The following is a 55,397-nucleotide window of genomic DNA, read 5'->3' on the forward strand; positions in this document are numbered from 1 at the left end:
CGCTCCGGCCCGATGGCGGAGTGGTTACGCAGAGGACTGCAAATCCTTGCACGCCGGTTCGATTCCGGCTCGGGCCTCCACTTCCTTTACGACGATGCGCCACGAGTCGGCGGGCCGTGATAGGCCGCGACCTGCGCAGCGCGACGCTCACCGCCGGTGCGCGACCGCTTCTGCGGTGTTGCCCGGCCCGTGCGGGACATCCCCAGCATCGAAGCCCAAAAAGAAACCCCGTCGGCAAGCCGACGGGGCCAAGTTCGGGGAGGATAGCCGAGCGAGGGGGCGCCCGGGTCCTGACTGCTCAATGCCTCGCCTCTGTGAAGGTTGCATGACGCTACCGAATAATCTTTGTGGAAGACGGGCGTGGTGCGGCGCCGGCGCATCTTTCGTCAGGCTTCGGCGTTCCTCGTGCAGACCGGAAGATGCGACCCGGCGCTACGGTGTCGGTATCGCGCGTTCCTAGTCTCGACTGCTACGGGAGATGAGAGATGAAGCTGCTTTTGATCGGCGTTGCCGCCCTGACGATGGGCACCGCCGCCGTTGCCGACACGCCCAAGCCCGCCGAATTCGTCGAGAAGGCCGGCGCTTCGGACACGTTCGAGATCGATTCCGCGCGACTGATGGTGACTTCCAAGAATCCGTCGATCAAGGCGTTCGCGGTGCAGATGATCACCGATCACAGCAAGAGCACCAAAATGGTGACCGCGGCGGCCAAGGGCGACGGCGTCCATGTCGGCAAACCCTCGCTGACGATCGGCCAGCGCACCGACTTGACCGCGTTGAAGGCGGTGCCGGCCGGCAAGACCAAGGACGACCTTTACGTCAAGCAGCAGAAGGCGGCGCATGCCGACGCGCTGGCGCTGATGCAGGACTATTCGGCGAACGGCTCGGCGCGCCACCTCAAGATGACGGCGGGTAAGATCGCGCCGGTCGTCGAAAAGCATGAGGCGATGCTCGCCAATCTCTGATCGCACGCCACGCCGCTACGGTCGGGTCACCTTCGGTGGCCCGACATGGTGCCGGCCGCGATCGGGCGGCGCTCAGCCTCCGGTCGGGCCGAACGACAACTCGCCGGGGCCGCCGCGGCCGCTCACCGCCAATATCTTGCGTGGGCCGCACCATAGCTCGATGCGTCGACTCCCCGCCTGCGGGAGCGCGGTGGCGATCGCCTCGTCATCGGACCAGGCGGCGAAATCCTCGAAGTCGACGATCGCGCCGGTCAAAGCGTTCATGCGATAGAGTCGGTAGCTGTCAGCGGAATGGGTCACGACGGATAAGCTCGGTCAACGGGATGTCAGCACGCCCTAGACCGATCGTCGATCCGCGCCAATCTCATCGTCTCGATCTGGACGCAAAACGCGGTCCCGTTGTCGCATCGGAATATGGAGGGATTATATGCGCGTAGGATTTGTCGGGCTTGGTGCGATGGGCACCGCGATGGCACGCAACCTGGTCGATGCGGGCCATGAGGTGGTGGCCTGGAATCGCTCCGGCATCGCTGTCGAAGGTGTCACCGCGGTCGCAGATCCGGGAATGGCGTTCGACGCCGAAGCGGTGTTTACCATGCTCTCCGACGACGCCGCGATCCAGGATGTGATCGTCGCGCCCGGACTGCTCGACAAAGCGGCACATGGCGTCGTCCATATCGTCTCCTCGACGATCTCGGTCGCCTTTTCGCACGAATTGGTCGCAGCCCACGCCGCGGCCGGTGTGACCTATGTCGCGGCGCCCGTGCTCGGCCGGCCCGATGTCGCCGCCAAGGGCGAGCTCCACATCCTGGCGGGCGGCCCCGCAGAGGCGATCGACCGGGTCCGGCCGCTGCTTGAGGTTGTCGGTCTCAAGGTGTGGGCGATGGGCGCCGAGCCGCCGCGCGCCAACGCCGCCAAGGTCGCCTGCAACATGATGATCACGATGGCGATCGAGGCGATGGCCGAGGCGGTGGTGCTGACCGAGGCCAATGGCCTTCCGCGCGGCGATTTCTTCGAACTCATCCTCGGCACGCTGTTCGGCAGCCGCGCCTATCAGGTCTATTCCGCCAATATCGCCGGGCAGCAATATGAGCCGGGCTTCAGGGCGACGCTGGGCCTCAAGGATTTGCGGCTCGCGCGGGAAGCCGCATCGGCCGCGGGCGCAGCGCTGCCGATGCTCGATGCGGTCCACTCCCGGATGCGCGAAACCGTCGACGCCGGCCATGGCGACCGCGACTGGTCGGCGATGGCCGGCCTCACGATCGGGGATCTCTAAGCGGCGTCGGTCAGGTCTGCGCGACCGGGCGGCTGCCCACGGCGGGCGCGACCGGTTGTTCGGCATAATGCCGTGCGATCAGCGCGCAGGCGAACAATTGCAGCTGATGGAAAATCATCAGCGGCAGGATGACCATCCCCGCCTGCGCCGGCGCGAACAGGATCCCCGCCATCGGCACGCCCGAGGCGAGACTCTTCTTGGACCCGCAGAACAGCAGTACGATCGCGTCCGCGCGATCGAAGCGCAACAGGCGGCCGGCGATCCAGGTGACGACGAGGATAGCCGCCAGGATCGCGGCGCAAGCCGCGACCACCAGCGCCAGCGATGCCGGCGACAGCCGGTGCCACAGGCCCTGCACCACGGCCTCGCCGAATGCGGAATAGACGACGAGCAGGATCGAGCCGCGGTCGACGATCGTCGTCAGCGGCTTATGCCGCGCGACGACCCCGCCGATCACCGGGCGCAGGAAATGACCGAGCGCGAAGGGCAGTAGCAACTGGAGCGCGATCGATTCGACGCTGTGCCAGGACAGAGCGGCGCTGCCGCTGATCCGCATCGTCAGCGCGACCAGCATCGGCGTCACGACGATCCCGACAAGATTGGAAAAGGACGCGCTGCACACCGCGGCGGCGACATTGCCCCGCGCGATCGCGGTGAAAGCGATCGAGGATTGGACGGTCGAGGGTAGCAGGGTGAGGAACAGCATCCCCATCGCCAGCGCCGGCGTGAGAAAGGGAAGATGCGACACGCCATAGCCGAGCAGCGGGAACAGCAGGAAGGTCGCCGCGAACACCGCCGCGTGCAACCGCAAGTTGCTCGCGCCGGCGACGATCGCCTCGCGCGACAGCTTGGCGCCGTGCAGGAAGAACAGCAGCACGATCGCCGCATTGGCCAGACCCGAGAAAAAGCCGGCAAACGCGCCGCGCGGCGGCACGATCGAGGCGACGGCGACCGTCGTCAGCAGCATGACGACGAACGGATCGAACAGCGTACGCAAGCGACTCATCACGATATCCTGTAGCTTTAGGCCGAGCGGTTCACCCGACGCGAAACGCCGAGATGTCCGCCATCATCACGGTGTCGGTGAATGGCCGCGCGCCGGTCGCGTCATAGCCGGCTCCCGCGGCGACCATCAACGGCAGCAGATGCTCTTCGCGGGGGTGCGCGGCGCGGGCGGCGGGGGCTTCGGCCCAGTGGATCAGTGCCTCGGCGCGGACATCGGGATCGGACTCGACCGCCTGTGTCAGCCAGGCATCGAACGTCGCCGAGGCGGCGACCGCCGCGGGGGTCCGATAGCCGCGCATATTGTGATAGCTCATGCCCGAACCGACGATCAGGATGCCCTCGTCGCGCAACGGCGCGAGCGCCCGTCCGGCGGCGAGGTGCTGCGCAGGATCGAGGTCGGCTTGGAGCGACAGCGGCACGACCGGGATCGTCGCCGCGGGATCGAGCAGCAGGAACGGCACGAACACGCCGTGATCGAAGCCGCGGGCGGGATCGAGCGCCGCGGGCAGCCCCGCATCGCGAAGCAGCGAGACAACGCGCGCCGCCAACGTCGGATCACCCGGAGCCGGGTAGCTGAGCTCGTAGGTGTGCGGCGGGAAGCCCGAATAGTCGAAGATCATGCCAGGCCGTTCGGCGGTCGCGGCGGTGAACGCGCGCGCCTCCCAATGGCCCGAAATCACGACGATCCCCTTGGGGCGTTCGGGCAGGGTCGCGACCATCCCGCGCAGCCACGCTTCGGTCTTGTCCCAGGCGTCGGCCGGTCCGCCCATCAGCGTCCAGTCCATGAAGAAGCAGGGGCCGCCGCCATGTGGAATGAAGACAGTCGGCATTGTCGGCGCGGCGGCGGGCGTGGTCATGCTGCGGTATGTCTCCGATCGTCCCAGGGCCGCTCCATAGGCGCGGGGCTGCTGTTTGTCTCGCGCGGGCGAGTTGCGAACTTCGCCGCTCTGGTTTCGAAAATGCGACGGCAGTCCGACGCTAGCGCGCCCCGTGCGCCAGCACGCCGGACAGGCAGAAATCCCAGATGTCGGTTGCCAGGCGTTCGCGGTGGCCCCGGTCCGCGCGTTCGGCACTATGCGACAGGAAATCGGTGTGCATCGTGGTGGCGACGAGGTTGTAGATCAAGGGCGCCAGACGCTGTGGTACGCAGGGGCGGATCATGCCCGCGGCCATGCCTTCCGCCAGCAGCCGTGCGATGACGGCGAGCAGGGGCGCCAATGCTGCCTGCAACGCGTCGGGACGGGTGTCCGCGAGGCGAAGATGCTCGCGGCTGAGCGCTGCACCCCGACGAATGGGCAGGTTCGACGGGCCATCGGCCTGGCCGCCGTTGCCGAGCGCGATCGACTCGACGACGAGCTTCAACCGCTCGAGCGGGCTGTCGATCTGTTGCACGGCGCGGTCATAATGATCGGCCGCCGCGCGGATCGTGTGTTCGAACACGGCGAGCAGCAGATCATCCTTACCCGTGAACCGCTCGTAAAAGGCGCGGCGGGCGAGCCCGGTCCGCATCAGCACCGCGCGGATCGTCAGTCCTTCGAGCCCGGACTGGCCGAGCAGCGCATAGCCGGCGTCGATGATCTGAAGCGTCCGTTCGTCCAGTGGTGACGCCGGCGCGGTGCTGGACTCCGCCGAGACTGTCGCTTCGATCAACGCACCCATCCGCTCCCCCTTCGAGAACAATGTTCTTCCACCATAGCGGCGGCGATGCTATGTGCCCATCCGGGAACGCAGTTCTCCAACGATATGAGGATGCGCTATGGCAAGGGTCACCTATGTCGAATTCGGCGTTGCGCGGCACGACGTCGTCGTGCCCGAAGGCGACAGCGTCATGCTGGGCGCGGTGACCAACATGGTCGACGGCATTGCGGCGGAATGCGGCGGCGGGCTCGCCTGCGCGACCTGCCATTGCTATGTCGACGAAGCCTGGATCGCCCGTGTCGCCCCGCCGTCGCAGACCGAGCTTGAGATGCTCGACGCGGTCGTCGCCGAACGCAAAGCCGGAAGCCGGCTCAGCTGTCAGATTGTCGTCGACGCCGCGCTCGACGGCCTCGTCGTGCATCTGCCCGGCGCGCAATATTGATCGCATGATCGTCGGACCGGGAGAGAAGACCATGGCCACCACAGCCGCGACCGTCCCGCCGGGGCGGCAGATTCCGTCGCACGTCCCGCCCGAACTGGTCTATTATGCGGGCATCACCGAGAGCGCCGAGTTCCTCGCCGCCCCGCACAAATTCATGGCCGAACTGCACGGCAAGGCGCCGCCCGTCTTCTTCAGCCCGAGCGAGCATAGCCATGCGTCGTGGCAGCTGCTCAAATATGACGACGCCTTCTTCATGCTGCGCCATCCGGAATATTTCACGACCTTCGGTGCCGGCCCGTTCCCCCGCGATCCCGACGATTATTGGCGCATCATCCCGCTCGAGATCGAGCCGCCCGAGCATCGCAAATATCGCGCGATCGTCGATCCGCTGGTGTCGCCCAAGACGATCGGCACGCTCGAAGTCTCGATCCGCCGGCTCGCCAACGAGCTGATCGACCGCTTCGTCGACACCGGCAAATGCGAATTCGCCAAGGATTTCGGGCGTCCGTTGCCGGTCGGCGTGTTCCTCGACATCATGGGTCTGCCGCGCAGCATGATGGACGAATTCGTGCGGTGGGCGATGGGGTTGCTCCACGCGCAGGACCGCGATCTCGCGGTCCGCACGATGGCGGAGGTGACCGCCTATCTCGAGACGGTGATCCAGGAGAAGCGCGCCAATCCCGATGGCGGCGCGGTCAGCGCGATCGTCCACGGCCGGCCCGGGGGCGAGGAGATGTCGGCCAAGGAGGTCTTCGGCTTCGTCTTCTTCCTCTTCATTGCCGGGCTCGACACGGTGTTCGCGACGCTCAACAACATCTTCGTCTGGCTCGCCGAAAACCCCGATCGCCGCCGTGAGATCGCCGCGGAGCCCGACAATATCGGCAATGTCGTCGAGGAATTGCTCCGCGTCTTCACGGTTACCTTCTCGGGCCGCACGCTGATCCAGGATGTCGAATTGCGCGGCGTCCAGATGAAGAAGGGCGACCGGGTCACCGCGGTGCTGCCGTCCGCCAATTACGATCCGGATGTGTTTCCCAACCCGCAAGAGGTCGACTTCCACCGGCCCCGCAAGCCGACGCTCGCCTTTGCCGGCGGCGTACACAGCTGCATGGGCGCCCATCTCGCACGGCTCGAGATCAAGGTCTGCATCGAGCAGTTCCTGCGCCGCATCCCGGACTTCACCCTCGGTCGGGAGGCACCGATCAGCTATTGGCCGGGCGGGGTGGTCGGACCCAAGGCCGTGCCGCTGACCTGGACATGACCGCGGTGACGCCGGGGCGGGACGCGCTCGCGGTCTCGTCCCGCCCCGGCTGATCAGCTCATAGGCGTCGCAATACGCGGATCACGACGATCACGATCACCGCGCCGACCACCGATGCCAGGATCGATCCGATCAGCCCGCCGCCGATCGAGATGCCGAGATGCGGGAACAGCCAGCCCGCGACGACCGAACCGAGGATGCCGATCAGCGCGTCGAGCACGAAGCCGAAGCCGCCGCCCGCGACGAGCAGCCCCGCAAGCCAGCCGATGATCGCACCGACGACGATCCAAATGAGAAAGGCGATCAACAGGTTGTCGCTGCCGAGGGTCGTGTGCATGGCGCTCTCCACAGGGGGTCTGCGGCATCAAGCCTCGAGGCGGCAGGACGTTCCGCCTCCGTCATCTATCTGAGTTCGGCTTGCGCGGGGTAAAGCAAAACTCCCGTGCATTCCCGCGCGCGGGACGGGAGTGTCGAGGCGAACGGCAAGTCGGGCGGCCATCGGAATTGCCGTATAAATCTGCCCATGAACGCGAACCCGCATCGGAGGCGCAATGATCGAGGATGACGACATCCCGCTGGTCGACGGCCAATATTGGGATATCGACCAACTGGCTCAGGAGCTTCGATACGCGCGTGACGATTGGCGCGCCGCGCATCGCAGCCACAGCGAACATGGCGATGTTGGCTTCCCGTCGCGGCTGCGGCTCGAGAAGATCATCGCCGCGCTATGCGGCGCGCTCTTCCCGCTGCGGCTGGGCCCGAGCTTCGTGCGCGCGCATAATGAGGAGGCGTTCGTCGCCGAGGCGCTGCAGACCGCATTGAGCCGTCTCTATGGCCAAATCCGGTTGGAACTCGGCTATTCGCGGCCGGACGAGGGATCGGACGCGCTCGAACGCCATGCCGCCCGGATCATCGGCGGCTTTGCCCGCGCGCTTCCGGGGTTGCGCCGGCTGCTCGATCGCGACGTCGAGGCCGCCTATGCGGGCGACCCCGCGGCGCGCAGCGTCGACGAGGTGCTGCTCTGCTATCCGGGTGTGCTCGCGATCATCCATCATCGGCTCGCGCACCAGCTCTATGCGTTGGGCGCGCCGCTGGTCGCGCGGATCATCGCCGAGATCGCGCATGGCGAAACCGGGATCGACATCCATCCCGGTGCCACGATCGGCGGCAGTTTCTTCATCGATCATGGCAGCGGCGTGGTGATCGGCGAGACCGCGATCATCGGCGATCGCGTCCGGCTGTATCAGGCGGTGACGCTCGGCGCGCGCAGCTTCCCGTCGGACGATAGCGGTGCGCTCACCAAGGGGCTCGCGCGGCATCCGATCATCGAGGACGATGTCGTCATCTATTCGGGCGCCACCGTCCTCGGCCGCGTGACGATCGGTCAGGGGGCGATCATCGGCGGCAATGTCTGGCTGACCGAAAGCGTGCCAGCGGGCAGCGTGATCCACCAAGCCTATGCCGAACGCGAGGTCGCGGGCACCGCGCGACTGCCGAGCGGTCACGTCAATCCCGAGGCGGCGGTGATCTGAGGCGTGTCTATGGCGACAAGCCGGCCGGTCAGCCCGCGGCGTTCCACCCCAGCCCGAGCGCCTTTTGGATCGCGACGAAATCACCTGTCAGCCCGGCCTCGGCGACCGACAGATCCTGCTCGGCGTTGATCTGTCGGCGTTCGGTGTCGAGCAGGTCGATCAGCGTCGTGGTGCCCGCCGCATAGCGTTGCCGCGACAGCGTCGCCGCCTCGTCGGCAGCGGCCTTGCCGCGCGCCAGGGCCGCGACGGTGATGCGGCGATAGCGGAAGCGCGACAGCGAATCCTCCGCGTCGCGCAAGGCGGCGAGTACCGCCGAGCGATATTTGGCCTGGGCTTCGTCACGCACCGCCTCGGCCTGGTGAACCTTGGCGGCGTTTCGGCCGAAATCGAGGAAATTCCAGGACAATTGTGGGGCGATCAGCGCGGTGAAGTCGTCGAGCTTGGTCAGATCGGACGCGCCCGTGCCGCCGATGCCGACGATCCCCATGAACGACAGCTTGGGGAAGCGCGCCGCCTGCGCCTGGCCGATCCTGGCGGTGTCGGCGGCGAGCGTGCGTTCGGCGGCGCGGATGTCGGGGCGGCGTTGCAGCAGCGCGGCCGGATCGCCGATCGCGACCCGCGCCGGCGGCAGCGGCAGCGCATGCGCGCCCGCCAGCGTCGTATCGAGCGCGCCGGGTTCGTCGCCGGTCAGCGTCGCGAGCTCGTCGAGATAGGCTTCGAGTTCGGCGCTGAGCGGGGTCACATCGGCATGCGTGCTCTCGAGCTGGTTGCGGAGCCGCTCGACGTCGAGCCGCGAGGCGGTACCGCGCTGATAGCGTTGCTCGGTGAGCGTCAGCATCTGCGCCTGCATCGCGATCGAGCGCTGGTTGAGTGCGATCCGGGTCTGGCGGTCGCGGACGTTGACATAGGCCTGCGCGACCTCGGCGGTGAGACTGACCTGCGCGTCGGCGAGATCGGCCTCGGCCTTCTGCGCGGTGGCGCGCGCGGCCTCGACCGCGCGGTGCTGGCCGCCGAACAGGTCGACCTCCCAGGTCGCATCGAAGCCGACATTGTAGAGATCGATGTTCGACGCGCCGTTGCCGCCCTGGCCGTTGTCGCCCGACTGTTCGAGATTGAGCCCCGGGAAGCGCGCATGCGCGTAGAGCGCGGTGGCACTGCCGTTGGGCAGCAGGTTCGCCTTCTGCTGGCGCAGGTCGGCGCGGGCCTGGCGGATGCGCGCCTGCGCCGCCGCCAGATCGGGGTTCGCGGCCAGCGCCCGCGCTTCGATCGCGGACAGCGTGGGATCGCCGAGCGCCTCCCACCAGCGCGCGACCGGGGGCTGGTCGAGGACCGGCGCGTCGCTGGCGCGGACGAACGTCGGCGATGCGGCCGCGCGAGGGGCGGCGACCGGGGGCCCCGAATAGTTCGGGCCGACGGTGCAGCCGGCGAGCAGCCCGGCGAGCGAAAGGGCGATAGGGAGGCGGTTCATCATATCAATGGGCCATCACGGGCTTGGCGTTTTTGGGGATCGGTCGCAGCAGCAGCGCCAGCGGCGTCACGCAGACGATGCCGACCGACAGGATGAAGAACAGGTCGGCATAGGTCATCGTCAGCGCCTGCGCCTGGATTGCGGCGCCAAGCGACTGGTAGGCCGTGTCCATGCCGCCAAGCGCGTGCGCCTGTCCCGCCATATAGCTCTGCACGTCGACCGAATTGGCGGACAGCGTCTCCTCGATCCGGCGGCTGTGCAGCCAGACGCGCTGGTCCTGGATCACCGCGACGCCGGCGAGCGCGAGGCTGCCGCCGAGGTTGCGCGCGGTGTTGTAGAGGCCCGAGGCGTCGCTCGCCTGGTCGGGCCGTACCGAGCGGATCGACGCCTGGTTCATGAACATCGCCGAGAATACCGTGCCGAAGCCGCGCATGATCTGCGACCCTGCAAAGGCGCTGCCGGTCGAGAGGATGGTGAGGTCGGTCTCGAGATAGGCGCTGATCGCCAGCAGGACCATGCCGAAGATCACCGCGGCGCGGAGATCGATCAGCCGCATCAGCCGCGGCAGGAACGGCACCATCGCCATCATCGGCAGGCCCGAGAGCAGCACGATCTGCCCCGATTGCAGCGAATTATAGTCGGCGATCTGCGACAGGAATTGGGGGATGACGTAGGAGGTGCCGTAGATCACCATGCCGATCACCGTCGTCATCGCCACCACCGCGCCGAAATGCCGGTCGCGGAGCAGGCTGAGCCGGATCACCGGGCGCTCGGCGGTGGCCTGGCCGATGGCCAGCAGGATGAAGCCGACCAGCGAGACGATCGCCATGATGCGGATGTCCGACGAGGCGAACCATTGCTCGCGCTCCCCCTCCTCAAGCACGACGGTGAGCCCGCCGAGCCCCATGATCAGGCCGAGGATGCCGAGCCAGTCCGCCTGGCGGATGACGTCGAAATCCGGACGCTTGTGCGGCATCGCGACCGCGAGCAGCGTGATCAGCGTGATGCCGACCGGCAGGTTGATGAAGAAGGCATAGTGCCAGCTGACATTCTCGGTCAGCCAGCCGCCCAGCACCGGTCCGAAGATCGGGCCCAGGATCGCGGTCGCGCCGAACATGACGCTGCCGATCGGCTGCTGGTGGCGGGGAAGGCGGGTGGCGATGATCGTCATCGCGGTCGGGATCAGCGCGCCGCCGGTGAAGCCCTGGCCGACGCGGCCGATGATCATCATCGGCAACGTCTCGGAGAAGCCGCACAGCATCGAGAAGCCGACGAAGCAGGTCGCCGCGATCAGCAGCAGCGTGCGCAAGCCGAGCAATCGCTCAAGCCAGCCCGAGAGCGGGATGATGATGATCTCGGCGACCAGATAGGCGGTCGAGATCCAGGTGCCCTCGGTGCCGCTGGCGCCGATCTCGCCCTGGATGTTGGGCAGCGACGAATTGACGATCGAGACGTCGAGCATCGCCATCAGCGCGCCGAGCGTCCCCGCCGCCACCGCCAGCCACGCCGCGGCGTCGGCATTCTCGGGTGGTGGCTCGGGCGCCGTCACCTCGGGATGCTCGCTGCTCACTGCGCGTTCCGGTCGCGCGCCTGTTCCTGGTCGCGGATGCGCTGGAGGTCACCCTTGGCGGCGAAGGTGTCGACGGTGACGTTGACCGACAGGCCGGGCACCAGCACGCGGCGCGCATCGGGGCCGGCGTCGATCGCGATCCGCACCGGCACGCGCTGGACGATCTTGGTGAAATTGCCCGTCGCATTCTGCGGCGGCAGCAGCGAGAATTGCGCGCCCGTGCCCGGCGAGACGCTCTCGACATGGCCGTGCAGCGCGATCCCCGGCAGTGCATCGACCTTGATCGAGGCGGGCTGTCCGGCGCGCATCAGCCCGAGCTGCGTCTCCTTGAAGTTCGCCGTGATGTAGAGCGCGCTGATCGGCACCACCGACATCAGCCGCGTGCCCTGCGCGACGAACTGGCCGATGCGCACGCTCTTGTCGCCGATCCGGCCGTCGACCGACGCCTTGATCGTCGTCGAGCCAAGATTGACGTCGGCGGCGGACAGCTGCGCACGCGCAGCCTCGCCTTGGGCCTGCGCCTGGCGGACCTGTGCTTGCAGCGAACCGACCCGGCGCTCGGCCTCGGCGAGCGCGGCGGTCTGCGTGGCGACGGTGCCGGCGGCCTGCGTCGCCTGGTTGCGCAGCGTCACCAGCTTCTCGTGCGTCTCGGCACCGCTTTCGGCGAGCGGCGCGTAGCGCGCGACCTCGCCGGCGGCGAACTGCGCGTCGGCGCGGTTGGCGGCCAACTGCGCGCGCGCCTGCTGGATCGCCGCCTCCTGCTCGCGCAAGCCGGCGCGGACATTGTCGGCATTGGCCTCGGCGACATCGATCTGCGCCTGATACTGCGCGGTCTGCGCCTTGTAGTCGCGGGCATCGATGCGGATCAGCGGCTGGCCGGCCTTCACATCCTGGTTGTCGGCGACGAACACCTGCTCGACATAGCCCGAAACCTTGGGGCTGACCGTCACCGCATCCGCCTTGATGTAGGCGTCGTTGGTACCCTCATAATATTTGCCGCGCGTCTGATAATGGATGAACCAGATCGCGAGCGCGACGACGATCACGACCAGCGCGACCAGCAGTCCGGTCTTCACGCGCGGGGACAGCCCCTTTTTCTTGGGGGCCGCGTCAATCTGCGGCTGCGAATCTACGTCGTCCATCGGTACCATCCCACGCGCCGCTGCCGGCTTCCCCTTCGCAGTTGCACACTAAACCGGATTATGGCAATGCCCCTTATTATGGTCCCTCAAGATATCGATGCGAAGCTATCCGCGCGGGTTGATCACGCGGCAGAAGCGCTGCGCGATTTTTATCTCCGCTCGCATCGACTGATGGACCGGATCATGACCGCGAAGGGCGCGTCCTTCGCGCGGTCGCGGCTGCTGATGCACATCGCGCGCACGACGATGACGCGCTCGATCGATATCGCGTCGAGCTTCGGCTATGCGCCGCGCACCGTCACCGAGGCGATCGACGGGCTTGAGCGCGACGGCCTGGTCTGTCGCCACCCCGATCCCGACGATCGCCGCGCCAAGCGCATTGCGCTGACCCCGGCTGGCGCTGCGGCGGCCGAAGCGGCCGAAGGCTCGAAGCGGGAATATCTCGAGAAGGTGTTCTCGGTGCTCGACGATGAGGAGCGCGGCGAGATCGTGCGACTGATCGGCAAGCTCAACGCGCGACTTGCCGAACTGGAGCGCTGACGCTGGCTAACTCGGGCCGGTAGGCGCCGACGGAGAGGGGCCGTCGCTACATGCACCGCGCCGGCGATACGGCACGCCTCGGCTTGACGGCGTCGGTGGTCGAGCGCGACAGTCGGCACGGTGACAGGCCGATGCAAGGGTCGCGACCGACGAGAGGATCAGCGCATGACGACGTCCGACAGCGATGGCGACACCGCCGCCTTCACGATCTTCCGCATGAAGGACGCGCGCCCCGAAGTGGGCATTCCGATCATGCGCTACGAGCCGCCGACGCCCACGATGATCGCAGGCGGCGAGCGGCTGCGCGCGGCCGGCGTCGGCGCGGGATCGGAGAACCGGCTGCTGTTTTCGGGCGGCGGCTACAGCCTGTCCTATGTCTGGTTCAAAAGCGGTTTTCCGCTGCCGCGCCACTCGCACGACACCGACTGCCTCTATTACATCATCGCCGGGTCGTTGCGGCTGGGACGCGAGGCGCTTGCCGCCGGCGACGGCTTCCTGCTGCCTGGCGGGACGCCCTATACCTATACACCGGGGCCGGACGGCGTCGAAGTGCTCGAATTTCGCAGCGGCGGCCCGTTCAACATCAAGCTGCTCGCCAATAATCCGGCGTTTTGGGACAAGGCGCTCGCGACCGTCGAGGATCAGCGCGGCGCCTGGCAGGATCAGCCACGGCCATCGTCGCTGCCGGTCGAGTGAAGGGCGCGTCCAGCCGGTGACGCGACGGTGCCAAGTCGTGCGAACACCAAGCATAGGTAGGCGCATGATCGCAACATCGCACCCGCGATTCTCGGCGCGGTGAGATGAAGTCATCCTCGATCTAATGCATAGAAATGCTGGCTCTATCCGGAAGACCGGAGGGGATGAAGGCAACAGGGGAGGGTTCGACGATGGCTATCGCTCGATTGGATCGGCGCGCGCTGGCGTGTGGGGTCGCGACATTGGCAATTCTGCTTCCGTCGGCGGTCGTCGCGCAAACCATACCGCCGGGCACGACGCCCGATGCGACCGCCGCGCGCGCCGTCCCCGCGATGGCGCCGATCGCGACCGAAGCGGGCAATGGCGAGATCGTCGTGACCGCACAGCGACGCTCGGAACGTCAGGTCGACGTGCCGATCTCGATCACCGCGATTGGTCCGCAGCAGCTCACCACCGCGAACGTTCAGAATCTCGCCGACATCGGCAAGGTTGCGACCGCGGTGCGCTTCGACAGCCAGGCGGCGTTCGTCCAGCCCTCGATCCGTGGCATCGGCACGGGCATCACCACCTCGGGCGGCGGCGCCAATGTCGGCATCTATGTCGACGGCTTCTATTCGCCCAATCCGCTCGCCGCCGACTTTCAGCTGCTCAACGTCTCGAGCATCCAGGTGCTGAAAGGTCCGCAGGGCACGCTGTTCGGCCGCAACACCACCGGCGGCGCGATCCTCATCTCGAGCGCCGACCCCAGCGAGAAGGCCGCTTTCGATGCCAAGGCGAGCTACGCCAGCTTCGGTGCGCAACGCTATCAGGGCTATGGCACCTTCGGGATCGCCAACGGCGTCGCGATGGACGTCGAGGGGATCTATGCCAAGGGCGACGGCTTCCAGACCAACATTCTCGACAATGATCATCATGTCGGCGCCTATGAGAATTGGACGGTCCGCACCGGGCTGAAGATTCAGGTCTCGCCCGACGTCTCGATCCTTGCGCGCTACATCCATTCGCGGATGGACGATCCGTCGAGCCAGCTGACCAATTCGAACACCGATACGACGATCGATCCGACGACCGGGCGGCCATGGGGCATCCAGACGCAGACGGTGCCGGGCCTATACACCACCGATAAGGACCAGGTTGCCGCCAACCTGCCGCGCTACACCCGGGTCACCAGCAATGCCGGACAGCTGACCATCCGCGCCGATCTCGGCTTCGCCAACCTGACCTCCTACAGCCAGTATAAGCACGAAAATTCGGATCAGTCGGAGGATCTTGACCAGACCGGCCTGCCGATCTTCCAGCTCGGCCTGCCGGTGATCGACACCACCGTCACGCAGGAATTGCTGCTGACCTCCAAGCCCGGCACCCGCCTGCAGTGGACCGCCGGCGCCTTTTATTACAACAACAAGGACAAGTGGATCACCTTCATCGACAATAATGTCGATACGATCGGGCGAATCCGGCTCGGCGGCTCGGGGACGACGACGGAAAGCATCGCGGGCTTCGTCGATGCGACCTATCAGCTGACCGACAAGCTCTTTCTGACCGGCGGCGTCCGCTACTCGCACGACATCGTCAAGGACGCCTATTACAACGCCCAGTTCGTCGCCGCCAAGACCTTCGTGCCCGGCATCCGCAGTAACAAGGCGACGCCGCGCGCCGTGATCCGCTTCAAGCCCGACGAGCATAGCAGCGTCTACGCCTCCTACACCAAGGGCTATAAGGCGGCGATCGTCGACGTTGGCGGCTCCTGCCAGGATCCGCCCGCCTTCGTCTGCAATCCGATCAAGCCCGAGAGCGTCGATGCGTTCGAGGTCGGCTATAAATATGCCGGCCACGGCTTCTCGTTCGAGACGGCCGCCTATTATTACAACTACAAGAACCTGCAGGTCTCGGAATATCTCGGGCAGGCGCTGGCCTACATCACCAACGCCGCCAAGTCACAGATCTACGGGCTGGAAGCCTCCGCGCATTACGACCTTACCCACCATATTTCGGTCGACGTCGGCGGATCGTGGAACCACGCGCGCTACAAGACTTTCGGTACGACCGCGCCCGACGGCACCGTCACCGGCGCGCCGATCTATGCGAGCTGCCCGACAAACGGCGCGACGCTGTCCGCCAAATATGCCGGCTCGTGCAGCCCCGGCAGCTTCGACTATGTCAACACCGATACGATCCTGCACGACACGCACATGCAGCATACGCCCGATTTCACCGCCAACGCCGACGCGCGCTACACGACGGGTATGACGCGGTCGGGCGAATATTCGCTGTCGGGCAATCTCTATTATACCTCGGCGATCTATTTCAGTCCGTCGGGCACCCAGTTCCGCCAGCCGGGCTACGTGACTCTCGCCCTGCGCGCGCAGTGGGAGGACGTGTCGCGACGGTTCACGCTCGCCGTGTTCGGCGACAATGTCACGGACACGCGCTACCGGACCCAGGTGCAGTTCAACGCCTTCGGCATCGGCGCGCAGTGGAACCAGCCGGCCACCGTCGGCGTCGAGGGCGGGGTGAAGTTCTGAGCCGGGCTGGTCAGCTCCGCCAGGCCGCGACCAAGGCGTCGGCGCGCTGGCGCACCGTCGCGGCGTCGTCGCCGGCTTTGTAGAGGCCGCCGCCGACGCCGATGCCCTCGGCGCCGGCTGCCAGCCATTCGCCGATATTGTGGGCACCGGTGCCACCGACCGCCCAGGTCCGCGTCCCCGTCGGCAGCACTTCGCGGATCGCCTTGAGATAGCTGGTCCCGAAGCCGGCCGCCGGGAACAGCTTGAGCCGCCGTGCGCCGGCCGCGACCGCAGCGAAGGCCTCGGTCGGGGTCGCGAAGCCGGGCATCGGCTCCATGCCGCGCGCGACGCCATGCGCGATCACCGCCGGGTCGACATTGGGGGTGACGAGCAGCTTGCCGCCGACCTCGGCGACGGCGTCGACCCCGGATGGTGCGAGCACCGTGCCGGCGCCGCACAGCGCGCGCGGCCCCATCGCCGCGACCAGCCGGCGGATGCTCTCGATCGGGTCGGGCGAGTTGAGCGGCACCTCGATCAGGCGGATCCCCGCCGCGACAAGCGCCTCACCGATGCCGACAACGGCGTCCGGCGTCACGCCGCGGAGGATCGCCACGACCGGCGGTGCGCCGTCGGCCAGGATGTCGTCGATCGTCATACTATCTCCCGTGATGCGAGCAGGCCGAGCCCGGCGATCGCGCAGGCGTCGCCATCGAGATGCGAGATGGCGAGGTCCTGCCGCGCGGCGGCCTGCGAATAGAGCGCGGCAAGACCCGGGTCGCCGATCAGCGCGATCCGCGCGGGCCTTTCGCCGACGAGCGCCAGCGCCTCGGCGAATTCACCCCCGATCAGCAGTCCGGACAGCAGGCCGAGAGCCCAGCCGAGACTGCGGCCTTCGAGCAGCTGCGCGGCGCGCGCCTCGAACAGCCCCGCCAGAAGGCCGGTGCCGGCGCGTGCCAGGCCGATCGCGAAGCCCTCCTCGCGGCCGGTCGCATCGGTCCCGGCGCGGGTCAGCGTCGAATGATCGCGCAGCAACGCGAACATCTCGCCGGTTGGGAATGTGTGGAAGCGCGTGACGCGGCCGTCGATGAGTTCGGCCCATTTGCTGTGGGTGCCCGGCAGCACCAGCAGCGCGCGCCCTTCGGCCAGCGTCGGATCCAACGCAGTGGCGCCGAAGATCTGCGTCTCCTCGCCGCGCATCACGTCGGCATGGCCGGCGAAATTGGCGCTGCACAGACCGGGCGCGACCGAAACCGCGATGCCGTCGACATCGGTCGTCGCGATCTGTGCGCGCCAGCCGACGACGTCGGCAGGGCAGGGCGCATAGGGCACTTCGATCAGCCCGTTGCGAGATCCCGCCATCCCGCACAGCAGGACACCCGCGAGCGCCGCGTCGCGCCACGGCGTCAGCGTCGCGGCGAGCGTCTCGGCGGGTGAGGCGGCAAGCTGGCCGATGCCGGGCCCGTCGAGCCGGTCGACGATCGCCCCGTCCTCCAGGCGGAACAGGCGCAGCCGGGTCGTTCCCCAGTCGCCGAGGATCGTCATGCGTCGAGCATCGCAGGGGTGACGGCCTGGCCGGCCACCTCGACCGGGAAGGCGAAGAGACCGCCAGCCAGCGGTTGCTCGGCCAATGCCGCTTCATCCATGTCGCCGCGCGCGGTGGTCGCGAACGCGGTCTTGCGGTCCGGTCCGCCGAAGGCGAGCTTGGTGATGTTGGCGCAGGGGAAGCGCACCTCCTGCACGAGCCGGCCGTCGGGCGCATAGCGCCGCGCCGCCCAGCCGCCCCACAACCCGACCCAGACATGATCTTCGCTGTCGATCGTGACGCCATCGGGATTGCCGGCCGCCGCCTCGATGCGGACGAACACCTCGCCCTGGTCGAGCCGGTTGCTGTCGCCGACGTCGAATCGCCAGATCGTCCGCTCGGGCGTGTCGACATGATAGAGCCATCGCCCGTCGCCGCTCACCGCCGGGCCGTTGGTGATCATGCTCTCACCACCGGCGACGTGGATCGCGCCGTCGGCATGGACGTGGACCGCGCCGGTGACATGCTCCTCGCCATTGTCCATCGATCCGAACCAGAGCCGGCCATGGATGTCGGTGGTGGCATCGTTGAAGCGGTTGCCGGCGCGCATCGCGACGCGGTCGATCTCGCCGGTGATGCGCTCGCCGTCGAAATGCTGGAGCGCGCCGACATTGCCGACGACGAAACCGCCGCCGACGCGCGGCAGAATGAAACTCGGCATTCCGCCGACCGCGATGCTGCGCCGATCGCTGCCGTCCGCCGCGCAGCGATGGATGCGGCCCTGCTTGATGTCGACGAACCACAGCGCCTGCGCGATCGGATCCCACAGCGGCCCTTCGCCCAGCGTCGCGCCCAGCGGCCAGATACACTCCATCACATTCTCCGACTGCTTGGCGGGACGACGTCGATCCGCGTCGGCCCATACCGAGTTGAGGGCGGCCCGCAAGAGCGGCAGAGTCGCGGCGATGGACCGACGTCTCGTCTGCCGGCTTTGGATCGCGACAGGCTAGCCGGGCAAGACAAAGCGATCGCCGGGCGCGGCCGCGATGAAGCGGGCGGCGTCGATGCCGCGCTCGGCAAGGCACAGGCGTAGGCGGTCCGCAGGCTCGTCGCGCGCTTCGTCGGTCAGCTGCAGGCTGCCCCAATGGATCCCGATCGCGTGGCGCGCGTCGAGGTCGAGCATGATCCGCACCGCCTCCTCGGGATCGGTGTGCTGCGCGGCCATGAACCAGCGCGGGGCATAGGCACCGATCGGGATCAGCGCGATGTCGGGCGCGCCATGGCGGTCGCGCATCGCGCGGAAGATCGCGCCGTCGCCATAGCCGGTGTCGCCCGCGAAATAGACCGAGCCCGCCGGGGTCTGCAGCATGAAGCCGCCCCACAGCGCCATGCGGCGATCGCCCGGGCCGCGCGCTGACCAATGGTGTGCCGGGACGATAGCGACCTGCGCATGGCCCGCCAGCGCGACCGTGTCGCCCCAGTCGCCGACGGCGATCCGCGCATCCGCGATATGGCGGCGTATGATGGCGTCGTTGCCGAGCGGCGTGACGATCAGCGGCCGGTGGCGATCGTGGAGCCGCCTGAGCGTCGCGACGTCGAGATGATCATAATGGTTGTGCGACAGCAGCACCGCATCGATCCGCGGCAGATCCTCGAACGCGATGCCGGGGGCGGTGACGCGCCTCGGCCCCGCGAAGCGCACCGGGCTCGCCCGGTCGGACCATAGCGGGTCGGTCAGGATGTTGAGGCCGGGCGCCTGGACCAGCGCGGTCGCGTGGCCGACCATCGTGACGCAGAGCCCCGCGACATCGGCATCGGGCACGGCCGGGACGATCGGGATATGCGCCGGCCATTTCGCGGTGGTCTCGCCGAACTTCCAGCGCAGCATCTCGCGCAGGCTGCGATCTGTCGGGGGATGGCCTGGATTGTGGAAGCGGAGGCCATCGAAATGGTCGCTGATTGGGCCGTGGTAATAGCGGTTGCGCGGCATCTGAGGTCCCGGTGGCTGCCGCGACCAGATGGGGATGGGCAGGCGACAAAGATAGGCGCGAACTCGGACGGCGCTGATTGCGCTCTAGGATCGCGCCGTCCCCGCGCAGCGATGTCAGCGTCTTCACCGGCGGGCCGCGAAGAAAGGCGGTCGGCCCGCATGCTTTGGGACGAGCCAAGACGCCGGGTGCATCATCCTGGTCGCACATCGGTTTTCGAGCGATCTGCCATTATGTCGCGGTGGCGGATTATGTAGAGGGAGGCCGACAGGGCGCGCGTGCCGCGGGCGGGAAGGGTGACAGAATGAGCATCGCATTGGACAGCGCGGCGTTTCGCAGGATTCTGGGACATTATCCGACCGGCGTCTGCGCGGTCACGGCGATGGTCGACGGCGCCCCGATGGGCATGGTCGTCGGCTCGTTCACCTCGGTGTCGCTCGATCCGCCGCTGGTCGCCTTCCTGCCCGATCGCAAGTCGTCGACCTGGCCCAAGATCCAGGCGGCCGGCCGCTTCTGCGTCAACGTGCTCGCCGAGCACCAGCAGGACGTCTGCCGCGCGCTGTCGTCGAAGGTCGAGAATAAGTTCGAGGCGGTGCCGTATCGGCTGTCGGACGCGGGCCTCCCGATTCTGGCCGGCGTCGTCGCATGGATCGACTGCGACCTCTATGCCGTGCACGAAGCCGGCGATCATTTCATCGCGATCGGGCAGGTGCACGCGCTCGACGTCGAGCATCCGCATCGCCCCCTGCTGTTCTTCCAGGGCGGCTACGGGCAATTTTCGCCATTCGCGAGCGCGGGATAATCAGTTCGACGAGCGCTTGGCGTAGCTGCGGAACGGCCAGAGGGTCACTTCGCCCGCAAACAGCGCCCACCAGACCAGCACAGGCTGCAAGGCCAGCCGGGGACCGTGATAGCCCCAGCCGAGCCGCTGGCCGCCGATGCTGATCCCTTCGAGCGCGTGTCGGATGTTGGCGGGATAGACGCACACCGCATAGGCGGCGAGCATGCTCCCGGCCAGGCGACGCAGCCGCTGCGTCATCAGCGCGGCGGCACCGGCGATCTCGCAGAGCCCGGTGACGAAGATCGTCTGGTGCGGGAACGGCACCCAACCGGGGATGATCGCAAGGAAGCTGCCCGGCGAGCGGATGTGCGCGACGCCGACAAAGGCATAGACGATCGCAAGCACGCAGCGGGACGCCGTCCGCGACCGAAGAAAACCACGGCCGTACCCCTTCCGGCTGGCCTCTGCGGCGTCGGGGGTCGTCGTCATCTCGTCACCTTTCCCGATGCGGTTGCGCACCGCCGTCTCGGATCGTTGCGCGGGCCCGTGACAGGCTCGCGGCGTCTCGTCAGTCGAACGGCCGACGCGTCGCAAAGACGCATGGCGGTGGCGCCGAAGAGATTTGCGGGCCGATCGCGCCGGGCATGCCGTAGCGCCGCTCTTGCGCACTTTGTTCTAGACCATGGTCTCAGCTATGAGGGCCGCACCCCCCCAGTTATCGGCTGTTAACGCTTGCCCGGCTTCCTATCCCGGAGGCGAATGGGAAGCTTGTCATGGGTCATCTGACTGCCGCACGAGGCGCGTTCGGTCGCGCAACAGCGCTCCAGGCGGGATCGCGACCGCCAGAGGACAGGAACGGGGTCTATACCGTCGCCCCCGTCGCCGCAGCGCTTATCCGCTGCGGCATTGCGGGGTTCTGGACCATGCCAGTTCTCGCGGGTTTCATCCGTGATGCCGAAGCTGCGGTCCGGGCGCTGGACTGTCCGCCGGGCGAGCATATGGTGCTCTGCGACGTCACGCACGCCGCAATCCAGTCGCAGCCGGTGTTCGCGGCCTTCGTCGCGATGCTGGTCGCCGCGAAGGATCGCCCACGTCGCGTCGCGCTGGTCTCGAACAGCGCGCTGTCGCGGATGCAGGCGCGCCGGCTGATCGCCGCGCGCCCCGACATTGCCCTGTTCGACGACGAACACGAAGCGTTCCGCTGGCTCACGACGGCCGCATGACCGGCCTGACCGCCTCCGCCCTGCGCGTGCAGCAGCCCCCGGTCGGTGTCGCACCCGACTGCGAATTCACGATCAGCGTCGATCATCCGCACCGGCTGGTGCGCGCGACGCTCATCGGCTTCTTCACCCCGGCCGAGGTCGAGCGCTTCGCCCGGGAGGAACAAGCGGCCGTCGAGACGCTCGATTGTCCGAAAGGTGAGCACCGCGTACTGATCGACGCCTCGCAATGCCAGGTCCACACGCGGGAGGTCGCGGAAGCCTTTGCGCGGCTGGCGAGCGATCCGCCGATCAAGGCGCGTCGCATCGCGGTCGTCGCCAACGGCACGCTGCATCGGATCCAGACGCGCCGCATATTGGACGCGGATCGCAGCGCGATGTTCGACACGCTTGCCGACGCCGAACGATGGATCCTGGCGGATGCGGGGTAGCGATAGCTAGGGCGCGACGCCGAGCGTCTTTGCCCGATCGGGCAGCGTGGGATTGATCGTCGTCGCGGCGGCGACGTCGGCGTCGCCCTGCGGGACGAGCCCCTTGCGCCTTTCCGCGAGGCCGCGGCCGTAGAGCGACCACGCCAGGCGCGGCGTCAGCGCGAGCGCGGCATCATAGTCGGCGATCGCCTTGTCGAACGCGCCCATCCGCAGATAGACGAGCCCGCGGCTGTCGAGGATCATCGCGGTGTGCGGGCGCAGATGCAGCGCGCCGTTGCAATCGGACAGCGCCTTGTCGAGATCGCGTCCCGCCTGCGCGCGCGCCCAGCAGCGTTGGTTGAGCGCCTCGCCGCGGCGACTGTCGTCGGGATGCGCCTGGATCCACAGATCATATTGCGCGACCGCCGCGTCGAACGCATCGACACGATCGTAGAGAGAGCCGATCTCGAGCCGCCTGTCGGACGGCTTCGCGACGAGCTTCTCGGCGGCGTCGATGTCGTCGCGCGCCTCGGCCTTGTCGGGCACCGCGATCCGCAGCGCCGCGCGGGTGAGATGGGCGTCGACGTTTCCGGGGTCGAGCGCGATGGTCCGATCGAGATCGGCGAGCGCCAGAAAGGTCTGGCCCGCGGCGAACCGCGCCATCGCCCGCTGATAGACATAGCGGCCGTCGGTCGGCGCAAGGTCACAGGCGCGCGAAAAATCGGCGATCGCCTGGTCATATTGCTTGCGCGATGCGAAGGCGGCGCCGCGGCGGCTGAAGCTCTCGGCGTCGGTGGGCGCTGCCGTCGCATCGGCCGGCACTGTCTCTTCGGTACCGTCGGACGACACGACACGCTGCGGCGTGATGTTGAAAACGGGGCCGCCGTCATAGGTGAAGAACAGCTTGCGCAGGCCGTTTGCGACATAGACGCGGTGCGACAGGAAGAAGTCCGCGCCGATCAGCATGTCGCCGTCGTCGAGCCCGATGTCTCCGATGCGGATGTGGATATTCCTGATCTCCTCATCGCCGATCTTGAGGCTGGCGATCGGCGCGATCCAGGTCTGGACGATGTGACGACCGAGCCCGCGCGAAAAGCCGGCGGGCTTCACCCCCGGGCTGCTCGGCGTGATGCCCGCACGGGCGGCAGCGCTGAGCGACAGGATCGAGGTGCCCGCGCCGGTGTCGAAGATCGCCCGGGTGCTGATGCCATTGACCTGAACAGGCCCGATGGTGTGCGGGTTGCCGGGGTTGCGCGGCGCGACCGTGACGATCGACACCGGTCTGCCGCCCGACCAGTAGGCGAGATTATGGCCGGCGCAATCCTTTGCCCTCATCAGCCGGATCATGCCGTGCTCGAGATCATATTCGACATCGGCGATGCCCAGCACATTCTGCCCGAGCAGACCGACGCCGCCGACCTCGCTGCCGCCGACCAGAAACTGGACGTGCGGGATGGTCACGCCCGCGAGCACGAGCGATTTGACTGTCGTCAGCGACGGGATGGTCTCGCCGCCGATGCCGCGGGTGCGGAAGGACGGTGACATCGCCTCCAGACCGAGACCCAGTTCGGCGGCGCTGCCCGGCGAGATCGAGCTATAGAAGGCGCCGCTGTCGGCGACGAACTGGACCTCGTGGCCGTTGATCGTGGCGGAAACCAGCGGCTGCATCCCAGCCATGGTGACCCTGAGTTCGAGCATCTGCCCGATCTGGCAGGCGGCCAGCAGCGGGGCGGGGCAGAGAAGCGCGATCGCACAGGCCAGCCCTGAAAGCAGTGTCTTCATGGCAAATGTCCCCCCTCGCGCCGCCCCCGGCTTATCGCCCTACGCTAGAGCGGACGGCGGCGGCGGCGCCACGTTTTTCGATTCTGAAACAGATGAAGGGCGCGATCAAAACTGCCCGTGCAGCCGCACCGCGAACACGTTGGCCGGACCGCGGTCCCGGTTGTAGCCGGGGTTGGCGACGAGCTGATAGTCGAGGCTGATCTCGACGCCCTTGACCGCCTTCCAATCATAATAGGCCTCGCCGATCGCCTCGGCGCCGGGATGCGGCAGCCGGCCGTCGCCGACCAGCACGCCGAGCCCGCCCGCATCGAGATAACGCTCATGGTCCTTTGAAATGCCGTTGACGACCGCGGCGATCCCGACCGTGTCTCCGGCGCGGCCCCAACCCTTGCCGTCGATCGCGACGCCGAGCTGCGCGGTGCGATCGATGTCGGTGAAGTCATAGGGCTCGATCTGGCCGTTCGCGACGCCGGCGCGCGCGAAGAGTCCGACGCTGTCGGACACCGCCTGCTCGATATTGACGCTGGCGCCGACCCGGGTGCGTCGTTCGCGGACGAGCGCGGTATCGGGCGTCGCACCGGTCGCCGCCGCAAGCGCCAGCGCATCGTCGAAGCGACCGAACTGACCGCGGTTGCGGAACAGCGTGACCCGCACCGCGCCGTCGCGGCCGGCAATCTGGTGGCGATGCTCGATCTCGCCGTCGAGCTGATACTGGCCGAAGCCCTTCTCGAGCGTTTCGCCATTGGGCACGGTCGAAAGGTTGAACGCGCCGACGCGAAGCGTCCACGGCCCCTGATACCATTCGGCGGCAACCCCGGTCGAATAGCCCCAGGCGTCGGCGGCATAGTCGAAGCTGCCGGCGTCGACGAGCGACCAGTTCAGGAAGTCGCCGCGCGGATCGTGCGCATATTTATTGGTGTCGAACACATCGCCGACGCCGAATTTGCCGATCGTCAGCACGAGGCGGTCCGCGCTGCGCGTGCCGCCGAGCTGGTTGGCGGCGGCCTCGACCGTCTCGCTGCCGCCGCCGAGATCGACAGTCTGCCGGAAGAAGGCACGCTGGAGCCGGAAATAAGGGTGCTTCTTGCCGACCTTATAGGCTTCCGCGCTGGGGAATCCCGCGACGCCCAGCGTGTTGGACAACCCGAACCCCTGGTCGATCTCGGGGTCGGCCCAGATCTCGGCACCGGCCCAGGGCCGCACACCGACATACAGCGTCGCGTCGATCGTCTCCTTGCGCTGGTCGGGCGTCAGGCTGTTGGCGCCGCTATAGGGCGAAGCGAAGCCCGGTGTTCCCTGCAGCACGAAGGTCGCCTGACCGTGGACCGCGATGTCCTCGGGCCTGGCAGGCGCATCGTCGGCGGAGGCTCGCGTCGGTGCGATCGTGGCCACCGCAGACGCCGCCAGCGCAAGAAGCGAGACTCGAAGCATAAATTCCCCTTGTTCGCGCGCCCTTACCGCCGGGCCAGCGTAGCTGTCCACCGCCGATCCCGAGCGGGAGGGAGCTGGCGAAAATGTTTCGGCCGCGCGTCACATAGTCGATACCAAACCGTCACGAGACTGTCCGAAACCATCCCTATCGGCCCCTCAACGCTGCACCGCAGCAGCTCCAAGGGGATGTTTTCCATGCGTTTGTCTCGCCCGACCCTGCTTGCCTTGTCCGCGAGCTGCGCCTTCGGCCTCCCGGTCGCGGCCTATGCCGCCGACGGCACGATTGCCGCCGCCGCACCTGCCGCCGAGCCGACCCAGCCGGGTGCGGACGCAACCGACAACCAGCCCAATGCCGCGATCATCGTCACCTCGCGCCGGACGCGCTCGGTCGTCACGCTCGAGGGCAAGGAGATCCAGAAGATCCTGCCGGGCATCAGCCCGCTCAAGGCCCTCCAGACGCTGCCGGGCGTGACCTTCCTCACCGCGGATCCGTGGGGCAATAACGAGCAAAACATCTCGCTCTACGTTCACGGATTCAGTGCGTCGCAGCTCGGCTATACGCTCGACGGCATCCCGCTCGGCGACCAGACCTACGGCAATTACAACGGCCTCTCGCCACAGCGCGCGATCATTTCCGAAGACGTTGGTCGCGTGACGCTGGCGTCCGGCGCGGGCGATCTCGGCACCGCCTCGACCAGCAATCTCGGCGGCACGATCGACACCTTCTCGAGCGATCCCAAGGCCGAGCGCGGCGCCGTGCTCGAGCAGACCTTCGGCAGCTATTCGGCATTCCGCACCTATGCGCGGATCGACAGCGGTACCTTCGGCAACGGCAACAGCTTCTATGCCTCGGGCGTGCGGCAGGACGCCAAGGCATGGGACTTCAACGGCCATCAGGGCGGCTATCAGGCCGACGCCAAGTTCGTCCACGACGACGCGACCGGCAAGCTGACCATATACGGCGTCTATTCGGACAAGACCGAGCCCAACGAAGACGCCACCGTCGTCAATCCGGCCAAGAAGATCGCCAGCACGGGACTTACCGAGGCGGCGGGCAACGTGCCTTATACGCGCCCCTTCTACTTTCCCAATTTCGCAGGGGCCGAGGCCTATTATCCGTCGGCCCAAAATGGCTATGCCGGATCCGCCGCGTATAACGCTGCGGGCGACAATTATCGCAACTATTACAGCGACGCCCAGCGCACCGACTATCTCGTCTACGCCAAATATGACTGGAACGTCAGCGACAGGGTCCATTGGTCCAACCAGGCTTATTATCATCATGACGATGGCGTCGGCGTCGTCTCGGGACCCGTCTCCGCGGCGGGTCTGGTCGGGCTGTTCTCCTGCTATTTCCCGGTCGCCGGGCAGGCCTGCTCGACCGCGACGGCGGCGACGCCCGCGAACCTCGCGCGCGTCTCGAACATCTTCGGCGGTTCGGGGCTCGCTACGCGCACCACCGAATATCGCATCGACCGCGAAGGCATCCTCTCGACGCTGCACGTCGATCTCGGCAAGCATCAGATCGAGCTCGGCGGCTGGTACGAGCATCAGAGCTCGTCCGCCTATCGCCGCTGGTATGCCGACGACGTCAACAACCCGACTTCGAACTATACGCGTCCGGCCGATTACGAGACGCCGCTGATCACCCAATATGGCAGCCAGGTCCGCGTCGACGAATATCAGACGCACATCCAGGACAGCTGGCACGTGCTGCCGACCGTCACCATCCTCGGCGGCTTCAAGAGCACCTTCCAGGACGCCTCGCAGCGCGTACCCGTCCAGCCCATCCCGGGCTCCTTCTCGGGCTCGACCGCGCTGCCGGTGGGCAAGCTCAACACCAGCACGCCGTTCCTGCCGCAGGTGGGCGGTCTGTGGGACGTGACCCAGCACGAGCAGATCTTCGTCAACGCTCAGAAGAACATCCGCCAGTTCCAGACCAGCGCCGCCTCGGGCCTGTCGCCCTTCGCGCTGGGCAGCCAGCAGGTGTTCGACCAGTTCAAGCAGAACGTGAAGCCCGAGACGAGCTGGACCTACGAGGCCGGCGCACGCACGCAGCGCGCGCTCGATCTGGGGCCGATCACCGGTTTCGAGGGCCAGGTCAGCTATTATCATGTCGACTTCAAGAACCGGTTGCTGGCGATCAGCCCGACCACCGTCATCACCTCGATCGTCAGCGGCGCGGCGATCCTCCAGAACGTCGGCAACGTGAAGACCGACGGCGTCGACATCGCAGGTACGCTGCATTTCGGCTCGCATTTCTCGCTCTACGATGCGCTGTCCTACAATAATTCGCGCTTCGAGCAGAATTACACGACGGGTGCGGGCACCGCGCAGATGCTCGTGCTGACCAAGGGCAAGAAGGTGCCCGGCTCGCCGGCATGGCTGAACAAGTTCGTCGCATCCGCCAACTATGGGATATTCGACGCGCAGCTGATCGGCGACTATCTCGGCAAGCGCTACGCGACCTATACGAACGATCTCTCGGTGCCGGGCTATTTCACCATGTCGGCGCGGCTGGGCGCCACGATCCCGCTCGACAACCGCTTCATCAAGACGCTGGGCGTCAGCCTCAACGTCACCAACCTGACCAACAAGAAGGCGGATTCGACGCTGACCATCGCGGCGGCGTCGGGCACCTACAACGCCTTCCCGCTGGCGCCGCGCGAATGGTTCGGTACGGTCCGCTTCGGCTTCTGAGGAACGAGACGATGACGATGACGCGGCGCGAGACGATGACGGCAGCGGGTGCGGCGTTGCTGGCATCGTCCAGCGCCGCGGCGACGCTGGGCAGACCCGCGCGGCGGGACGTGCAGGTGTTCGGGCATCGTGGCGTCTCGGCGCTCAGGCCCGAACATACCATCGCCTCCTACGCCAAGGCGGTGCAGGACGGCGCGGACTTCATCGAGCCCGATCTGGTGATCAGCAAGGATGGCGTGCTGATCATCCGGCACGAAAACAACATCGCCGAGACCACCGACATTGCGCGCCATCCCGAGTTCGCTGATCGCAAGACCGAGAAGATGGTGGACGGCGAGAAGCAGATCGGCTGGTTCGTCGAGGATTTCACGCTCGCCGAGCTGAAGACGCTGCGCGCGATCGAGCGGCTGCCTAAGCTGCGGCCGCAAAATGCCGCGCTCGATGGCCGCTTCGATCTCGTCACCTGGCAAGAGATGATCGACTTCGCGGCGGCGGAGTCGCTCGCGCGCGGCCGCAAGATCGGTCTGGTGCCCGAGCTCAAACACTCGACCTACTTCGCCGGGATCGGCATGCCGCTCGAGGATCGCTTCCTCGCAACGCTGGCGGCGCACGACTATACGCGTCGCGCGCCGCTGGTGATCCAGTCGTTCGAGATCGCCAACCTCCGCTATCTGCGGTCGAAGCTCGGTCGGCCTACGAACACGCGGCTGATGCAGCTGACCGTCGGTGCCGACATGCGGCCTGCCGATGTCGTCAAGGCGGGCGGCGCGCTGACCTTCCGGCAGATGATGGCGCCGGCCGGTCTTGCCGAGATCGCGACCTACGCCGACATCCTCGCACCCGACACGCGTACGATCATCCCGCTTGGGCGTGATGGGCGGCTGGCGGCCGTGGCACCGGTCACCTCGGACGCGCACACGGCCGGGCTGGTCGTGATGCCGTGGACCTTCCGGCCGGAAAACTATTTCCTCGCCAAGAATTTCCAAACCGACGCCGGGCCTGCCGCACGCAATCCGGCCGGCTCCGTTGCCGAGATACGTGCCTGCCTCGCGGCGGGCATAGACGGCTTCTTCACCGACGATCCCGCGCTCGGGCGACAGGCCTTGGGAACCTCGGGCTTCGCCGGTGAACCGCTTTAGCAGCCCGGTCCGCGATTCCTAGTTGCGGTGCCTATTTGTTGCGCGCAGCGTCTGTGGGGTCCGCCGGCGCGGACATGACGCGCGTATCGCGCGTCTTCCATCTGACTTGATACCGTGACGGAACCTGTGCGCCAAAGCATACGTTACCGAAACAATCCCGACCGGCGCCGATCATGGCAGGCCGGCGGGTCGCTAGGAGCTTCAAGATGCTGGGAATCATCGCCGCCGTACTCGTCGTCATGTGGCTGCTGGGCTTCTTCGCCTTCCACGTCGCCGGTGGCCTGATCCACATCCTGCTCGTGATCGCCGTGATCATGATCGTGCTGCACTTCATCACCGGTCGTCGCGCAATATAGGCCTGTCCGCGCCGCCGTTCCGCGCGCGGAGCGGCGGCGTGCGATGTCCGCGGCGCGGCGTGCGGCCGCGGGTCGCTCATTCAAGCTGGATACAGGCGGTCTGCGCCAACCGGCGGGTCTCCAATCCTTGCGGGTGACGTGATGACCAAGACGCTTGCTGCGGCCGCTGCCGCCTTCCTATTCGTAGCTCCCGTGCTGGCGCAGAGCCCCGCTAGCTTACCAGACCGGCCGATCGCCCGCAGCGAGGTGATCGGCGTCGTCAAGAAGCAGTTTGCGGCGATGGACGCCAATCACGACGGCATCGTCACCCGCGCCGAATTCGAAGCCTATCATGCGGCGCAGGCACCCGGCGCGGGCGGTCCGTTCGGCCATGTCGGCGGCCATTGGTTCGACCATGCCGATGCCAAGGGCGACGGCCGCGTCACGCTTGCCGAAGCCGAGGCGCACCCGCTGCAATTGTTTGACATGGCCGACACCAACCATGACGGCGTCGTTGACCAGCAGGAGCGCAAGCTTGCGACGATGATGATGAGCCTGACCGGTAAGTGACGCCGCGGCGTTTTTTTGACCGGAGGAACGCCGTGAGGCAGGGGAGCCCTGCCGCTGTCGCATCATCCGATCCGGCGAGATCGCCCTTGTCATCGAAAGGAATGCCCGCATGAAGACCGCGATCGTCACCGGAGCCACGGCAGGAATTGGCGAGGCCGCGGTGCGCGCATTTGCGGGCGCCGGCTGGCGCGTGATCGGCACCGGGCGCCGCGCCGACCGGCTCGAAGCGCTCGCCGACGAGATCGGCCGCGACACGCTGCACACCATCGCCTTCGATATCCGTGACGAGGCGGCGCGCGAACAGGCGCTGCGCGACCTGCCCGATGGCTTTCGCGACGTCGATCTGCTGGTCAATAATGCCGGCTTGGCGCTCGGCACAGCCCCCGCACAGGAGACGAAGCTCGACGACTGGATGACGATGATCGACACCAACGTCGTTGCCCTGGTGGCGATGACGCGGCTGCTGCTTCCCGGCCTGATCGCGCGCAAGGGGGCGATCATCAACCTGTCGTCGGTCGCTGCCAACTATCCCTATACCGGCGGCAACGTCTACGGCGCGACCAAGGCATTCGCGCGCCAGTTCAGCCTGTGCCTGCGCTCGGACCTGCACGGCACCGGCGTGCGCGTCACCTCGATCGAGCCAGGGATGGTCGAGACCGAGTTCACGACCGTCCGCACCGGCGACAAGGCGGCCTCGGACAAGCTCTATGCGGGGTCTAACCCGATGACCGGCGAAGACATCGCACAGACCATGTTGTGGGTTGCAAGCCTACCGCCGCACCTCAACATCAACAGTCTCGAGCTGATGCCGGTCAGCCAGTCCTTCGCCGGCTTCCAGGTCGCCCGCGAAGGCTGAGCCGGTCGTTCGTCCTTGCGAAGCGACTAAGAAACATGCCCGGCGCGCGACGCTCAGGGACGCGGCGCGGCGTTCGCAATAACCGACGGCCCATGTCAGCAAGTCACATCATGACACGCAAGACAAGTCACGATCCGACTTCGCGTCACTGATCGTCCTTCCCAGCTGCGCTGATGCGCTCCATCCCGCTGGCATCGCCTGCCAGCCGCAAAGGAGCGCGCAATGTCTACCCAACCCGAAACCCTGACCCGTCCCGAGCCGGCCCGCGCCCGCGCCGTGTTCTCGACCGAGGATTTCGGCCTGCTGCGCACCGCGGTCTCGCACTATCTCCAGGTTATCCAGGACGAACCGGAATCGGTGAAGTTCAGCAATCTCTATCACCGGCTCGGCCGGCTGCGCTGATCCCGAAAATATCGTTTCGTTCGAGATGCCAGGACAATCATGACCTATCAGAGCCATATCACCGACACGCATACGCTGATCCGCAAATACAACGGCACATGGGACGGCATCGACGCCGAGGCGGTCGCCCGCATGCGGTTGCAGAACCGCTTCCAGACCGGGCTCGACATCGCGCGCTACACCGCTGCGATAATGCGCCGCGACATGGCGGCCTATGACGCCGATCCCGCCGCCTACACCCAGTCGCTCGGCTGCTGGCACGGCTTCATCGGCCAGCAGAAGATGATCGCGGTGAAAAAGCATTTCGGCACGACCAAGGGCAGATATCTGTACCTGTCGGGCTGGATGGTCGCCGCGCTGCGCTCCGATTTCGGGCCGCTGCCTGATCAGTCGATGCACGAGAAGACCAGCGTGCCCGCGCTGATCGAGGAACTCTACACCTTCCTGCGTCAAGCCGACGCGCGCGAACTGGGCGGCCTGTTCCGGCAACTCGACGCCGTCCGCGATGCGGGTGATGCCGCGAAGGAAGCCGCGCTGCTCGATCAGGTGGAGAATTTCCAGACTCACGTCGTCCCGATCATCGCGGACATCGACGCCGGCTTCGGCAATGCCGAGGCGACCTATCTGCTCGCGCGCAAGATGATCGAGGCGGGCGCCTGCGCGCTGCAGATCGAGAACCAGGTCTCCGACGAAAAGCAGTGCGGGCATCAGGACGGCAAGGTCACCGTGCCGCACGAGGACTTCCTCGCGAAGGTCCGCGCCTGCCGCTACGCCTTCCTCGAGCTCGGCGTCGAGGACGGGATCATCGTCACGCGCACCGATTCCCTGGGCGCCGGTCTCACCAAGCAGATCGCGGTCTCGACCGAGCCCGGCGATCTCGGCGACCAGTATAACAGCTTCCTCGACTGCGAGGAGGTCACGCCCGAGACCGCCCGCAACGGCGACGTGCTGATCAACCGCGACGGCCGGATGCTGCGCCCCAAGCGGTTGCCCAGCAACCTCTACCAGTTCCGCGCCGGGACGGGCGCCGATCGCTGCGTGCTCGACTGCATCACCTCGCTCCAGCACGGCGCCGACCTGCTGTGGATCGAGACCGAGAAGCCGCATATCGAGCAGATCGCCAGCATGGTCGATCGCATCCGCGAGGTCGTCCCCAACGCCAAGCTGGTCTACAACAACTCGCCCTCGTTCAACTGGACGCTCAACTTCCGCCAGCAAGTGTACGACGCCTGGGCCGAGGCGGGCAGGGACGTCTCCGCCTATGAGCGTGGCGCGCTGATGAGCGTGATCTACGACACCACCGAACTGGCGCACGAGGCCGACGAGCGGATCCGCACCTTCCAGAAGGATGCGGCCAAGCGCGCGGGCATCTTCCATCATCTGATCACGCTGCCGACCTATCATACGGCGGCGCTGTCGACCGACAATCTCGCCCGCGAATATTTCGGCGAGGCGGGGATGCTGGGCTATGTCCGCGACGTGCAGCGCAAGGAGATCCGCGAGGGCATCGCCTGCGTCCGCCACCAGAATATGTCGGGGTCGGACCTGGGCGACGATCACAAGGACTATTTTGCCGGCGAGGCCGCGCTCAAGGCGGGCGGCGCGCACAATACGATGAACCAGTTCGCCTAAGCGGACGGTCGTCGCGAGAGGATGCTGCGGCCCGGGTGCGTTCGCGCCCGGGCCGTCTCATGTCGCGTGTCTGGCAACCCGACCGCTACGCCGCCTCGGGGGAGCGGTGAGGCGGCGTAGCGGGAGCGGGTTGCTCGATGAGATTAACGGCGATGCGGCGTCGCGCTTAATCGGAAATCGTCCGAATTCGACCTTTGTCGTGCGCGCACGGTGGATTGGACCGAAAATGGGATCGCGTTCGGCGGGGCGCGGCAACTTTCGCCGGGCCGCTGCCGTTGGAGTGTCCGTCTCCGTTCGCGAAAGCCCCGATCATGCTCACGCTCCATCATCTCAATTTCTCGCGTTCGACCCGCGTGCTGTGGCTGCTCGAGGAGCTGGGCATCGACTATGATCTGGTCCGCTACGAGCGCACGCCGGGGTTCCGCGCGCCCGAGACGCTCAAGGCGGTCCACCCGCTTGGCAAGGCGCCGGTGCTGGAAGACGACGAGCTGACACTCGCCGAAAGCGCGACGATCCTGACCTATCTCGCGACCCGCTACGGCGACGGCGATTTCCTGCCGCCCGCCGGCACGGCAGAGGCGGCGCTGCACGACGAGTGGCTGCAATATGGCGAGAGCTCGGCGGCGCTGCCGATCATGATGACGCTGTTCGGCGGCATGATGGGCGGGCTGCCCGACGTGATGCGGGGCTTCGCCGATTCGGAGCGCGAGAAGGCGTTCGCCTATATCGCTGCACGGCTGCGGGCGGGCGGCCCCTATCTGATGGGCGAAACCTTCACCATCGCCGACATCCAGCTCGCCTATCTGCTCGATGTCGCTCAGTCGTCGGGGATGCTCACCGCGCATCCCCAGCTCGACGCCTATCTCGAGACGCTGCGCGCGCGGCCGGCGCTCGCCAAGGCGCTCGAGATCGGCGGGCCGATGCATCCGCGCGGCGGCTCATGATCAATGTCCCGAGGCGTCACAGGCGGTGATCGACCCATAGGCTCCTGCCTGCTGGTCGATCGTATAGCGGATCGCGCGGCAGCCATTGGCGCCGGTGGTGAGGCTGGGCACGGCATAGCCGCTCAGCATGCCGTCCTGCCAGCGTTGCGTCGTGCCGGTGGCAAGCGCGCGGTGGATCGCATCCTTTACCGCCTGTGATTGGAGCGGGGCGAAGCCGCCCGGGCCGACCAGCGGTGGCGGCGTAGCGACACTGGGCGCTGACGGCTGCGATGTCGCAGCGATCGGCGGCGCGGCGACCTCGACGCGCGCCGCCTGATGGCGATACGTCGCGAGCAGGATCAGCACGGCAAGTGCGAGATAGACGAGGATGGAGAGAAGCAGCGGCAGGCGGCCGTCCGTCCGCCGGGCGGCGGCGCGCCCGCCGAGACGTGTCAGCCAGCGGCCGGGAAGGGTGAACAGATCGAGCATGACGCGACGAATAGCATGGATCTCCGCCGAAGGAATGACGTCCGGCGATTGACGCGGCCGCGCGCTTCGCGGATCGCTCAGCGATGATCGAGACGGGGGGCCTTCGAAATCGGAAGATCGGCGCGTGGCACGCCGGCCTGGCGCTGTTGGCGGCGGCGGCGGTGCAGCTGGCGGCGTTCTGGCCCGGGATCATGATCTGGGACGCGATCCGGCAATATCACCAGGCGCTGAGCGGGCATTACGACGATTGGCACCCGCCGGCGATGAACTGGCTGTGGCGGCAGCTGCTCGTCATCGATAGCGGGCCGGCGCCGATGCTCGCGCTGCAGGCGCTGCTCTATTGGGGCGGGTTCGCGCTGCTTGCGGCGGCCGCCTTGCGCGCGGAGCGACGACGCCTCGCGTCTGCGATCCTTGCCTGCGCGCTGCTGCCGATCCCCTTCCTGCTAGTCGGTACGGTGCTCAAGGACAGCCTGATGGCGGGTGCGTTGCTGTCCGCTGCCGGGCTGATCGCGATCGCGCGTCCCGACCAACGGCTTCCGCGGATCGTCGCCATCCTGCTCCTCGTCGCCGCAGCGACGCTCCGCTTCAACGCAGTGCCTGCCTGCCTTCCGCTGTTCGTCGCGGCCTTGCCCGGGGGGTGGCGGCGCACGCGCATCCGGCTCGCGCTGGTAACTGCGATCTCCGCGATCCCGCTGGTGCTGGCGATGCCCGTCGCCAACCGGCTGCTCCATGCCGAGCGCAGCGGAGTCGAATTGTCGCTGGTGATCTTCGATCTCGGCGGGATTGGCCGGTTCGCCGGAGTCGACGTCTTCCCGCCTGTCGCCATCGCCGATCCGGTCGCGGTCAACGCGCACTGCTACCAGCCGGTGTCGTGGGACGCCTACGCCTGGTGGGGTCCCGACCCGTGCCCGATCGGCTTTGCCGATCTGCAGCCGGCGTTCGCCGCGCAGCACCTCAACCCGTACCTTGTCTGGGCGAAGGCGATCGCCGCGCATCCTCTGGCGTACGCACAGCATCGCCTCGCGCATTTCAACGACAACAGCCGTTTCCTCGTCCACGACGCCGATCTGCCGACGCTGTCGCTCCAGACCGATCCCAATCCCTGGAGCTTTCAGCTTGCGCCGAGCAGGCTGCGCGACGCGATCGCCGCAGTGGCGAGCTGGAGCGGTCGCACGCCGCTCGGCTGGCCGATCTGCTGGCTCGCGCTCGGATTGGGAACGCTGGCACTCGCCTGGTCTCAGTGCAGCGGATCGATCGCGCTGCCGCTGGCGCTGTCGGCTTGGCTCTACGGGATGAGCTATCTTCCGCTCAGCGTCGCCTCCGAGGTGCGCTATCATTTTTGGACGATGACGGGGATCGCGCTTGCGACTGTCATCACGCTCGCCGACGCCCGCGGGGTTGCGCGGCGCGCGCTCATCATGGCCTTCGCGCCGTTGGTGCTCGTCCTCCTCCTGTGCGTCGCCGCACGCCTCTGAACTCGCGAAGGACCCCATGCCCCAGACCCCCGACGCGCAATCGTCCGAACTCCAGCAGACCGTCGAGGGCCGGCGCCTCGCCGATCCCGCCTGGCAACGCTGGGGGCCGTATCTGGCCGAACGGCAATGGGGCACGGTGCGTGAGGATTATAGTGCCGGCGGCGATGCCTGGGCCTATTTCCCGCACGACCATGCCCGCTCGCGCGCCTATCGCTGGAGCGAGGACGGCATCGCCGGCTATAGCGACGACAAGCAGCTCTGGTGCCTCGCACTCGCGCTCTGGAACGGCCGCGACCCGATCCTCAAGGAGCGGATGTTCGGCCTCACCAACGAGGAGGGCAATCACGGCGAAGACGTGAAGGAGCTCTATTGGTATCTCGATGGCACGCCGACGCACAGCTATATGCGGATGCTCTACAAATATCCGCAGGGCGCCTTCCCCTATGACGATCTGGTCGAGGAAAATGCCCGCCGCAAGGGCCGTAATCTGCCCGAATATGAGCTGATCGACACCGGCCTGTTCGACGAGCGCCGCTATTTCGACGTCGCTATCGATTATGCCAAGGCCGGCCCCGACGACATACTGATGCGGGTCACGATCGACAATCGCGGGCCGGATGCGGCGCCCCTGCACGTGCTGCCGCATCTGTGGGCGCGCAACACCTGGTCCTGGGATGAAGGCGCGCCGCGGCCGTCGCTCACATCCGGCCCCGATGGAACGGTCGAGGCGACGCGAGACGGCGATGCGCCGTGCCGGTTCGAGGCGCTGCAGCCCGCCGACTATCTGTTCTGCGAGAACGACACCAACGACGAGCGGCTCTTCGAACGTCCCAACGCCGGCCTGGTCAAGGACGGGATCAACGACCGCGTCGTGGGCGGCGATCTTGCCGCGGTGGGCGCGAGCGGCACCAAATGCGCCGCCTGGACCCAGCTCGACATCGCCGCCGGCGCTACCGTCACGCTGCGCTTCCGCTTCGCGCCAGCTGCGTCGGCCAAGCTCGACGCCGCCGCGTTCGACGCCGTGTTCGCCGACCGCATCGCCGAGGCCGACGCCTTTTACGCGACGCTCCAGCAGGGCATTGCGGACGCCGACCAGCGGCTCGTCCAGCGCCAGGCGCTCGCGGGCATGCTGTGGTCCAAGCAATATTATGCCTTCAACGTCCGCCGCTGGCTTGCCGGCGACCCGACCCAGCCCGCGCCGCCGCCGGAGCGCCGCATGGGCCGCGACGGCAATTGGCAGCATCTCGACAATGCCGACATCATCTCGATGCCCGACACCTGGGAATATCCCTGGTACGCCTCGTGGGACCTGGCCTTCCACTGCGTCACCTTCGCGCTGATCGACCCCGCCTTCGCCAAGCGCCAGCTGCTGCTGCTCACCGACGAGCGCTATATGAGCCCCAACGGCCAGCTGCCCGCCTATGAGTGGGCGTTCGGCGACGTCAATCCGCCCGTCCAGGCGTGGGCGGCGCTGCGCATCTACCGGATGGAGACCGCGGCGTGCGGGCAGGGCGACCGCGCCTTTCTCGAGCGGATGCTTCACAAGCTGATGCTCAACTTCACCTGGTGGGTGAACCGCGAGGATCCCGACGGCCGCAACGTCTTCCAGGGCGGGTTCCTCGGGCTCGACAATATCGGCGTGTTCGACCGCTCCAAGCCGCTGCCCACCGGCGGGCACATAGCCCAGGCCGACGGCACCGCCTGGATGGCGATGTACGCGCTCGACCTGATGCGGATGGCGCTCGAGCTATCGCTGACCAACCCGGTCTACGAGGATATCGCGACCAAATATTTCGACCATTTCCTGCTGATCGCCGAAGCGATGACCGACCTCGGCGGCGAGGACGGCACCAAGGAGGCAAGCGGCACCGGCCTGTGGGACGAGCAGGACGGCTTCTATTACGACATGCTCGATCTCGACGACGGCCGGCGGGTGCCGCTGCGCGTCCGCTCGCTGGTCGGGCTGATTCCGCTCTGCGCGGTCGAGGTGCTGAGCGGGCGCACCGCCGAGCGCCACCCGGCGTTTGCCGAGCGCCTCAAATGGACGTTGTCGCATCGCCCCGATCTCGCGCAGCTCGTGTCGCGCTGGTCGGAGCCGGGCAAGGACGGGCGGATGCTGCTCTCGCTGTTGCGCGCGACGCGGATGACTCGGCTGCTCGGCCGCATGCTCGACGAGAATGAGTTCTTGTCCGACCACGGTGTCCGCTCGGTCTCGAAGGTCCACGCGGCGGCCCCCTATAGCTATGATGCGGGCGGCACCCGTTTTTCGGTCGATTACGAGCCGGGCGAGTCGACGACCGTGATGTTCGGCGGCAATTCCAACTGGCGCGGGCCGGTGTGGATGCCGATCAACTATCTGCTGATCGAGGCGCTCTACGAGTTCGAGGCGTTCTACGGCCAGGACATCGTCATCGAGCTGCCGACCGGATCGGGTCACAAGACCTCGCTGGCAGACGTCGCCGCCGAACTGTCGCGGCGCCTGACGACGCTGTTCCTGCGCGACGCCGACGGGCACCGCCCGGTGCTGGGGGCAAGCCCATTGCTGCAGGACGATCCGCACTTCCGCGACCTGATCCCCTTCCATGAATATTTCCACGGCGAGACCGGCGCAGGGCTTGGCGCGATGCACCAGACCGGCTGGTCGGGGCTGGTCGCGCTGCTGCTGCAGCCGCGCAAGGCGGCGGAATAGGCGCGGGCCGTTCCCCGGCGAAGGCCGCGGGGCCCAGGCCCCACGTTGCGTATCGGACGGTGCGCCTGCCAGCTGCTCCGGGCCTGGGCATCGGCCTGCGCCGGGGAACGAGTGGACGGCTCAGAACAGCGAGCCCACCAGCCGCGCCAGATTTTCGAGGAGCTTCTGTAGTTTCGGCCGCTGGCGCCACGTCTCGAGCTCGACCTCGTCGCTCCCCTCGAGATAGCCGCGCTGGACCTTTTCGAGCGCCGCGACCGACGCCGCGTCGTAGAGCAGCAGGCTTGCCTCTTCGTTGAGCTGGAAGGAGCGCAGGTCGACGTTGCTCGATCCGATGATCGCCAGCCGCCCGTCGATGCTGACGTTCTTGGCGTGGAGCAGGAAGTTGCGGAACAGGTGGATGTGCACGCCGGCCTTGAGCAGGTCGTCATAATAGGAGCGCTGAGCGAGGTTGACCATGCGCTGGTCCACCACCTCGGACAGCACGAGATGCACCTCGACGCCGCGCACCACCGCGGTGCGCATCGCCCCGAGCACGTCCTCGTCGGGGATGAAATAGGGCGTCGCTATGACAACGCGCTCGCGCGCCTGGTGCGTCTGCCAGACGAGCAGCGTCTCGAAGCCTTCGAGCGGATAGTCCGATCCGCTCGGCAGCAGCTGCGCCTGCGCGTCGCCTGTGGCGGGCGGGATGTCGAGTTCGCTGTCGGGCAGCGTCTGCGTCTCCAGAAACCAGTCGCCGCGGATCACCGCCTCGATCTCGGCGACCACCGGCCCGGTGACGCGCACGACCAGTTCGCGGTTGACCACGCCCTTGCGGAAAGTCTTCGAGACGAGATTCTGCGAGCCCGCGTAGCCGATCGAGCCGTCGATCGCGAACAGCTTGCGATGGTTGCGCATGTCGCGGCGGGTGCGGTCGCGGAGCAGGCGGAACGGCAGCGCCTCGACGACCTCGACGCCATTGTCGCGCAGCAGGGCGCGCGAGCGGCGGATCCATTTGTGCGAGCCGACCGGGTCGACCATCACGCGACAATGCACGCCGCGCTGGACCGCGCGACCGAGCGCGGCGGCGACTTTCTGTCCGACCTCGTCGTCGGCGAAGATATAGACCAGCAGGCGCACGCAGCGCCGCGCGGCATCGATGTCGGCGACCAGCCGGTCGACGACGCCGTCATAATCGTCGATCATCTCGACCGTGTTGCCGCCGGTCGCGGGCATGTAGCCAAGCCGGCGCGAGAGGTCGGCGATCGGGTCCGCCGCGCCGCAATCGGCGGGCGCCCGGTCTCGCAGGCGCTGCGCGAGCGCATCGAAAAAGGGTCGCAGCGCGCGAAAGCGGTCCGTCCGCCATTTGGGAAAACGCGGGCTGCCGATCGCCAGGAACAGCAGCACGCCGGGCACTGGCAGAAAGAAGATCAGCAGCAGCCAGGCGCGCGCTGCGGCCGGCGGCCGTCGCAGCGGCACGATCGCCACCGCGGCGATGCGGATCGCCCATTCGAGGATATAATAAGCGGTCTCGAGGTGCGTGCTGGATATCGACATCGCCGCCGAGCCTAGCCGCATCGCCGCAGCAGGAACATCGCGCTTTTCGGGCGATGGCGATCCCATTTCGACCGATGCCCGATTAGACGTTGGTCTGAGGACGATAGTCTATGCGGCTTTGGTCCTATCGATCTTAACCGAATTCCCCCAGATGCGATCGACGACCCGGCATCGACGCGGGGAAAAGTCGGGCGATCTGATGGCTTTTGAGGTGCGATTACTGTTTGCGGACGACGGACCGCCTGAGGTGGCCATCCGCTGCGATACGCTTCGCCAGGCGGTAGAGTCGGCGTTCGAGATTGCCGACGATCACGGCACCGGCGTGTCGCACCATCGCCGCGCCACCTGGGTCAACGTCTATGACGACCGTCGCCTCGAGCTGTCGGTCCAGGTCATCGAGGGCGGGCTCAGCGGCGCGCGATCTCAGCGGCGATCGCAGTCCAAGTAAGCAGCACCTCGCCGGTGGCGAACCGCATCTGATGAGCGGCGAAGGCTTGTGCGTCGACGCCAAGATGCGCGATCATCGCGTCGGCCATCTGTTGAATCCGTGTCGCGCGATCGTGCGCGTCGTCAAAGTCACTCATCCCATATCCGGTGGCGTCGCGGACCCCGTGGCCGCAGAGAAACGAGCGATGCATCGGGCGGCATCGGCGGCAGCCGTGATACGGTCCGCGTCGCGGCGGATAGCGTCGCCCCGCGGACGCGTCCCGGACCGCGACCGCGCGCATGTCCCATAATCGCTGCGGTGCGACCAAGGTCTAGTGCGCGGCCGATCTCCCGATTCGCGGCCGGCCGTCGAGGGGCATGGAAGGGGCCGATACCGTCGTCGGACCCCGCCCTTGCTAGCGTGAGACCTGTTTGGCGAAGGCGGTGAGATCGTCCAGCACGGCGGCGCGCCCGCGAAAGGGTCGGGCAATCGCGGTCACCAGCCCGACATGGCCTATGTCGGGATAGCGCTTGCGCTCGACGGCATCGCCGGCGGCGCGCAACCGGCGCTCGAGAGAGTCACTGTTCGATGGCCGGACCGTGCCGTCCTTGTCGCCTGTCGCGAGGAACGCCGGCGGATCGCCGGCGCGAACAAAATTGACCGGCTGCGTCGAGGCAGCGTCGGCCACGCCGCCGAACGTCGTCGTGGCGATCCCGCTATCGAGCGGCAGGAAATCATACGGTCCGGCAAGCCCGATCAGTCCGCGGATACGATCACGATCGGCACCAAGCCAGCGCGGATCGAATGCGAGCATGGCGGCATCATAGGCGCCGGCCGAGTGGCCGGCGAGCAGCAGCCGACGCGGATCACCGCCGTAGCGGCCCGCATGCCCGACGACCCAGCGCACGGCGGCGGCATTGTCTTCGAGGAAAAACGGATAGGCGATTTGCGGCAGAAGCCGATAGTCGGGGATCGCGACGAGGAAACCGCGTGCGGCCAGCGCGCGGCCGACAAAGGCATAGCCGTCCTTGGTGCCCGAATTCCACGATCCGCCATAGAAGAAGACGATCACCGGCAGTGGCGCCGCGCGGGCGCCGATCGGGGCGTAGAGGTCGAGCCGCTGGCGGGGATCCGCGCCGAACGCGACATCATCCGCGACCTTCGCGACGCCGCTATCCTTGGGCACCAGCGTGTCGAACGTCTTGAGCGGCGAGCAGGCGACCGCCAGAAGCGCGAGCAGCGCGCCGATCAGCGGACGGCGTCCGCGCGTTTCGATCGTCACATCCGTCCCTTTGCGCAACATCGCCGTCCCGCGCGCGTCGCCGGGGCTACGGGCTCTAACGACTTGTACGACGGGCGGGATCCACGGATCGGCCGGCCGAAGCGACGTCGCAGGCGACGAGCAGACGGCTCGCCTGGGCGCGGGCCTCGTCGGTGACCTCGGCGCCGGACAGCATCCGTGCGATCTCCTCGCGGCGTTCCGCGGCGTCGAGCAGGCGAACACCGGTGCGCGTGACGATGCCGTCGTGGCGCTTGGCGATCAGGAACTGGCGATCGGCGCGGGCGGCGACCTGTGGGCTGTGCGTGACGACCAGCAGCTGCGCCTTGCCGGCAAGCCGCGCCAGCCGGTCGCCGATCGCGGAAGCCACCGCCCCGCCGACGCCGCGATCGATCTCGTCGAACACCATTGTCCGCGCGCCGCCCGCCTCCGCCAGCGCGACCTTGAGCGCGAGGATGAAGCGCGACAATTCGCCGCCGCTGGCGATCTTGATCAGCGGCGCGAACGGCGCACCGGGGTTGGTCGCAATCAGGAACTCGACGCGGTCGCGGCCGTCGGCGCCCCATTGCGCCTCGGGCAGCCGCTCGACTGCGGTACGGAAGCGCGCGGCATCGAGCTTGAGCGGCGCGAGTTCGCCCGCCACCGCCGCATCGAGCCGGGCGGCGGCTTCGGTCCGCTCCGCGGTCAACATGGCGGCAGCGGCGTCATAGGCTGCGCGCGAGGTGGCGACGTCGCGCTCGAGCGCGGCCAGGCCTTCGCCGCCGGCTTCGATCCGCTCGAGCCGCGTGGCCAGTTCTTCGGCGAGTGCGGCAAGTTCGTCGGGTTGGACGCGGTGCTTGCGCGCGAGGCCGCGCAGATCGAACAGCCGCGTCTCCATCCCCTCGAGCCGCTCGGGGTCGAAGGCGAGCGCGGCGCTGGCCTGGGCCAACGCATCTTCGGCTTCGGACGCCTCGATCACCGCACGATCGAGCGCGGCGAGCGCCGTTGCCAGTGCCTCATGTTCGTGCGCGATGCGGTCGAGCCGACGCGCCGCCTGCCGCAGGCCCGCCAGCGCGCCGGCGGAACCGTCGAGGTGATCCGACACGCTGCTCAGCTCCTCGGCGAGCCGCGCGCCCTTCTGCATCGTTGCACGCTCGCTTGCGAGCATCTCTTCCTCGCCGGCTTCGGGGGCCAGCTGGCGCAGTTCGGCGACGCTGTGCTCGAGCCATTCGCGGTCGCGCTCGGCGGTCTCGAGATCGGCCTGGGCGGCAGCCAGTGCCGCCTCGGCCTGGCGCCAACGGGTGTGGGCCGAAGCGACGGCCGTCGTATCGAATCGCCCGAAGGCGTCGAGCAGCGCGCGATGACCGCGCGCCGCGAGCAGCCCGCGATCGTCATGCTGGCCATGGATCTCGACCAGCCGTCCGCCGAGCTCGCGCAACAGCGCGGCAGAAACCGGCTGATCGTTGACGCTGGCGCGGCTGCCGCCGTCGGCCTTGACGATCCGGCGCACGACGAGGGCCTCGCCGGGCTCGCCCTCGAGGCCGTTGTCGGCCAGCAGCGCGGCGATCACGGCATCGCCGTCGACCTCGAAGCTCGCGGTCACCACCGCCTGCGTCGCGCCGTGGCGGACCAGCGACGTCTCGGCACGCTGGCCGAGGGCAAGCCCCAGAGCGTCGAGCAGGATCGACTTGCCCGCACCGGTTTCCCCGGTGAGCGCACCGAGCCCAGCGGAGAAATCAAGGTCGAGCGCCTCGATCAGCACGACGTCGCGAATGGCCAGCCGGATCAGCATTGGCCGACCCTTACGCGATCAGGCGGCGCAAGAGAACAGGGCACGAACGGCAGACCGTTCCCCCGCCGTCACTTCTGCTTCTTGGCCTTCTCGTGCCGGGCATGACGCGACAGCGCGTCGGGCGCCTTCTTCTCGACGAGATTATAGGCGCGCTCATACCATTTCGAGCCCGGATAGTTGGCGCCGAGCACCGCCGCCGCATCCTTCGCCTCGTTGGGAAGGCCCATGGCGAGATAGGATTCGGTCAGGCGCTCGAGCGCCTCGGGCACGTGCGTGGTGGTCTGATATTTGTCGATCACGATCCGGAATCGGTAGATCGACGCCAGCCATTGCGAACGGCGCTGGTAGAAGCGGCCGATCTCCATCTCCTTGCCGCCGAGATGGTCGTTGACGAGATCGATCTTGAGCCGCGCGTCTGCGGCATATTTGGTGTCGGGATAGCGGCGGATCAGCTCGCCCAGCGCATCGAGCGCCTGACTGGTGATCTTCTGGTCGCGCGTGACGTCGTTGATCTGCTCGTAATAGTCGATCGCGATCAGATAATAGGCGTAGGGCGCGTCGCGGTTGCCGGGATGGATCGACAGGAAGCGCTGTGCGGACTTGATCGAATCCGAATAGCTGCGCGCGAGATAATAGCTGTAGGCGCTCATCAGCTCGGCGCGGCGTGCCCAGATCGAATAGGGATGCTGGCGCTCGACCTCGTCGAACAGCTGGGCCGCGAGCTTATACTGCTTCCGGTCGAGCCGATCGATCGCAAGGCTGTACAGCGTGTCGACGTCGCGCGCGATGAAGCGCGTGTCCGCTTTCTTCTTGTCGCCATGGGCGCAGCTCGCAAGAGGCGCGAAGGCGACCGCGGCAAGGGCGGCGAGGAGGAGCGGACGGGTGGCGAGACGCTGCATGACACGCTCCTTAGCGGCTCGATCCGGATGTGGGAAGCGGCGCGAACGGGGGGTTTGAAAGGTCGTGCAACATTTCGCCGGCGGACTGAATGCGCTCTTAACGCATCTATGCGAGAAGGCGAGCCATGCTGCGTGTGCTGACGCTTTCGACCCTGTTCCCCGACCGCGTCCGTCCGACGTTCGGCGTGTTCGTCGAACGCCAGACGCGCGGGCTCGCGGCCCTATCCGATGTCGAGCTGCAGGTGGTCGCGCCGATCGGGGTGCCGCGTTGGCCGCTGTCGCGGCATCCGAACTGGCGCGGCCTGGCGGCGATTCCGGAGCGAGAGACATGGCAGGGGCTGACGGTACACCGTCCGCGTTTTCCGGTCCTGCCGGGCATGGGGCGGTTCAACCCGCGCGCTCTGGCGTCGACGCTGCTGCCGATGCTGCGCGACGTGCGGCGGGACTTCCGCTTCGATGTCATTGACGCCGAATTCTTCTTCCCCGACGGACCGGCCGCGGTACGGCTGGGGCGTGCGCTCGGCGTGCCGGTGTCGATCAAGGCGCGGGGCGCGGACATCCACCATTGGGGCACGCAGCGCTCGACTGCCAGGCAGGTACGCGAAGCGGGGCTTGCGGCAGACGGGATGCTGGCGGTGAGCGCGGCGCTCAAGGCGGATATGATCGCGCTCGGGCTGCCGGGGGAGCGGATCGCGGTCCATTATACCGGTGTCGATCTCGATCGCTTCCGGCCGGCGGCGGACCGGTCGGCGGCGAAGGCTGCGCTAGGCGTTGCGGGGCCGCTGCTACTCTCGGTCGGCGCGCTGATCCCGCGCAAGGGGCACGATCTCGTCATCGAGGCGATGCAGGACCTGCCCGCGGCGACCTTGATGATCGCGGGGCAGGGGCCTGAGCGCGCGGCGCTCGACGCGCTGGTGAAGGCGCGGGGGCTCGGGGACCGGGTCAAGCTGCTCGGCAGCCAGGCGCATGACGCGCTGCCCGCGTTGGCGGCGGCGGCAGATGTCGGGGTGCTGGTATCGGCCTCGGAGGGGCTCGCCAATGCGTGGGTCGAGGCGCTCGCCTGCGGGGCGCCGATCGTGATCGCCGACGTCGGCGGTGCGCGCGAACTGGTCGATCGGCTCGAGGCTGGGCGATTGGTCGCGCGCGAGCCGGCGGCGATCGCGGCGGGGGTGCGCGCGGTGCTGGCGGCGGGCTATGATCCCCAAGCGGTGCGCGCGACGGCCGAGCGGTTCACGTGGGAGGCGAATGCAGCGGCGTTGCGCGCGCATCTGACAGCAGTGGCCGCAAAGTCCTCTCGTTAGAGGGAGAGGGCGTATTCAGCCGCCCAGCGGCATCAACGCCAAGACGATCTCGCGGCCCTCGGCACGCAGGACGCCCCACGCGCGGGCGGCGGCGCGGCTGTCCATCACCTCAAGGCCAAGTCCCTTGGCCTCGACCGCCTTGGCGAAGGCGGGTGAGGGCCGGCGCAGCGCCGCGCCGGTGCCGAGCAGCAGGAACTCCGGCGTCGGCGCGCGATCGAGCAGGTCGCCCAGCGACGCCAGATCGAGCGCCTCGAGCGTAGGCGCGCTCCAGGCGTGCGCCGCCTCGGGAGTTAGCAGCGCGCCGTCGGGATAGAGATCGGCATCGATCAGGAAGCCGCCGCTCGTGATCTTGCGGATCGCAGGCCCCGAGGCGACGGGATCGGGCGAGAACTTCGCCATTATGGCTTGGGTGCGATCCGCTCGGCGCGCTCGCGCGCGGCTTTCTTCTTGTCGACCGCCTGGTTCATCTGCTTGAACCGCGACTTGTCGATCCCCAGCGTGATCAGCAGCGACGACGACACGTAGATCGACGAATAGGTGCCGACGACCACGCCCAGGATCATCGCCGCGGTGAAGCCGCGCAGCACATGGCCGCCGAACAACAGCAGCGAGGCGAGCGCGAGGATGATCGTCAGCGAGGTCATGACGGTGCGCGGCAGCGTCTCGTTGACCGAGAGGTCGATTAGCTCGCCGATCGGCATCTGGCGATATTTGCGCAGATTCTCCCGAATACGGTCATCGATCACGATCTTGTCGTTGATCGAGTAGCCGATGATCGTCAGCACCGCCGCGACGATGTTGAGATCGAATTCGAGATAGCTACGGAACAGCGCGAAGAAGCCGAAGGTCATCAGCACGTCGTGGAGGATCGACACGAACGTCGCGACGCCGAACTGCCATTCGAACCGGAAGATGCCGAACAGCGCGATCCCGAAGATCGCGAGGAACACCGCGAGCGCGCCGTTGCGGATCAGTTCGTTCGACACCTTGCCGCCGACCGCCTGGACCTGATTGAACACGACCGTAGGATATTGCGCCTTGAGCGCGCCCTCGACCTTGTTGACCAGCGCGTTGTTGGCGCCTTCGTCGGTCGAGGCGGGGAGCGGCAGGCGGATCGACACGGTCTGCGCGTCGCCGAACTGCTGGAGCTGCGCCTCGCCGACGTTGAGGCTGTCGATCTTGCTCCGCACCGCGTCGAGCGGCGCCTGATGGTCGAACTTGGCTTCGATCATCAGGCCGCCGACGAAGTCGACGCCGAAGTTGAGGCCGCGCACGCCGACCAGCACCACCGCGCCGATCGACAGGAACAGGGTGAGGCCGAACGCCCAGCGGCGCAGCGCCACGAAGCCGATGTTGGTGTTGTCGGGTACGATCTTGAGCAGGCGCATGGCTTCAATCCTTGCCGGCCACCCCGGACCTGATCCGGGGTCCAGGGTTGCAGGCGACAGCTTCTGTGGCCCTGGATGCCGGGTCGAGCCCGGCATGACGAGATATGGCGGTGGGCGTCATCAGATATGGATCGCTTGCGGGCGCGCGCGGCGGAGCCAGAGCGCGACCATCATCCGCGTGAACAGGACGGCGGTGAACACCGAGGTGGCGATGCCGAGCAGCAGCACGACCGCGAACCCTTTGACCGGGCCCGAGCCCAGGATCAGCATGATGAACGCGGCGATCGCGTGCGTCACATTGGCCTCGAAGATCGTGCGGCTGGCTTCCTTATAGCCCATCTCGACCGACTGGACGACGCCGCGGCCACGCCGCCGCTCTTCGCGGATTCGCTCGTTGATCAGCACGTTGGCGTCGACCGCGGTCCCGATCGTCAGCACGAAGCCCGCGATTCCCGGCAGCGTCAGCGTCGCGTTGAGCAAGGCCATCGCGCCCAGGATGACGAACACGTTGATGATCACCGCCATGTTCGCATAGACGCCGAAGCGGCCGTAGGTGACGAACATGAACACGACCACCGCCACCACCGCGATCGTCGAGGCGATCACGCCGGCATGGATCGAATCCGCTCCGAGGCCGGGGCCGACGGTGCGCTCCTCGACGGTCTTGAGCGCGATCGGCAGCGCGCCCGATTGCAGCGAGATCGCCAGCGCCTGTGCCGACTGCGCGGTGAAGCTGCCCGCGATCGACGCCGACCCACCGAGGATCGGCTCGTTGATGTTGGGCGCGGACAGCACGACATTGTCGAGGATGATCGCGAACGGCTTGCCGACATTGGCCTGCGTCGCCTCGGCGAAGGCGCGCGCACCGCGGCTGTTGAAGTCGATCGCGACCGACGGCAGATTATTCTGGTCGTAGCTCTGCTGCGCGTGCTTGAGGTCGGTGCCGGTCAGGATTGCCTGGCGCTGCACCGCGATCGGCGCGCCGGTCTGGAAATGCAGGATCTCGTCGCCGATCGGCGGCTGGTTGGCGGCGACCTTGGCGGGATCGGCGGTGGTGTCGACGAGCTTGAACTCGAGCTTGGCGGTCTTGCCGATCAGCGCCTTCAGTTCGGCGGGATCGGAGAAGCCGGGCACCTCGACGAGGATGCGATCGGTGCCCTGGCGGACGATCGTCGGCTCCTTGGTGCCGAGCGCGTCGATGCGCTTGCGCACGATGTCGACCGCGCCGGTCATCGCCTGATCGACGAACTGGTCGGTGCCCCCCTGGGTCGGGGTCATGACGATCCGGGTCGAATCGACCACCGCGACGTTCCAGTCGCGCTGCCCGGTCGAGCCGACCGGTGCGGTCAGAGTCCGCACCTTGTCGACTGCGGCGTCGAGCTGGCCCGAATCGCGGATGAAGAAGGTCAGCGCGTTGTTCGCGGTCGAGATGTCGCCGATGCCGATATTTTCCTTCCGCATCTCGCTGCGGATCGTGTCCTCCATCGAAGACAACCGCGTCTTGGCGACGTCAGCGGTATCGGCCTCGAGCAGGATGTGGCTGCCCCCTGCGAGATCTAGCCCGAGATTGATCCGCGGCGCCCAGCCCAGCCCGAGCGACCGCGCGGTCGCCTCGGGCATCAGGCTTGGGATCGCGAGCAGGATGCCGACGAGCAGCACGCCTATGATCGAGGCGATCTTCCAGCGCGGGAAATCGAGCATGGTTTCCTCGTCTCGCTCAATCGTTCGCGGGCTTCGAGGTGGTGCGCACCTCGGTCAGCGTCGACTTGACCGCGCGGACGCGGACGTTGGGGGCGAGCTCGACCTCAACCTCGTCGCCGTCGATCTTGGTCGCCCGGCCGATCATCCCGCCGCCGGTGACGACGACGTCGCCCTTCTTGACCGCGTCGATCATCATCCGGTGCTGCTTGGCACGCTGCTGCTGCGGGCGGATCAGCAGGAAGTAGAAGATCCCGACCATCAGCACGATCGGGATGAAGCCCGAATAGGCGGCGAGGCCCGATGCGCCGGCGGGCGAGCCTGCGGTCTGGGCGAAGGCGGGGGACGAGAACATGTGCGGTTCGGCCTGGCTGGGGCGCGCTTCGTCGCGATGACGGCGGCCCTGTTGAAGCGCGGGCGCCTACCATGGTGCCGTCACCTCTTGCAAGAACAGGCCGCTAGATAAGGTCGCTGCCGAAACAAGAGCGGCGGGACGCGGTCGCGGCTTGCCAAGCGCGCGGGGCTCGCCTAATGGCCGCCGCCTAGGTCGGGGCGTGGCGCAGCCCGGTAGCGCATTAGACTGGGGGTCTAAGGGTCGCAGGTTCGAATCCTGTCGCCCCGACCAGAGGAAACACCGGAGGTTTCCAACAAAAAGCCGGGCCGGCGACGGTCCGGCTTTTTCGTGTCATCCCGACTTCGCGTGAAATCCCTACACACCGCATCCGATGAGTGAGCGCGGCGCCGCCGTCGCGGGAATGATGTTGGCGATCAATTGACGTCGACGCGCGTCAGTCCCCGTGCGAACTGACGCTGTCGTGCGACATAGCCCTGTGCGCTCAGCGCCAGCCGCGCAATCTCCTCCGCGGTCAGCAGTCGGGCCACCTTGGCCGGCGACCCGATGATCAAACTGCCCGGCGGGAAGCTTTTGCCCTCGGTGACCAGCGCGCCCGCGCCGATCAGGCAGTCGTCGCCGATCACCGCATCGTTGAGCACGCGCGCACCCATGCCGACCAACACCCGGTCGCCGAGCGTGCAGCCGTGCAGGATAGCATGGTGACCGATCGTGCAGTCGGTGCCGATCGTGAGCGGGCTGCCCGGATCGGAATGCAGCATCGCGCCCTCCTGGACGTTCGAGCCGTCGCCGACCAGGATCGGCGTATTGTCCGCGCGGATCACCGCGCCGAACCAGATGCCGACGGTCCGACCGATATGCACGTCGCCGATCACGTCGGCGGAGGGGGCGATCCACGCCGAGCCGTCCGCGGGCAGGGTGGGGGCGACATCGTCGAGAGCGTAGAGCGGCATGGGGCCTCCTTGTCAGGCGATCGCGCGACAGTCGGCGCGGCGAGGCCAATCCGCAAGCGGACATCGCCGGCCATGGTCCCCGGCTGAGGCCGAGGCCCAGGCCCCAGCCTGCTGTTCAAGCGGCGTGTCCGCCACGGATTGCGAGGCTGGACCCCGGCTTTCGCCGGGAAACGGTTGCTTGCGGGAACCGCTACGCCCGCCGGGGGTACAGCCATCATGATCCGCGCGCTGACGCTTGCCTTTGATGATCTCGGCGATCGCCGTATCCTGGCTATCCTGCTGCGCTCGCTGCTCGCGACGCTGCTGGTCTTCGTCGCGCTGGGCGTGGCGCTCGCCTATCTGCTGAACGGCGTCGATCCCTGCAGTCTGCTGTCGGCCGACGACAGCTGCCCGCTCGGCGGCTCGACGAGCGGGTTCGGCGCGCTGCTGCTGACGCTTCTGCTGGTCTGGCTGCTGTTCCCGGCGATCGCGATCGGCGTGATCTCGGCCTATATGGACCGCATCGTCGCGGTGGTCGAAGCGCGGCACTATCCACAGGCACTCGAACAGGCGCGGCCGCTCGGTTGGGCCCGGGGTGCGTGGCTGGGCGTGCGCTCCTCGCTGCGCCTGCTGCTCTATAATCTGATCGCGTCGCCCTTCTATCTGCTGCTGCTCGTGACGGGCGTGGGCACGCCGATCCTGTTCGTCGCGGTCAACGGTCTCGCCTTCGGCCGCGATCTCGGCGAGATGGTCGCCAGCCGTCATGGCGATGCCCCGTCGCGCAAGGCGTGGCTCGCCGCGACGCGGATCGAGCGTGCGACGTTGGGCGCGATCGTCACCGGGCTGTTCCTCGTCCCCATCGTCAACCTGGTCGCGCCCGTGCTCGGCGCCGCAATGGTGACGCATCTCTACCATCGCGGGCGGCGCTAGTCCGGCTGTCGGGCCGCGACTTTCCCCGCTAGGAGGCCGGCGAAAGGGGCAGGGTGATGACGTGGGATCGGTGGTGGCTGTTTACGGTGACGGTGTTCCTGATCGCGGGAACGCCGGGCCCCAACATGCTTCACGTCATGACGCGCAGCGTACGCTTCGGCTTTGGGCGCAGCGTCTGGGCGATGGCGGGATGCCTGACCGCGGTGTTGTTCGCCTGTTCGGGCTCGGCGCTCGGGCTGGGCGCGCTGCTGCTCGCTATGCCGCGGCTGTTCGATGTGGTGCGCTATGCCGGCGCCGCCTATCTGGTCTGGTTGGGCGTCAAGGCGTGGCGCGGGGCGGGGAAGGGCGAGGCCGGGCTCGATCCGGACATGCCGGCTGCAGGGCCACGCGTGCCGTCTTATCGGCTCTATATCGACGCGCTGCTGACCGGGCTGTCCAATCCGAAGCTAATCCTGTTCGCCGCCGCCTTCTTCCCGCAGTTTATCAGCCGTCACGCGCCGGCGGTGCCGCAGTTCGCCATCCTGGTCGCGACCTTCGCGGCGATCGAAAGCAGCTGGTACGCAACCTATGCGGCGGGCGGACGTCGGCTGGCGCGTTGGCTGGCGTCGCCTGCACGGCAGAAGCTGTTCGATCGCGCGACCGGCGGGCTGTTCTTCGCCTTCGGCGTGGGGCTGGTGGCGGCGCGGGTGTAGTGGCGCTCATCGTCATGCCGGACTTGATCCGGCATCTGGAGCCGCAGGCGCCGCGCCCGAAGCCCTAGATCCCGGATCAAGTCCGGCATGACGAAAGGCGGAGGACCCTCCGCCACCCCCGCCCTTGTTGCAGCGCGCCATCTCGGCTATGGGCGCGCGCTGAAACTCCGACAGGATCCGAAAATATGAGCCTCCGCAACGTGGCGATCATCGCCCACGTCGATCACGGCAAGACGACACTCGTCGATCAGCTGTTCCGTCAGTCCGGCACCTTCCGCGACAACCAGCGCATCGAAGAGCGCGCGATGGATTCGAACGACCTTGAGAAGGAGCGCGGGATCACCATTCTCGCCAAGCCGACCTCGGTCGACTGGACGCCCCCCGGCGCCAGCGAGAGCATTCGCATCAACATCGTCGATACCCCGGGCCACGCCGATTTCGGCGGCGAAGTCGAGCGCATCCTGTCGATGGTCGACGGCGTCGTGCTGCTCGTCGATTCGTCCGAAGGCGCGATGCCGCAGACCAAGTTCGTGACCGGCAAGGCGCTGGCGCTCGGCCTCAAGCCGATCGTCGTGGTCAACAAGGTCGATCGCCCCGACGCGCGCATCCAGGAGGTGCTCGACGAGGTGTTCGATCTGTTCGTGTCGCTCGACGCCAATGACGAGCAGCTCGATTTCCCCGTGCTCTACGCCTCGGGCCGCAACGGCTATGCCTCGACCGACATGGATCGCCGCGAAGGCACGCTGATCCCGATGTTCGAGACGATCGTTTCGCACGTTCCGCCGCCCGCCGTGGAAGTCGCCGGCGTGCCGTTCACCTTCCTGGTGACGCTGCTCGACCGCGATCCCTTCCTCGGCCGCATCCTCACCGGCCGCGTCAATTCGGGTGTGGTCAAGACCAACCAGCCGATCCATGCGCTCGACAATGACGGCAAGATCATCGAGACCGGCCGCGCGTCGAAGATCATGTCGTTCCGCGGGCTCGACCGCGTCCCGGTCGACGAGGCCAAGGCGGGCGACATCATCAGCCTCGCCGGCCTGACGATCGCGACCGTCGCCAACACCATCTCCGACGTCACCGTGACCGAGCCGCTGCACGCGCAGCCGATCGATCCGCCGACGCTGTCGATGCGTTTCGCGGTCAACGATTCGCCGATGGCCGGCCGCGAGGGCACCAAGGTGACCAGCCGCATGATCCGCGACCGCCTGTTCCGCGAGGCCGAGTCCAACGTCGCCGTCAAGGTCACCGAAGCTTCCGACAAGGACAGCTTCGAGGTTGCGGGCCGCGGCGAGTTGCAGCTGGGCGTCCTCATCGAGACGATGCGCCGCGAGGGCTTCGAACTCGGCATCTCGCGTCCGCGCGTGCTGTTCGGCGAGGACGAGAGCGGCAGCAAGACCGAGCCCTACGAGACCGTGATCATCGACGTCGACGACGAATATTCGGGCACCGTCGTCGAGAAGATGAACATTCGTAAAGCCGAGATGACCGACATGCGTCCGTCGGTTGGCGGCAAGACGCGGATCACCTTCTCGGCGCCGTCGCGCGGGATGATCGGCTATCACGGCGAGTTCCTGTCGGACACGCGCGGCACCGGCATCATGAACCGCCTGTTCGAGAAATACGGCCCCCACAAGGGCAAGATCGAAGGCCGCAAGAACGGCGTGCTGATCTCGAACGGATCGGGCGAGGCCAACACCTATGCGCTCGGTCCGCTCGAGGAGCGCGGCATCCTGTTCGTGGGCCATGGCGAGCAGCTCTACGAGGGCATGATCGTCGGCGAGAACGCCAAGCCGGACGACCTCGAGGTCAATCCGATGAAGACCAAGGCGCTGACCAACTTCCGCGCCTCGGGCGGCAAGGACGACCAGGTGCGGCTGACCCCGCCCAAGCGCGCGACGCTCGAGCAGGCGATCGCCTATATCGACGACGACGAGATGGTCGAGGTGACGCCCAAGTCGATCCGGCTGCGCAAGCGCTTCCTCGATCCCAACGAGCGCAAGCGCAACAAGCGTTCGGCGGGATAAGCTTTCTTCATACTCCCCGGCTTTGGCCGGGGAGGGGGACCGCCGGCGAAGCCGGCGGTGGAGGGGAAAGGCGCGACCGTCGCTTCGCGCCGGCCCCTCCACCATCCTGCGGATGGTCCCCCTCCCCACCAAAAGGTGGGGAGGATGGTGCTATCCCCGCCGCAGCATCACATTCATCCGTGCCCCGGCGATCGGTTTTTCCCGATCGTCTTGCCAGGCGAAGGCCTCGACATTGGCGATGCGCGCGCCCAGCCGCGTGACCTTCGCCGCCGCGAAGGTGTCGCGCGGGCGCCCGCCGCGCATGAAGTCGACCGTGACCGTGATCAGCTTGGCCGAGGTGCCGGGCTCGTCCTCCAACGCGTCGAGCACGGTGCCGATCGCGGCGATCTCGAGCAGCCCCGCGATCGCGCCGCCGTGCAGGAAGCCCGGGCGGCCGACGACGACATCCGAGAAACCCAGTTTGAACAGCGGCGCGCCGTCGGTATCCCGCGCGGCGGTAACGCCAAGAAAGTCCGCATAAGGCGGCAGCGTCAGGCGGCCAACGCCGATCATTGCGCGTCGGTCATCATGAAGGTCGCGGCGACATGCGCGATCGGATCCGCCGGGTCGCCGTCATGCGCCTGGCCGCGGACGAAGGCGACGCGCCGGGTCAGCCGATAGCATTCGCCACGCCCGACCACGGTGCGCCCGGGGATGGCGGCGCGGAGATAGTCGATGCGCAGGTCGAGGGTCGCCTGCGGCTGGAAGGCGCCGCGCTTGATCCACACGGAAATGCTCGTCGCCATGTCCATCAGCGCGACGATCGGCCCCGAGGCGAGCACGCCGGACGCGATGTCGCCGACCAGTTCGGTGCGATAGTCCAGCGCGAGCTCGACCCAGTCGCCGCCATGTCCGACATAGCGTGCGCCCAGCGCGCCGTTATGCCCGAAGCCGACGATCATGCGGATCGCGGCGTTGGGATCGAAACCGGCGAGGACGGGCGGGGGGCTTTCGGCCATGATCGCCAGCGATAGCCCGCGCGCAGGCGGCCGGCAACGGACGCCGCAACGGCCGCGGTGCTGCAATTTCCCAGACGGTGGTTGCGGCGCGTCGGACGGACCGGCAGGTTGCGCATCTGCCCCGATCGGAGTTTGCCCATGCGCCGTGCCGCCCTGCTGTTATTGCCTTTGCTGATCGGCGCCGCGCCCATCGATTGGGATGCGCGCTTCCAGTCGATCTACGGTACGGAATATCAATGGCGGCTTGCCAGCTTCGCCGAGCCCGAGGGGCAGGGGCAGGATCGCATCATGAGCCCGCATCTGCCCGACGTCTCGCCCGCCGCGCAGGCCGGGCGGACGGCGACGTGGACCAAGGTCGAGGCGGCGCTTGCGGCGATCCCGCTCGACAAGCTCTCGACCGACAATCAGGTCAATTTCGCGGTCTACAAGGGCCAAATTGATGCCTTGCTCGCCGCGCAGCATTTCCAGGAATGGCAGAGGCCCGCCAATTCGGATTCGAGCTTCTGGGGTGATCTTGCCGGCTTTGACGACAAGCCGCTGCGCTCGGAACAGGAATATCGCAACTATCTCGCCAAGCTGGCCGAGGTGCCGCGCTATTTCGACCAGCAGATCGCCAACATGAAGGCGGGCGAGGCGCGTGGCTTCACCCCGCCGCAGGTCACGCTCACGGGCCGCGACCAGTCGATCGCACAGGTCGCGCAAGCCAAGGCACCGGAGGACACAGGCTTCTGGGCGCCGTTCAGGACGATGCCGAGCAACCTGTCTGCGAGCCGTCAGGCGGCGCTGCGGT

The 55,397-nt window shown here is 67.2% G+C and carries 55 protein-coding genes and 2 tRNA genes (1 of these 57 running past the window's edge); 29 read left to right on the top strand and 28 right to left on the bottom strand.

Going from position 1 to position 55,397, the window contains the following annotated elements:
* Window positions 1–6 precede the first annotated feature (6 nt).
* Window positions 7–80, top strand: a tRNA-Cys gene (locus Q0326_RS04235).
* A gap of 405 nt (window positions 81–485) precedes the next feature.
* Window positions 486–965 (top strand): DUF4142 domain-containing protein, encoded by a 480-nt coding sequence (locus Q0326_RS04240; RefSeq protein WP_298687453.1) that lies wholly within the window; start codon window positions 486–488, stop codon window positions 963–965.
* Window positions 966–1,037: 72 nt separating this feature from the next.
* On the opposite strand, the gene Q0326_RS04245 is transcribed toward Q0326_RS04240, so the two are convergent.
* Entirely contained in the window at window positions 1,038–1,265 is a 228-nt protein-coding gene (locus Q0326_RS04245; protein WP_298687455.1) for a hypothetical protein, read from the bottom strand.
* A gap of 127 nt (window positions 1,266–1,392) precedes the next feature.
* On the opposite strand from Q0326_RS04245, the gene Q0326_RS04250 reads away from it, so the two are divergent.
* Window positions 1,393–2,241: an NAD(P)-dependent oxidoreductase gene (locus tag Q0326_RS04250; protein ID WP_298687457.1), complete on the top strand. Its 849-nt coding sequence runs from the start codon at window positions 1,393–1,395 to the stop codon at window positions 2,239–2,241.
* A gap of 10 nt (window positions 2,242–2,251) precedes the next feature.
* Here Q0326_RS04250 and Q0326_RS04255 read toward each other — a convergent pair whose 3' ends face one another.
* The 3 genes from Q0326_RS04255 to Q0326_RS04265 form a co-directional block, all read right to left on the bottom strand.
* A complete protein-coding gene (locus Q0326_RS04255; RefSeq protein WP_298687459.1) occupies window positions 2,252–3,247 on the bottom strand; it encodes a bile acid:sodium symporter family protein in 996 nt (331 codons plus the stop codon).
* A 31-nt stretch (window positions 3,248–3,278) separates the two neighbouring features.
* Window positions 3,279–4,103 (bottom strand): class III extradiol ring-cleavage dioxygenase, encoded by an 825-nt coding sequence (locus Q0326_RS04260; RefSeq protein ID WP_298687461.1) that lies wholly within the window; start codon window positions 4,101–4,103, stop codon window positions 3,279–3,281.
* A gap of 121 nt (window positions 4,104–4,224) precedes the next feature.
* On the bottom strand, window positions 4,225–4,896 hold the full coding sequence (locus Q0326_RS04265; protein WP_298687463.1) for a TetR/AcrR family transcriptional regulator: 672 nt from the start codon (window positions 4,894–4,896) through the stop codon (window positions 4,225–4,227).
* A 106-nt stretch (window positions 4,897–5,002) separates the two neighbouring features.
* On the opposite strand from Q0326_RS04265, the gene Q0326_RS04270 reads away from it, so the two are divergent.
* Entirely contained in the window at window positions 5,003–5,326 is a 324-nt protein-coding gene (locus Q0326_RS04270; protein WP_298687465.1) for a 2Fe-2S iron-sulfur cluster-binding protein, read from the top strand.
* Window positions 5,327–5,357: 31 nt separating this feature from the next.
* Entirely contained in the window at window positions 5,358–6,587 is a 1,230-nt protein-coding gene (locus tag Q0326_RS04275; RefSeq protein ID WP_298687467.1) for a cytochrome P450, read from the top strand.
* 58 nt (window positions 6,588–6,645) lie between these two features.
* Here the strand turns inward: Q0326_RS04275 and Q0326_RS04280 are convergent, their stop codons facing one another.
* Window positions 6,646–6,924: a GlsB/YeaQ/YmgE family stress response membrane protein gene (locus Q0326_RS04280; protein WP_298687469.1), complete on the bottom strand. Its 279-nt coding sequence runs from the start codon at window positions 6,922–6,924 to the stop codon at window positions 6,646–6,648.
* A 214-nt stretch (window positions 6,925–7,138) separates the two neighbouring features.
* On the opposite strand from Q0326_RS04280, the gene epsC reads away from it, so the two are divergent.
* Window positions 7,139–8,119 carry a serine O-acetyltransferase EpsC gene (gene epsC, locus Q0326_RS04285; protein ID WP_298687471.1) on the top strand — a complete coding sequence of 327 codons (981 nt, stop codon included), beginning with the start codon at window positions 7,139–7,141 and terminating at the stop codon, window positions 8,117–8,119.
* 28 nt (window positions 8,120–8,147) lie between these two features.
* On the opposite strand, the gene Q0326_RS04290 is transcribed toward epsC, so the two are convergent.
* From Q0326_RS04290 to Q0326_RS04300, 3 genes are read right to left on the bottom strand one after another with little or no spacing between them, the layout of a single operon-like run.
* Entirely contained in the window at window positions 8,148–9,587 is a 1,440-nt protein-coding gene (locus Q0326_RS04290; RefSeq protein WP_298687473.1) for an efflux transporter outer membrane subunit, read from the bottom strand.
* A gap of 4 nt (window positions 9,588–9,591) precedes the next feature.
* Complete coding sequence (locus Q0326_RS04295; RefSeq protein WP_298687475.1) at window positions 9,592–11,157, bottom strand: MDR family MFS transporter; 1,566 nt, start codon at window positions 11,155–11,157, stop codon at window positions 9,592–9,594.
* Window positions 11,154–12,299 (bottom strand): HlyD family secretion protein, encoded by a 1,146-nt coding sequence (locus tag Q0326_RS04300; RefSeq protein WP_298687478.1) that lies wholly within the window; start codon window positions 12,297–12,299, stop codon window positions 11,154–11,156. The genes Q0326_RS04295 and Q0326_RS04300 overlap by 4 nt, the downstream gene beginning before the upstream one ends.
* A 183-nt stretch (window positions 12,300–12,482) precedes the next feature.
* On the opposite strand from Q0326_RS04300, the gene Q0326_RS04305 reads away from it, so the two are divergent.
* The 3 genes from Q0326_RS04305 (at window position 12,483) to Q0326_RS04315 (ending at window position 16,060) form a co-directional block, all read left to right on the top strand.
* Window positions 12,483–12,839 carry a MarR family winged helix-turn-helix transcriptional regulator gene (locus Q0326_RS04305; RefSeq protein WP_298687480.1) on the top strand — a complete coding sequence of 119 codons (357 nt, stop codon included), beginning with the start codon at window positions 12,483–12,485 and terminating at the stop codon, window positions 12,837–12,839.
* Window positions 12,840–13,004: 165 nt separating this feature from the next.
* Window positions 13,005–13,535, top strand: a complete 531-nt coding sequence (locus Q0326_RS04310) for a cupin domain-containing protein (protein WP_298687482.1) — start codon at window positions 13,005–13,007, stop codon at window positions 13,533–13,535.
* Between the two features lie 242 nt (window positions 13,536–13,777).
* Complete coding sequence (locus Q0326_RS04315) at window positions 13,778–16,060, top strand: TonB-dependent receptor (protein WP_298687484.1); 2,283 nt, start codon at window positions 13,778–13,780, stop codon at window positions 16,058–16,060.
* Between the two features lie 10 nt (window positions 16,061–16,070).
* Here the strand turns inward: Q0326_RS04315 and Q0326_RS04320 are convergent, their stop codons facing one another.
* From Q0326_RS04320 to Q0326_RS04335, 4 genes are all read right to left on the bottom strand, one after another.
* A complete protein-coding gene (locus tag Q0326_RS04320; RefSeq protein ID WP_298687487.1) occupies window positions 16,071–16,694 on the bottom strand; it encodes a 2-dehydro-3-deoxy-6-phosphogalactonate aldolase in 624 nt (207 codons plus the stop codon).
* Window positions 16,691–17,581, bottom strand: a complete 891-nt coding sequence (locus Q0326_RS04325) for a 2-dehydro-3-deoxygalactonokinase (protein WP_298687489.1) — start codon at window positions 17,579–17,581, stop codon at window positions 16,691–16,693. Before Q0326_RS04325 ends, Q0326_RS04320 begins: the two co-directional genes overlap by 4 nt.
* Window positions 17,578–18,435: an SMP-30/gluconolactonase/LRE family protein gene (locus tag Q0326_RS04330; protein ID WP_298687491.1), complete on the bottom strand. Its 858-nt coding sequence runs from the start codon at window positions 18,433–18,435 to the stop codon at window positions 17,578–17,580. The genes Q0326_RS04325 and Q0326_RS04330 overlap by 4 nt, the downstream gene beginning before the upstream one ends.
* A 132-nt stretch (window positions 18,436–18,567) precedes the next feature.
* On the bottom strand, window positions 18,568–19,551 hold the full coding sequence (locus Q0326_RS04335; protein ID WP_298687493.1) for an MBL fold metallo-hydrolase: 984 nt from the start codon (window positions 19,549–19,551) through the stop codon (window positions 18,568–18,570).
* Between the two features lie 302 nt (window positions 19,552–19,853).
* Between Q0326_RS04335 and Q0326_RS04340 the strand changes: the two genes are divergently transcribed.
* Entirely contained in the window at window positions 19,854–20,351 is a 498-nt protein-coding gene (locus Q0326_RS04340) for a flavin reductase family protein (protein ID WP_298687495.1), read from the top strand.
* Here the strand turns inward: Q0326_RS04340 and Q0326_RS04345 are convergent, their stop codons facing one another.
* Window positions 20,352–20,735 carry a DoxX family protein gene (locus Q0326_RS04345; protein ID WP_298687497.1) on the bottom strand — a complete coding sequence of 128 codons (384 nt, stop codon included), beginning with the start codon at window positions 20,733–20,735 and terminating at the stop codon, window positions 20,352–20,354.
* 518 nt (window positions 20,736–21,253) lie between these two features.
* On the opposite strand from Q0326_RS04345, the gene Q0326_RS04350 reads away from it, so the two are divergent.
* Together Q0326_RS04350 and Q0326_RS04355 are read left to right on the top strand one after the other, a co-directional pair.
* Complete coding sequence (locus Q0326_RS04350) at window positions 21,254–21,553, top strand: hypothetical protein (RefSeq protein ID WP_298687499.1); 300 nt, start codon at window positions 21,254–21,256, stop codon at window positions 21,551–21,553.
* A complete protein-coding gene (locus Q0326_RS04355; protein WP_298687501.1) occupies window positions 21,550–21,981 on the top strand; it encodes a hypothetical protein in 432 nt (143 codons plus the stop codon). The genes Q0326_RS04350 and Q0326_RS04355 overlap by 4 nt, the downstream gene beginning before the upstream one ends.
* 6 nt (window positions 21,982–21,987) lie before the next feature.
* Here Q0326_RS04355 and Q0326_RS04360 read toward each other — a convergent pair whose 3' ends face one another.
* Window positions 21,988–23,742, bottom strand: coding sequence for an aspartyl protease family protein (locus Q0326_RS04360; protein ID WP_298687503.1), 1,755 nt, complete (start codon window positions 23,740–23,742; stop codon window positions 21,988–21,990).
* A 105-nt stretch (window positions 23,743–23,847) separates the two neighbouring features.
* Window positions 23,848–25,173 carry a carbohydrate porin gene (locus Q0326_RS04365; RefSeq protein WP_298687505.1) on the bottom strand — a complete coding sequence of 442 codons (1,326 nt, stop codon included), beginning with the start codon at window positions 25,171–25,173 and terminating at the stop codon, window positions 23,848–23,850.
* Between the two features lie 195 nt (window positions 25,174–25,368).
* On the opposite strand from Q0326_RS04365, the gene Q0326_RS04370 reads away from it, so the two are divergent.
* The 8 genes from Q0326_RS04370 (at window position 25,369) to Q0326_RS04405 (ending at window position 33,751) form a co-directional block, all read left to right on the top strand.
* A complete protein-coding gene (locus tag Q0326_RS04370) occupies window positions 25,369–27,873 on the top strand; it encodes a TonB-dependent receptor plug domain-containing protein (RefSeq protein WP_298687507.1) in 2,505 nt (834 codons plus the stop codon).
* A gap of 11 nt (window positions 27,874–27,884) precedes the next feature.
* Window positions 27,885–29,012: a glycerophosphodiester phosphodiesterase gene (locus Q0326_RS04375; protein WP_298687509.1), complete on the top strand. Its 1,128-nt coding sequence runs from the start codon at window positions 27,885–27,887 to the stop codon at window positions 29,010–29,012.
* A 206-nt stretch (window positions 29,013–29,218) separates the two neighbouring features.
* The gene (locus tag Q0326_RS04380) at window positions 29,219–29,368 is read left to right on the top strand and encodes a lmo0937 family membrane protein (RefSeq protein WP_298687511.1); all 150 of its coding nucleotides are present in this window, start codon (window positions 29,219–29,221) and stop codon (window positions 29,366–29,368) included.
* Window positions 29,369–29,509: 141 nt separating this feature from the next.
* Entirely contained in the window at window positions 29,510–29,917 is a 408-nt protein-coding gene (locus Q0326_RS04385) for a hypothetical protein (RefSeq protein WP_298687514.1), read from the top strand.
* A gap of 109 nt (window positions 29,918–30,026) precedes the next feature.
* On the top strand, window positions 30,027–30,773 hold the full coding sequence (locus Q0326_RS04390; RefSeq protein ID WP_298687516.1) for an SDR family NAD(P)-dependent oxidoreductase: 747 nt from the start codon (window positions 30,027–30,029) through the stop codon (window positions 30,771–30,773).
* A gap of 222 nt (window positions 30,774–30,995) precedes the next feature.
* Complete coding sequence (locus tag Q0326_RS04395; protein ID WP_298687518.1) at window positions 30,996–31,175, top strand: hypothetical protein; 180 nt, start codon at window positions 30,996–30,998, stop codon at window positions 31,173–31,175.
* Window positions 31,176–31,214: 39 nt separating this feature from the next.
* Window positions 31,215–32,807: an isocitrate lyase gene (locus tag Q0326_RS04400; protein WP_298687520.1), complete on the top strand. Its 1,593-nt coding sequence runs from the start codon at window positions 31,215–31,217 to the stop codon at window positions 32,805–32,807.
* A 311-nt stretch (window positions 32,808–33,118) separates the two neighbouring features.
* A complete protein-coding gene (locus tag Q0326_RS04405) occupies window positions 33,119–33,751 on the top strand; it encodes a glutathione S-transferase (protein WP_298687522.1) in 633 nt (210 codons plus the stop codon).
* On the opposite strand, the gene Q0326_RS04410 is transcribed toward Q0326_RS04405, so the two are convergent.
* The gene (locus tag Q0326_RS04410) at window positions 33,752–34,219 is read right to left on the bottom strand and encodes a hypothetical protein (protein WP_298687524.1); all 468 of its coding nucleotides are present in this window, start codon (window positions 34,217–34,219) and stop codon (window positions 33,752–33,754) included.
* A gap of 83 nt (window positions 34,220–34,302) precedes the next feature.
* On the opposite strand from Q0326_RS04410, the gene Q0326_RS04415 reads away from it, so the two are divergent.
* Complete coding sequence (locus Q0326_RS04415) at window positions 34,303–35,694, top strand: hypothetical protein (protein ID WP_298687526.1); 1,392 nt, start codon at window positions 34,303–34,305, stop codon at window positions 35,692–35,694.
* Window positions 35,695–35,710: 16 nt separating this feature from the next.
* Entirely contained in the window at window positions 35,711–38,383 is a 2,673-nt protein-coding gene (locus tag Q0326_RS04420; RefSeq protein ID WP_298687528.1) for a hypothetical protein, read from the top strand.
* Between the two features lie 120 nt (window positions 38,384–38,503).
* Here Q0326_RS04420 and cls read toward each other — a convergent pair whose 3' ends face one another.
* On the bottom strand, window positions 38,504–39,916 hold the full coding sequence (cls, locus tag Q0326_RS04425; protein ID WP_298687530.1) for a cardiolipin synthase: 1,413 nt from the start codon (window positions 39,914–39,916) through the stop codon (window positions 38,504–38,506).
* On the opposite strand from cls, the gene Q0326_RS04430 reads away from it, so the two are divergent.
* A complete protein-coding gene (locus tag Q0326_RS04430) occupies window positions 39,900–40,364 on the top strand; it encodes a hypothetical protein (protein WP_298687532.1) in 465 nt (154 codons plus the stop codon). The two genes, cls and Q0326_RS04430, sit on opposite strands and share 17 nt — an antisense overlap.
* On the opposite strand, the gene Q0326_RS04435 is transcribed toward Q0326_RS04430, so the two are convergent.
* The 4 genes from Q0326_RS04435 to Q0326_RS04450 form a co-directional block, all read right to left on the bottom strand.
* Window positions 40,324–40,644 (bottom strand): hypothetical protein, encoded by a 321-nt coding sequence (locus tag Q0326_RS04435; RefSeq protein WP_298687534.1) that lies wholly within the window; start codon window positions 40,642–40,644, stop codon window positions 40,324–40,326. The two genes, Q0326_RS04430 and Q0326_RS04435, sit on opposite strands and share 41 nt — an antisense overlap.
* A gap of 114 nt (window positions 40,645–40,758) precedes the next feature.
* Window positions 40,759–41,625, bottom strand: a complete 867-nt coding sequence (locus Q0326_RS04440) for an alpha/beta hydrolase (RefSeq protein WP_298687536.1) — start codon at window positions 41,623–41,625, stop codon at window positions 40,759–40,761.
* Between the two features lie 55 nt (window positions 41,626–41,680).
* Window positions 41,681–43,393, bottom strand: a complete 1,713-nt coding sequence (recN, locus tag Q0326_RS04445) for a DNA repair protein RecN (protein ID WP_298687538.1) — start codon at window positions 43,391–43,393, stop codon at window positions 41,681–41,683.
* 68 nt (window positions 43,394–43,461) lie between these two features.
* The gene (locus Q0326_RS04450) at window positions 43,462–44,292 is read right to left on the bottom strand and encodes an outer membrane protein assembly factor BamD (RefSeq protein ID WP_298687540.1); all 831 of its coding nucleotides are present in this window, start codon (window positions 44,290–44,292) and stop codon (window positions 43,462–43,464) included.
* A gap of 125 nt (window positions 44,293–44,417) precedes the next feature.
* On the opposite strand from Q0326_RS04450, the gene Q0326_RS04455 reads away from it, so the two are divergent.
* Entirely contained in the window at window positions 44,418–45,593 is a 1,176-nt protein-coding gene (locus Q0326_RS04455; protein WP_298687542.1) for a glycosyltransferase, read from the top strand.
* A 15-nt stretch (window positions 45,594–45,608) separates the two neighbouring features.
* On the opposite strand, the gene Q0326_RS04460 is transcribed toward Q0326_RS04455, so the two are convergent.
* The 4 genes from Q0326_RS04460 to yajC all read right to left on the bottom strand — a co-directional run bounded on the left by Q0326_RS04460 (window position 45,609) and on the right by yajC (window position 49,034).
* Window positions 45,609–45,992 carry an Mth938-like domain-containing protein gene (locus Q0326_RS04460; RefSeq protein ID WP_298687544.1) on the bottom strand — a complete coding sequence of 128 codons (384 nt, stop codon included), beginning with the start codon at window positions 45,990–45,992 and terminating at the stop codon, window positions 45,609–45,611.
* Window positions 45,992–46,981: a protein translocase subunit SecF gene (secF, locus tag Q0326_RS04465; protein WP_298687546.1), complete on the bottom strand. Its 990-nt coding sequence runs from the start codon at window positions 46,979–46,981 to the stop codon at window positions 45,992–45,994. The genes Q0326_RS04460 and secF overlap by 1 nt, the downstream gene beginning before the upstream one ends.
* A 120-nt stretch (window positions 46,982–47,101) precedes the next feature.
* Window positions 47,102–48,682, bottom strand: coding sequence for a protein translocase subunit SecD (gene secD, locus Q0326_RS04470; RefSeq protein ID WP_298687549.1), 1,581 nt, complete (start codon window positions 48,680–48,682; stop codon window positions 47,102–47,104).
* 16 nt (window positions 48,683–48,698) lie between these two features.
* On the bottom strand, window positions 48,699–49,034 hold the full coding sequence (gene yajC, locus Q0326_RS04475) for a preprotein translocase subunit YajC (protein WP_298687551.1): 336 nt from the start codon (window positions 49,032–49,034) through the stop codon (window positions 48,699–48,701).
* Between the two features lie 193 nt (window positions 49,035–49,227).
* On the opposite strand from yajC, the gene Q0326_RS04480 reads away from it, so the two are divergent.
* A tRNA-Pro gene (locus Q0326_RS04480) sits at window positions 49,228–49,304 on the top strand.
* 143 nt (window positions 49,305–49,447) lie between these two features.
* Here the strand turns inward: Q0326_RS04480 and Q0326_RS04485 are convergent.
* Entirely contained in the window at window positions 49,448–49,984 is a 537-nt protein-coding gene (locus Q0326_RS04485) for a gamma carbonic anhydrase family protein (RefSeq protein ID WP_298687553.1), read from the bottom strand.
* A gap of 216 nt (window positions 49,985–50,200) precedes the next feature.
* Here Q0326_RS04485 and Q0326_RS04490 point away from each other — a divergent pair, with 216 nt between their 5' ends.
* From Q0326_RS04490 to typA, 3 genes are all read left to right on the top strand, one after another.
* Window positions 50,201–50,893 (top strand): EI24 domain-containing protein, encoded by a 693-nt coding sequence (locus tag Q0326_RS04490; protein WP_298687555.1) that lies wholly within the window; start codon window positions 50,201–50,203, stop codon window positions 50,891–50,893.
* A 56-nt stretch (window positions 50,894–50,949) separates the two neighbouring features.
* Complete coding sequence (locus Q0326_RS04495) at window positions 50,950–51,585, top strand: LysE family translocator (protein ID WP_298687557.1); 636 nt, start codon at window positions 50,950–50,952, stop codon at window positions 51,583–51,585.
* Window positions 51,586–51,770: 185 nt separating this feature from the next.
* The gene (gene typA / locus Q0326_RS04500; protein WP_298687559.1) at window positions 51,771–53,609 is read left to right on the top strand and encodes a translational GTPase TypA; all 1,839 of its coding nucleotides are present in this window, start codon (window positions 51,771–51,773) and stop codon (window positions 53,607–53,609) included.
* A 150-nt stretch (window positions 53,610–53,759) separates the two neighbouring features.
* Here the strand turns inward: typA and Q0326_RS04505 are convergent, their stop codons facing one another.
* Both Q0326_RS04505 and Q0326_RS04510 read right to left on the bottom strand, forming a co-directional pair.
* Window positions 53,760–54,161, bottom strand: coding sequence for a PaaI family thioesterase (locus Q0326_RS04505; RefSeq protein WP_298687566.1), 402 nt, complete (start codon window positions 54,159–54,161; stop codon window positions 53,760–53,762).
* Window positions 54,158–54,607, bottom strand: a complete 450-nt coding sequence (locus tag Q0326_RS04510) for a PaaI family thioesterase (RefSeq protein ID WP_298687568.1) — start codon at window positions 54,605–54,607, stop codon at window positions 54,158–54,160. The genes Q0326_RS04505 and Q0326_RS04510 overlap by 4 nt, the downstream gene beginning before the upstream one ends.
* Before the next feature lie 138 nt (window positions 54,608–54,745).
* Here Q0326_RS04510 and Q0326_RS04515 point away from each other — a divergent pair, with 138 nt between their 5' ends.
* On the top strand, window positions 54,746–55,397 hold the 5' end (the start) of the coding sequence (locus tag Q0326_RS04515) for a DUF885 family protein (protein WP_298687571.1). The gene runs 1,088 nt beyond the window's last position; only the first 652 of its 1,740 coding nucleotides appear in the window; it begins with the start codon at window positions 54,746–54,748; its stop codon lies off the right edge, out of view.

Origin of the sequence: uncultured Sphingomonas sp., from assembly GCF_937859915.1 — a bacterium.
Lineage (GTDB): Bacteria > Pseudomonadota > Alphaproteobacteria > Sphingomonadales > Sphingomonadaceae > Solisphingomonas.

Excerpts from the sequence above, each read along its gene's own strand:
- Q0326_RS04340 (WP_298687495.1), top strand. The coding sequence starts at position 19,854 with ATGAGCATCGCATTGGACAGCGCGGCGTTTCGCAGGATTCTGGGACAT.
- Q0326_RS04405 (WP_298687522.1), top strand. The coding sequence starts at position 33,119 with ATGCTCACGCTCCATCATCTCAATTTCTCGCGTTCGACCCGCGTGCTG.
- Q0326_RS04450 (WP_298687540.1), bottom strand. The coding sequence starts at position 44,292 with ATGCAGCGTCTCGCCACCCGTCCGCTCCTCCTCGCCGCCCTTGCCGCG.
- Q0326_RS04370 (WP_298687507.1), top strand. The coding sequence starts at position 25,369 with ATGCGTTTGTCTCGCCCGACCCTGCTTGCCTTGTCCGCGAGCTGCGCC.
- Q0326_RS04455 (WP_298687542.1), top strand. The coding sequence starts at position 44,418 with ATGCTGCGTGTGCTGACGCTTTCGACCCTGTTCCCCGACCGCGTCCGT.
- Q0326_RS04485 (WP_298687553.1), bottom strand. The coding sequence starts at position 49,984 with ATGCCGCTCTACGCTCTCGACGATGTCGCCCCCACCCTGCCCGCGGAC.
- Q0326_RS04435 (WP_298687534.1), bottom strand. The coding sequence starts at position 40,644 with ATGCGCGCGGTCGCGGTCCGGGACGCGTCCGCGGGGCGACGCTATCCG.
- Q0326_RS04415 (WP_298687526.1), top strand. The coding sequence starts at position 34,303 with ATGATCGAGACGGGGGGCCTTCGAAATCGGAAGATCGGCGCGTGGCAC.
- Q0326_RS04290 (WP_298687473.1), bottom strand. The coding sequence starts at position 9,587 with ATGAACCGCCTCCCTATCGCCCTTTCGCTCGCCGGGCTGCTCGCCGGC.
- yajC (WP_298687551.1), bottom strand. The coding sequence starts at position 49,034 with ATGTTCTCGTCCCCCGCCTTCGCCCAGACCGCAGGCTCGCCCGCCGGC.
- cls (WP_298687530.1), bottom strand. The coding sequence starts at position 39,916 with ATGTCGATATCCAGCACGCACCTCGAGACCGCTTATTATATCCTCGAA.
- Q0326_RS04330 (WP_298687491.1), bottom strand. The coding sequence starts at position 18,435 with ATGGAGTGTATCTGGCCGCTGGGCGCGACGCTGGGCGAAGGGCCGCTG.
- Q0326_RS04255 (WP_298687459.1), bottom strand. The coding sequence starts at position 3,247 with ATGAGTCGCTTGCGTACGCTGTTCGATCCGTTCGTCGTCATGCTGCTG.
- Q0326_RS04260 (WP_298687461.1), bottom strand. The coding sequence starts at position 4,103 with ATGACCACGCCCGCCGCCGCGCCGACAATGCCGACTGTCTTCATTCCA.
- recN (WP_298687538.1), bottom strand. The coding sequence starts at position 43,393 with ATGCTGATCCGGCTGGCCATTCGCGACGTCGTGCTGATCGAGGCGCTC.
- Q0326_RS04375 (WP_298687509.1), top strand. The coding sequence starts at position 27,885 with ATGACGATGACGCGGCGCGAGACGATGACGGCAGCGGGTGCGGCGTTG.
- Q0326_RS04380 (WP_298687511.1), top strand. The coding sequence starts at position 29,219 with ATGCTGGGAATCATCGCCGCCGTACTCGTCGTCATGTGGCTGCTGGGC.
- Q0326_RS04310 (WP_298687482.1), top strand. The coding sequence starts at position 13,005 with ATGACGACGTCCGACAGCGATGGCGACACCGCCGCCTTCACGATCTTC.
- Q0326_RS04360 (WP_298687503.1), bottom strand. The coding sequence starts at position 23,742 with ATGAAGACACTGCTTTCAGGGCTGGCCTGTGCGATCGCGCTTCTCTGC.
- Q0326_RS04490 (WP_298687555.1), top strand. The coding sequence starts at position 50,201 with ATGATCCGCGCGCTGACGCTTGCCTTTGATGATCTCGGCGATCGCCGT.
- typA (WP_298687559.1), top strand. The coding sequence starts at position 51,771 with ATGAGCCTCCGCAACGTGGCGATCATCGCCCACGTCGATCACGGCAAG.
- Q0326_RS04305 (WP_298687480.1), top strand. The coding sequence starts at position 12,483 with ATGACCGCGAAGGGCGCGTCCTTCGCGCGGTCGCGGCTGCTGATGCAC.
- Q0326_RS04495 (WP_298687557.1), top strand. The coding sequence starts at position 50,950 with ATGACGTGGGATCGGTGGTGGCTGTTTACGGTGACGGTGTTCCTGATC.
- Q0326_RS04280 (WP_298687469.1), bottom strand. The coding sequence starts at position 6,924 with ATGCACACGACCCTCGGCAGCGACAACCTGTTGATCGCCTTTCTCATT.
- Q0326_RS04410 (WP_298687524.1), bottom strand. The coding sequence starts at position 34,219 with ATGCTCGATCTGTTCACCCTTCCCGGCCGCTGGCTGACACGTCTCGGC.
- Q0326_RS04250 (WP_298687457.1), top strand. The coding sequence starts at position 1,393 with ATGCGCGTAGGATTTGTCGGGCTTGGTGCGATGGGCACCGCGATGGCA.
- Q0326_RS04300 (WP_298687478.1), bottom strand. The coding sequence starts at position 12,299 with ATGGACGACGTAGATTCGCAGCCGCAGATTGACGCGGCCCCCAAGAAA.
- Q0326_RS04400 (WP_298687520.1), top strand. The coding sequence starts at position 31,215 with ATGACCTATCAGAGCCATATCACCGACACGCATACGCTGATCCGCAAA.
- Q0326_RS04355 (WP_298687501.1), top strand. The coding sequence starts at position 21,550 with ATGACCGGCCTGACCGCCTCCGCCCTGCGCGTGCAGCAGCCCCCGGTC.
- Q0326_RS04325 (WP_298687489.1), bottom strand. The coding sequence starts at position 17,581 with ATGACGATCCTCGGCGACTGGGGAACGACCCGGCTGCGCCTGTTCCGC.
- Q0326_RS04320 (WP_298687487.1), bottom strand. The coding sequence starts at position 16,694 with ATGACGATCGACGACATCCTGGCCGACGGCGCACCGCCGGTCGTGGCG.
- Q0326_RS04365 (WP_298687505.1), bottom strand. The coding sequence starts at position 25,173 with ATGCTTCGAGTCTCGCTTCTTGCGCTGGCGGCGTCTGCGGTGGCCACG.
- Q0326_RS04395 (WP_298687518.1), top strand. The coding sequence starts at position 30,996 with ATGTCTACCCAACCCGAAACCCTGACCCGTCCCGAGCCGGCCCGCGCC.
- secF (WP_298687546.1), bottom strand. The coding sequence starts at position 46,981 with ATGCGCCTGCTCAAGATCGTACCCGACAACACCAACATCGGCTTCGTG.
- Q0326_RS04385 (WP_298687514.1), top strand. The coding sequence starts at position 29,510 with ATGACCAAGACGCTTGCTGCGGCCGCTGCCGCCTTCCTATTCGTAGCT.
- Q0326_RS04505 (WP_298687566.1), bottom strand. The coding sequence starts at position 54,161 with ATGATCGGCGTTGGCCGCCTGACGCTGCCGCCTTATGCGGACTTTCTT.
- Q0326_RS04390 (WP_298687516.1), top strand. The coding sequence starts at position 30,027 with ATGAAGACCGCGATCGTCACCGGAGCCACGGCAGGAATTGGCGAGGCC.
- Q0326_RS04275 (WP_298687467.1), top strand. The coding sequence starts at position 5,358 with ATGGCCACCACAGCCGCGACCGTCCCGCCGGGGCGGCAGATTCCGTCG.
- Q0326_RS04240 (WP_298687453.1), top strand. The coding sequence starts at position 486 with ATGAAGCTGCTTTTGATCGGCGTTGCCGCCCTGACGATGGGCACCGCC.
- Q0326_RS04350 (WP_298687499.1), top strand. The coding sequence starts at position 21,254 with ATGCCAGTTCTCGCGGGTTTCATCCGTGATGCCGAAGCTGCGGTCCGG.
- secD (WP_298687549.1), bottom strand. The coding sequence starts at position 48,682 with ATGCTCGATTTCCCGCGCTGGAAGATCGCCTCGATCATAGGCGTGCTG.
- Q0326_RS04510 (WP_298687568.1), bottom strand. The coding sequence starts at position 54,607 with ATGGCCGAAAGCCCCCCGCCCGTCCTCGCCGGTTTCGATCCCAACGCC.
- Q0326_RS04270 (WP_298687465.1), top strand. The coding sequence starts at position 5,003 with ATGGCAAGGGTCACCTATGTCGAATTCGGCGTTGCGCGGCACGACGTC.
- epsC (WP_298687471.1), top strand. The coding sequence starts at position 7,139 with ATGATCGAGGATGACGACATCCCGCTGGTCGACGGCCAATATTGGGAT.
- Q0326_RS04460 (WP_298687544.1), bottom strand. The coding sequence starts at position 45,992 with ATGGCGAAGTTCTCGCCCGATCCCGTCGCCTCGGGGCCTGCGATCCGC.
- Q0326_RS04420 (WP_298687528.1), top strand. The coding sequence starts at position 35,711 with ATGCCCCAGACCCCCGACGCGCAATCGTCCGAACTCCAGCAGACCGTC.
- Q0326_RS04335 (WP_298687493.1), bottom strand. The coding sequence starts at position 19,551 with ATGCCGCGCAACCGCTATTACCACGGCCCAATCAGCGACCATTTCGAT.